The organism is Streptomyces kunmingensis (assembly GCF_039533535.1).
In the GTDB taxonomy this organism is placed as follows: Bacteria; Actinomycetota; Actinomycetes; order Streptomycetales; family Streptomycetaceae; genus Streptomyces; species Streptomyces kunmingensis.
On record NZ_BAAATS010000005.1, the window covers coordinates 321511 to 379181 of the forward strand.

The 57671-nt window shown below is 71.9% G+C and carries 48 protein-coding genes (2 of these 48 only partly in view); 34 read left to right on the plus strand and 14 right to left on the minus strand.

Going from position 1 to position 57671, the window contains the following annotated elements; genetic code table 11:
• On the plus strand, positions 1-609 hold the 3' end of the coding sequence (locus ABD366_RS06750) for an MFS transporter (RefSeq protein ID WP_324772312.1). The gene continues 903 nt to the left of window position 1, outside the view; only the last 609 of its 1512 coding nucleotides appear in the window; the start codon falls outside the window, past its left edge; it ends in the stop codon at positions 607-609.
• 40 nt (positions 610-649) lie between these two features.
• Here the strand turns inward: ABD366_RS06750 and ABD366_RS06755 are convergent, their stop codons facing one another.
• On the minus strand, positions 650-814 hold the full coding sequence (locus tag ABD366_RS06755) for a hypothetical protein (protein WP_324772311.1): 165 nt from the start codon (positions 812-814) through the stop codon (positions 650-652).
• A gap of 258 nt (positions 815-1072) precedes the next feature.
• Between ABD366_RS06755 and ABD366_RS06760 the strand changes: the two genes are divergently transcribed.
• The 8 genes from ABD366_RS06760 to ABD366_RS06795 all read left to right on the plus strand — a co-directional run bounded on the left by ABD366_RS06760 (position 1073) and on the right by ABD366_RS06795 (position 11533).
• Positions 1073-2620, plus strand: a complete 1548-nt coding sequence (locus ABD366_RS06760) for an ATP-dependent DNA ligase (protein ID WP_324772310.1) — start codon at positions 1073-1075, stop codon at positions 2618-2620.
• Between the two features lie 141 nt (positions 2621-2761).
• Entirely contained in the window at positions 2762-3247 is a 486-nt protein-coding gene (locus tag ABD366_RS06765) for a cation:proton antiporter regulatory subunit (RefSeq protein WP_324772309.1), read from the plus strand.
• Between the two features lie 4 nt (positions 3248-3251).
• The gene (locus ABD366_RS06770) at positions 3252-4538 is read left to right on the plus strand and encodes a cation:proton antiporter (protein ID WP_324772308.1); all 1287 of its coding nucleotides are present in this window, start codon (positions 3252-3254) and stop codon (positions 4536-4538) included.
• Between the two features lie 144 nt (positions 4539-4682).
• Entirely contained in the window at positions 4683-6218 is a 1536-nt protein-coding gene (locus tag ABD366_RS06775) for an MFS transporter (protein ID WP_324772307.1), read from the plus strand.
• Between the two features lie 123 nt (positions 6219-6341).
• Positions 6342-6869, plus strand: a complete 528-nt coding sequence (locus ABD366_RS06780; RefSeq protein WP_324772306.1) for a GAF domain-containing protein — start codon at positions 6342-6344, stop codon at positions 6867-6869.
• A gap of 119 nt (positions 6870-6988) precedes the next feature.
• On the plus strand, positions 6989-7465 hold the full coding sequence (locus tag ABD366_RS06785) for an NUDIX hydrolase (RefSeq protein ID WP_324772305.1): 477 nt from the start codon (positions 6989-6991) through the stop codon (positions 7463-7465).
• 96 nt (positions 7466-7561) lie between these two features.
• Positions 7562-8956: an NADP-dependent succinic semialdehyde dehydrogenase gene (locus ABD366_RS06790; RefSeq protein WP_324772304.1), complete on the plus strand. Its 1395-nt coding sequence runs from the start codon at positions 7562-7564 to the stop codon at positions 8954-8956.
• 126 nt (positions 8957-9082) lie between these two features.
• The gene (locus tag ABD366_RS06795; protein WP_324772303.1) at positions 9083-11533 is read left to right on the plus strand and encodes a polysaccharide lyase 8 family protein; all 2451 of its coding nucleotides are present in this window, start codon (positions 9083-9085) and stop codon (positions 11531-11533) included.
• 39 nt (positions 11534-11572) lie between these two features.
• Here the strand turns inward: ABD366_RS06795 and ABD366_RS06800 are convergent, their stop codons facing one another.
• The 4 genes from ABD366_RS06800 to xylA form a co-directional block, all read right to left on the minus strand.
• Complete coding sequence (locus tag ABD366_RS06800; protein ID WP_324772302.1) at positions 11573-12694, minus strand: substrate-binding domain-containing protein; 1122 nt, start codon at positions 12692-12694, stop codon at positions 11573-11575.
• A gap of 130 nt (positions 12695-12824) precedes the next feature.
• Positions 12825-13313, minus strand: coding sequence for a GNAT family N-acetyltransferase (locus ABD366_RS06805; protein WP_324772301.1), 489 nt, complete (start codon positions 13311-13313; stop codon positions 12825-12827).
• 80 nt (positions 13314-13393) lie between these two features.
• Positions 13394-13663 carry a hypothetical protein gene (locus ABD366_RS06810; RefSeq protein ID WP_344441275.1) on the minus strand — a complete coding sequence of 90 codons (270 nt, stop codon included), beginning with the start codon at positions 13661-13663 and terminating at the stop codon, positions 13394-13396.
• 241 nt (positions 13664-13904) lie between these two features.
• Positions 13905-15071 (minus strand): xylose isomerase, encoded by a 1167-nt coding sequence (gene xylA / locus ABD366_RS06815; RefSeq protein WP_324772299.1) that lies wholly within the window; start codon positions 15069-15071, stop codon positions 13905-13907.
• Between the two features lie 169 nt (positions 15072-15240).
• On the opposite strand from xylA, the gene xylB reads away from it, so the two are divergent.
• The 5 genes from xylB (at position 15241) to exaC (ending at position 22101) form a co-directional block, all read left to right on the plus strand.
• Positions 15241-16677, plus strand: coding sequence for a xylulokinase (xylB, locus tag ABD366_RS06820; protein WP_324772298.1), 1437 nt, complete (start codon positions 15241-15243; stop codon positions 16675-16677).
• A gap of 207 nt (positions 16678-16884) precedes the next feature.
• On the plus strand, positions 16885-18078 hold the full coding sequence (locus tag ABD366_RS06825; protein ID WP_324772297.1) for an ROK family transcriptional regulator: 1194 nt from the start codon (positions 16885-16887) through the stop codon (positions 18076-18078).
• Positions 18079-18475: 397 nt separating this feature from the next.
• On the plus strand, positions 18476-19084 hold the full coding sequence (locus tag ABD366_RS06830; protein ID WP_324772296.1) for an N-acetylmuramoyl-L-alanine amidase: 609 nt from the start codon (positions 18476-18478) through the stop codon (positions 19082-19084).
• A 145-nt stretch (positions 19085-19229) separates the two neighbouring features.
• Entirely contained in the window at positions 19230-20501 is a 1272-nt protein-coding gene (locus ABD366_RS06835) for a GAF domain-containing protein (RefSeq protein ID WP_324772295.1), read from the plus strand.
• Between the two features lie 76 nt (positions 20502-20577).
• Positions 20578-22101, plus strand: coding sequence for an acetaldehyde dehydrogenase ExaC (gene exaC / locus ABD366_RS06840; protein ID WP_324772294.1), 1524 nt, complete (start codon positions 20578-20580; stop codon positions 22099-22101).
• A 659-nt stretch (positions 22102-22760) separates the two neighbouring features.
• On the opposite strand, the gene ABD366_RS06845 is transcribed toward exaC, so the two are convergent.
• Both ABD366_RS06845 and ABD366_RS06850 read right to left on the minus strand, forming a co-directional pair.
• On the minus strand, positions 22761-23891 hold the full coding sequence (locus ABD366_RS06845) for a fatty acid desaturase family protein (RefSeq protein WP_324772293.1): 1131 nt from the start codon (positions 23889-23891) through the stop codon (positions 22761-22763).
• Positions 23892-23898: 7 nt separating this feature from the next.
• Positions 23899-24909 (minus strand): ferredoxin reductase, encoded by a 1011-nt coding sequence (locus ABD366_RS06850; RefSeq protein ID WP_324772329.1) that lies wholly within the window; start codon positions 24907-24909, stop codon positions 23899-23901.
• A gap of 132 nt (positions 24910-25041) precedes the next feature.
• Between ABD366_RS06850 and ABD366_RS06855 the strand changes: the two genes are divergently transcribed.
• The 7 genes from ABD366_RS06855 (at position 25042) to ABD366_RS06885 (ending at position 32198) form a co-directional block, all read left to right on the plus strand.
• Positions 25042-26181: a PucR family transcriptional regulator gene (locus ABD366_RS06855; protein WP_324772292.1), complete on the plus strand. Its 1140-nt coding sequence runs from the start codon at positions 25042-25044 to the stop codon at positions 26179-26181.
• A gap of 144 nt (positions 26182-26325) precedes the next feature.
• A complete protein-coding gene (locus tag ABD366_RS06860; protein WP_324772291.1) occupies positions 26326-26664 on the plus strand; it encodes a thioredoxin family protein in 339 nt (112 codons plus the stop codon).
• Between the two features lie 188 nt (positions 26665-26852).
• Positions 26853-28463 (plus strand): ABC transporter substrate-binding protein, encoded by a 1611-nt coding sequence (locus tag ABD366_RS06865; protein WP_324772290.1) that lies wholly within the window; start codon positions 26853-26855, stop codon positions 28461-28463.
• 83 nt (positions 28464-28546) lie between these two features.
• Positions 28547-29587 (plus strand): ABC transporter permease, encoded by a 1041-nt coding sequence (locus ABD366_RS06870; RefSeq protein ID WP_324772289.1) that lies wholly within the window; start codon positions 28547-28549, stop codon positions 29585-29587.
• 28 nt (positions 29588-29615) lie between these two features.
• Positions 29616-30467: an ABC transporter permease gene (locus tag ABD366_RS06875; RefSeq protein WP_324772288.1), complete on the plus strand. Its 852-nt coding sequence runs from the start codon at positions 29616-29618 to the stop codon at positions 30465-30467.
• A 2-nt stretch (positions 30468-30469) separates the two neighbouring features.
• Complete coding sequence (locus tag ABD366_RS06880) at positions 30470-31447, plus strand: ABC transporter ATP-binding protein (protein ID WP_324772287.1); 978 nt, start codon at positions 30470-30472, stop codon at positions 31445-31447.
• Positions 31437-32198 carry an ABC transporter ATP-binding protein gene (locus tag ABD366_RS06885; RefSeq protein WP_324772286.1) on the plus strand — a complete coding sequence of 254 codons (762 nt, stop codon included), beginning with the start codon at positions 31437-31439 and terminating at the stop codon, positions 32196-32198. The genes ABD366_RS06880 and ABD366_RS06885 overlap by 11 nt, the downstream gene beginning before the upstream one ends.
• Before the next feature lie 120 nt (positions 32199-32318).
• On the opposite strand, the gene ABD366_RS06890 is transcribed toward ABD366_RS06885, so the two are convergent.
• Positions 32319-32852, minus strand: a complete 534-nt coding sequence (locus tag ABD366_RS06890; protein WP_324772285.1) for an EF-hand domain-containing protein — start codon at positions 32850-32852, stop codon at positions 32319-32321.
• Between the two features lie 331 nt (positions 32853-33183).
• Here ABD366_RS06890 and ABD366_RS06895 point away from each other — a divergent pair, with 331 nt between their 5' ends.
• Genes ABD366_RS06895 through ABD366_RS06905 form a run of 3 tightly spaced genes read left to right on the plus strand, consistent with a single transcriptional unit; the run spans position 33184 to position 35977 of the window.
• The gene (locus ABD366_RS06895; protein ID WP_324772284.1) at positions 33184-33939 is read left to right on the plus strand and encodes a (5-formylfuran-3-yl)methyl phosphate synthase; all 756 of its coding nucleotides are present in this window, start codon (positions 33184-33186) and stop codon (positions 33937-33939) included.
• Between the two features lie 14 nt (positions 33940-33953).
• Entirely contained in the window at positions 33954-35057 is a 1104-nt protein-coding gene (locus tag ABD366_RS06900; protein ID WP_324772283.1) for an NAD(P)-dependent alcohol dehydrogenase, read from the plus strand.
• A gap of 26 nt (positions 35058-35083) precedes the next feature.
• Positions 35084-35977 carry a class I SAM-dependent methyltransferase gene (locus tag ABD366_RS06905; protein ID WP_324772282.1) on the plus strand — a complete coding sequence of 298 codons (894 nt, stop codon included), beginning with the start codon at positions 35084-35086 and terminating at the stop codon, positions 35975-35977.
• A gap of 128 nt (positions 35978-36105) precedes the next feature.
• Here ABD366_RS06905 and ABD366_RS06910 read toward each other — a convergent pair whose 3' ends face one another.
• The 3 genes from ABD366_RS06910 to ABD366_RS06920 all read right to left on the minus strand — a co-directional run bounded on the left by ABD366_RS06910 (position 36106) and on the right by ABD366_RS06920 (position 38760).
• Entirely contained in the window at positions 36106-37131 is a 1026-nt protein-coding gene (locus tag ABD366_RS06910; protein ID WP_324772328.1) for a glycoside hydrolase family 19 protein, read from the minus strand.
• A gap of 167 nt (positions 37132-37298) precedes the next feature.
• On the minus strand, positions 37299-38006 hold the full coding sequence (locus tag ABD366_RS06915) for an RES family NAD+ phosphorylase (RefSeq protein ID WP_324772281.1): 708 nt from the start codon (positions 38004-38006) through the stop codon (positions 37299-37301).
• A 4-nt stretch (positions 38007-38010) separates the two neighbouring features.
• A complete protein-coding gene (locus tag ABD366_RS06920) occupies positions 38011-38760 on the minus strand; it encodes a hypothetical protein (RefSeq protein ID WP_324772280.1) in 750 nt (249 codons plus the stop codon).
• Positions 38761-38965: 205 nt separating this feature from the next.
• Here ABD366_RS06920 and ABD366_RS06925 point away from each other — a divergent pair, with 205 nt between their 5' ends.
• The 7 genes from ABD366_RS06925 (at position 38966) to ABD366_RS06955 (ending at position 51811) form a co-directional block, all read left to right on the plus strand.
• The gene (locus ABD366_RS06925) at positions 38966-40297 is read left to right on the plus strand and encodes a hypothetical protein (protein WP_324772279.1); all 1332 of its coding nucleotides are present in this window, start codon (positions 38966-38968) and stop codon (positions 40295-40297) included.
• Positions 40287-42461, plus strand: coding sequence for an AAA family ATPase (locus ABD366_RS06930; RefSeq protein WP_324772278.1), 2175 nt, complete (start codon positions 40287-40289; stop codon positions 42459-42461). Before ABD366_RS06925 ends, ABD366_RS06930 begins: the two co-directional genes overlap by 11 nt.
• Positions 42458-43138, plus strand: a complete 681-nt coding sequence (locus tag ABD366_RS06935; protein ID WP_324772277.1) for a 4Fe-4S single cluster domain-containing protein — start codon at positions 42458-42460, stop codon at positions 43136-43138. Before ABD366_RS06930 ends, ABD366_RS06935 begins: the two co-directional genes overlap by 4 nt.
• A complete protein-coding gene (locus tag ABD366_RS06940; protein ID WP_324772276.1) occupies positions 43126-43899 on the plus strand; it encodes an FHA domain-containing protein in 774 nt (257 codons plus the stop codon). The genes ABD366_RS06935 and ABD366_RS06940 overlap by 13 nt, the downstream gene beginning before the upstream one ends.
• Before the next feature lie 117 nt (positions 43900-44016).
• The gene (locus ABD366_RS06945; protein ID WP_344441283.1) at positions 44017-47178 is read left to right on the plus strand and encodes a protein kinase domain-containing protein; all 3162 of its coding nucleotides are present in this window, start codon (positions 44017-44019) and stop codon (positions 47176-47178) included.
• On the plus strand, positions 47175-51236 hold the full coding sequence (locus ABD366_RS06950) for a CHAT domain-containing protein (RefSeq protein ID WP_324771605.1): 4062 nt from the start codon (positions 47175-47177) through the stop codon (positions 51234-51236). Before ABD366_RS06945 ends, ABD366_RS06950 begins: the two co-directional genes overlap by 4 nt.
• A gap of 14 nt (positions 51237-51250) precedes the next feature.
• On the plus strand, positions 51251-51811 hold the full coding sequence (locus ABD366_RS06955) for a hypothetical protein (protein WP_324771606.1): 561 nt from the start codon (positions 51251-51253) through the stop codon (positions 51809-51811).
• Here ABD366_RS06955 and ABD366_RS06960 read toward each other — a convergent pair.
• Positions 51789-53018: a PP2C family protein-serine/threonine phosphatase gene (locus ABD366_RS06960; RefSeq protein ID WP_324771607.1), complete on the minus strand. Its 1230-nt coding sequence runs from the start codon at positions 53016-53018 to the stop codon at positions 51789-51791. The two genes, ABD366_RS06955 and ABD366_RS06960, sit on opposite strands and share 23 nt — an antisense overlap.
• Positions 53015-54604, minus strand: coding sequence for a sensor histidine kinase (locus tag ABD366_RS06965; protein ID WP_324771608.1), 1590 nt, complete (start codon positions 54602-54604; stop codon positions 53015-53017). The genes ABD366_RS06960 and ABD366_RS06965 overlap by 4 nt, the downstream gene beginning before the upstream one ends.
• Positions 54605-54733: 129 nt before the next feature.
• Between ABD366_RS06965 and ABD366_RS06970 the strand changes: the two genes are divergently transcribed.
• The 3 genes from ABD366_RS06970 to ABD366_RS06980 are packed head-to-tail and all read left to right on the plus strand — an operon-like array spanning position 54734 to position 55978.
• On the plus strand, positions 54734-55099 hold the full coding sequence (locus ABD366_RS06970; RefSeq protein WP_324771609.1) for a hypothetical protein: 366 nt from the start codon (positions 54734-54736) through the stop codon (positions 55097-55099).
• A gap of 1 nt (position 55100) precedes the next feature.
• Positions 55101-55529 carry a response regulator gene (locus ABD366_RS06975; protein ID WP_324771610.1) on the plus strand — a complete coding sequence of 143 codons (429 nt, stop codon included), beginning with the start codon at positions 55101-55103 and terminating at the stop codon, positions 55527-55529.
• Between the two features lie 50 nt (positions 55530-55579).
• Positions 55580-55978, plus strand: coding sequence for an ATP-binding protein (locus ABD366_RS06980; RefSeq protein ID WP_324771611.1), 399 nt, complete (start codon positions 55580-55582; stop codon positions 55976-55978).
• 20 nt (positions 55979-55998) lie between these two features.
• Here ABD366_RS06980 and ABD366_RS06985 read toward each other — a convergent pair whose 3' ends face one another.
• On the minus strand, positions 55999-57671 hold the 3' portion of the coding sequence (locus ABD366_RS06985) for a glycoside hydrolase family 99 protein (protein WP_324771612.1). It continues 4 nt past the right edge of the window; only the last 1673 of its 1677 coding nucleotides appear in the window; its start codon lies off the right edge, out of view — the gene reads right to left on this strand; its stop codon occupies positions 55999-56001.

Below are 57671 nucleotides of genomic sequence, written 5' to 3' on the forward strand. Positions count from 1 at the left end.
GTGCAGTTGCAGATCGCGTTGGGCTACGACGCGTTGCAGGCGGGGACGGCGACGCTGCCGGTGACCGCTCTGATGCTGCTGCTGTCCGCCCGGGCCGCCGATCTGGCCCGCCGGGTCGGGCCGACGCCGCCGCTCGTCGTCGGCCCGGCCGTCGCCGCGGGCGGGGCGCTGCTGATGCTGCGGATCGGCCCGGACTCCTCGTACGTCGCCGATGTGCTGCCCGCGGTCGCCGTGCTGGGTCTGGGGATGAGCATGTTCGTGGCCCCGCTGACGGCGACCGTCCTGGCGTCGGTGGACGCGGAGCACGCCGGGCTCGCGAGCGGGGTGAACAACACGGCGGCACGGGTCGCGCAGCTGCTGGTCGTCGCCGGGCTGCCGCTCGCGGTGGGTCTGTCGGGCGCGGCCTACACCCGGCCCGCGGCCGTGAACGCCTCGTTCCACCGGGCGGCGTACGGGTGCGCCCTGCTGTTCCTGCTGGCGGCCGCGGCGGCGGCGCTGTTCGTGCGGCCACGCCAGGTCCGCCCCCGCCTCGACGAGGCCCCGCGGCCGCAGTGCCGCTCCCATCTCGGGGTCACCGCACCCGCGCTGGAGCCCGGCGACGGCCACTGAGCGGGGCGCGGCGCTCTCTCCCGTAGGACGGCGTCCGGCGTCAGGACCTGCGGCCGACCCGTTGGCGCAGGCGCGAGCCGAACCACGCGAAGTCGACGATGAGGACGACCACGCCGACGATGAACAGCCAGAACAGGCCCTTGGCGACGACCCCGACGATGCCCAGGGCCACCGCGATGAGGAAGAGGAGAACGAAGGGAGCCATGCCGCACCTCCAGGGCCGCGCGCCGATGCGCGAGCGGTGACCTCAGCTTGCGCCCGGCCACTGACCGCCGCCACATATTTCGGGCCACAACCGGCTCACGCTCGCTCCGGGCGGCCGAGCGGCTGTGCACGAGCCGGATCGCGAGCGGGTCGGCGCAGGCGGGCCTGCCACCACTGGCTCGGCCCGCTCTCCACCTGCCACGTCGGCCGGCCCCGGGCACCCCTCGCGCCGCGCGGGCACTCGTTGCACGATGGCTGCATGCTCTTTGCCCGGCTCGCTCAGGTGTCCCAGGAGGTCGCCGCCGCCTCGGCGCGGTCCCGGAAGATCGAACTGCTCGCGGAGCTGTTCCGGGACGCGGAGCCGGACGATGTGCCGCTCGTCATCCCGTATCTGGCGGGACGCCTGCCGCAGGGGCGGCTCGGGATCGGCTGGCGGGTGCTGAGCGAGCGCGTGGAGCCGTCCGCCGAGCCGCGGCTGGGTGTGCGGGACGTGGACGCGGCGCTGACCGCGCTCGGCGATGTGGTCGGCGCCGGTTCGCAGGCCGAACGGCGGCGCCTGGTGGGCGAGTTGATGGCGGCCGCGACGCAGGACGAGCAGCGGTTCCTGATCGGGCTCGTGACCGGCGAGGTACGCCAGGGCGCCCTGGACGCGGTCGCCCTCGAAGGGCTCGCGCGGGCCACCGACGCTCCCCCGGGGGACGTCCGGCGTGCCGTGATGCTGGCGGGCGGGCTGCAACCGGTGGCGCAGGCGCTGCTCGCCGGGGGGCCTGCCGCGCTCGCGGAGTTCCGGCTCACCGTGCGCCACCCCGTACAGCCGATGCTGGCGCACTCGGCGGGGTCGGTCGGCGAGGGCCTCGACAAGCTGGGTGCGTGCGCCGTGGAGGAGAAGCTCGACGGCATTCGCGTCCAGGTGCACCGGGACGGGGACGAGGTCCGCGTCTTCACCCGCACGCTCGACGACATCACCGACCGGCTGCCGGAGGTGACGGCGGCGGCGCGGGAGCTGACGAGCGAGCGGTTCATCCTGGACGGCGAGGTCGTCTCGCTGGACGACACGGGACGGCCGCGCGCGTTCCAGGAGGTGGCGGGGCGCGTCGGGTCTCGGGTGGACGTGGCGCGGGCCGCCGAGGCGGTGCCCGTCTCCGCGGTCTTCTTCGACGTGCTGTACGTCGACGGGGTCGATCTGCTGGATCTGCCGTTCGCCCGGCGGCACGAGCGGCTGGCGCTGCTCGTGCCGGAGCCGATGCGGGTGCGGCGGATCGTCGTGGAGGACGCCGCGGAGCCGGAGCAGCGGGCCGCGGCGCAGGAATTCTTCGACGCGACGGTGGGGCGCGGGCACGAGGGCGTCGTCCTCAAGGGCCTCGAAGCCCCGTACAGCGCGGGGCGCCGTGGCGCGTCCTGGCTGAAGGTGAAGCCGGTGCACACGCTCGACCTGGTGGTGCTCGGTGCCGAATGGGGGCATGGGCGGCGGACCGGGAAGCTGTCGAACCTGCACCTGGGGGCGCGGCGCGGCGACGGGTCGTTCGCGATGCTCGGCAAGACGTTCAAGGGGCTCACCGACGCACTGCTCGTGTGGCAGACGGAGCGGCTGCGGGAGCTGGCCCTCGGCGACGACGGCCACGTCGTCACGGTGCGGCCGGAGCTGGTCGTGGAGATCGCGTACGACGGTCTGCAGAGGTCGACGCGGTATCCGGCGGGCGTCACGCTGCGCTTCGCGCGGGTCATCCGTTACCGGGAGGACAAGACGCCCGAGCAGGCGGACACGGTGGAGACGGTGCTGGCGGCGCACCCTGCCCTCGACGGCTGACCCGCCCCTGGGCTCCGCGACGGCCGACTTTTTCTTTGCCAAAACATGAACCGTATAAGGTGACAGGTGCACTGAAAGATGCATGAGCCACCTAATCGCGCCGGGACCGTTGCCCGGACATGCACGGACAAGGGGAGAGACGTGCCCGCTTCACGCCTGAGCAGGACACCATTGCCGGGGATCGGATTCCGCTACGACCTCACCACACGAGAACAACGCCAGCTGTCGGTCGTCGCCCACCGGGACGGGGGCCGCACGCTCAGCGCGTACCAGGCCGACGACCCGGACGCCTGCGCCCTGTCGCTGAAGCTGTCCTCGGGCGAGGCGGCGTACCTCATCGACGCGTTGATGCCCTCGCACCACAGCCCGAACCTGCTGCACACCACCGATCTGGGTCTGGTCGCCGAGCGCATCGAGATCCCCGGGGTGTCGCACTGGAACGGCCGGCTGCTCGGGGAGACGCACATGCGGACCGAGACCGGTGCGTCGATCGTCGCCGTGCTGCGCCGCGCGGAGGCGATCCCCTCGCCGACGCCGGACTTCCGCCTCGCCGGCGGGGACACGGTCATCGTGATCGGCACCCGCGAGGGCGTCGAGGCGGCGGCCACGATCCTGGGGCGGGAGTGATCGGATGCATTCCGCTGTTTTTCTCATCGAATTCGGGGCGATCATCCTGGCGCTCGGCCTGCTGGGCCGGCTCGCCGGGCGGCTGAGCTTCTCACCGATCCCGCTCTATCTCCTCGCGGGCCTCGCGTTCGGCGAGGGCGGCCTGCTCCCCCTCGGCGCGAGCGAGGAGTTCGTCGCCATCGGCGCCGAGATAGGCGTGATCCTGCTGCTGCTGATGCTCGGCCTGGAGTACACGGCGAGCGACCTCGTCAGCAATCTCAAGACGCAGTACCCGGCGGGGCTCGTCGACATGACGTTCAACGCGCTGCCGGGCGCGGCCGCCGCGCTGCTGATGGGCTGGGGCCCGGTGGCCGCCGTCGTGCTCGCCGGTGTCACCTGGATCTCGTCGTCGGGCGTGATCGCCAAGGTGCTCGGGGACCTCGGACGGCTCGGCAACCGCGAGACACCGGTCATCCTGAGCATCCTGGTCCTGGAGGACCTGGCGATGGCGGTGTACCTGCCCATCATCACGGCGCTCCTCGCCGGCGTCGGCTGGGCCGCGGGCGGTCTCACGCTGGCGATCGCGCTGGGCGCCGCGGGGCTGGTCCTGTTCGTGGCGGTGCGCTACGGCCGGCACATCTCCCGGTTCGTGTCGAGCGACGACCCGGAGAAGCTGCTCCTGGTCGTCCTCGGTCTGACGATCCTCGTCGCGGGGCTCGCGCAGCAGCTCCAGGTGTCCGCCGCCGTCGGCGCGTTCCTCGTCGGCATCGCGCTGTCGGGCGAGGTCGCCGAGGGCACGCACACGCTGCTGTCGCCGCTGCGGGACCTGTTCGCCGCGGTGTTCTTCGTCTTCTTCGGGCTGCACACCGACCCGGCGAGCATTCCGCCGGTGCTGCTGCCCGCGCTGCTGCTCGCCGTGGTCACGGCCTGCACGAAGATCTTCACCGGCTACTGGGCGGCGCGCCGGGCCGGGGTGTCGCTGAAGGGCCGCTGGCGGGCCGGCGGCGCCCTGGTCGCGCGCGGCGAGTTCTCCATCGTGATCGCGGGGCTCGCGGTGACGTCCGGTATCGAGCCGCGGCTCGGCCCGCTGGCCACCGCGTACGTGCTGATCCTGGTGATCGTGGGTCCGCTCACCGCCCGTTACACCCAGCCGCTGGCCCAGCGGCTGCTCGCCCTGCGCACGCCCGACGCCGCTCCGGCCAGGGCCACGGTGCCGGGGCCGCGTACGGCGAAGGAGCCTACGGCGAAGGACTCCGTGGCGGAGAGCTCCGCGTCCGGGAACTCCGCTCCGGTGGACGAGCAGATCGGCTGAGCTCGGGCGACCGGGCACGCGGGACCACGGCGGCCGGGCAGGGGAACGGTGACGTTCCCTCCCCGGTCGCCGTCCGTGTGCCGGGCGCTTAGCGTGGTGGAGGAGCTTGATCAGGGGGGTGTACCTGGGCGTCTGGAGGCCACCATGGATCGCTCGTCCGACTCCGCCGCGGCACCGTCCGGACCCGGCATGCGGGCCACACCACCCGAGGCCGGCGGTTCGGCGGCCCACACGGGCGGCGGGAAGCACGAGCACCGATGGCTGATCCTCGCCGTCATCGGCATCGCTCAGCTGATGGTCGTGCTCGACGCGACGATCGTGAACATCGCGCTGCCGTCCGCGCAGCAGGACCTCGGCTTCGACGACGGCAACCGGCAGTGGATCGTGACCGCGTACGCGCTCGCCTTCGGCAGCCTGCTGCTGCTCGGCGGGCGCATCGCCGACCTGGTGGGCCGCAAGGCCGTGTTCATCGCCGGTCTGATCGGCTTCGCCGCGGCCTCGGCCCTCGGCGGCGCGGCGACGAGCTTCGGGATGCTGGTCTTCGCGCGGGCGCTGCAAGGCGTGTTCGGCGCGCTGCTCGCGCCGGCCGCGCTGTCGCTGCTGACGACGACGTTCACGGACCCGCGCGAGCGCGCGAAGGCGTTCGGAATCTACGGCGCCATCGCGGGTGCGGGCGGCGCGGTCGGCCTGCTGCTCGGCGGTGTGCTGACCGAGTATCTCGACTGGCGCTGGTGCCTGTACGTGAACCTGCTGTTCGCGGTCGTCGCGATCGTCGGCGGGATGCGGCTGCTGCACGGCGGCAGGCCCACGGACCGGCCGAAGCTGGACGTGCCTGGCACGGTGCTGGTCTCGGTCGGCCTGTTCTGCATCGTCTACGGGTTCTCGAACGCCGAGTCGCACGACTGGGGCTCCTTTTTGACCTGGGGCTTCCTCGTCATCGGCGTCCTGCTGCTCATCGCGTTCGCCTGGTGGGAGATGCGGGCGCCGCATCCGCTGCTGCCGCTGCGCGTGGTCCTGGACCGGGACCGCGGGGCGTCGTACCTCGCGATGTTCCTCTCCGGCGCGGGCATGTTCGGTGTGTTCCTGTTCCTGACGTACTACCTGCAGCAGATCCTCGCGTACTCGCCGGTGATCACCGGCGTGGCGTTCCTGCCGATGGTGGCCTGCATGGTGTTCTCCTCCGTCGTCACGACGAACTACCTGGTGCCCAGGCTGGGGCCGAAACCGATCGTGCCCCTCGGCATGGCGCTCTCGGCCGGTGGCATGGCCTGGCTCACCGCGCTCGATCTGCACAGCAGTTACGCGGCGCACGTGCTGCCGCCGCTGCTCGTCGCCGGTCTCGGACTCGGCCTGATCTTCGCCACCGCGATGAACCTGGCCACGGCGGGTGTCGAGGCGCATGACGCGGGCGTCGCCTCCGCGATGGTCAACACCAGCCAGCAGGTGGGCGGTTCGATCGGCACGGCGCTGCTCAACTCGCTCGCGACAGGCGCCGCGACGAGCTACCTCGCCGGCAAGCAGCCCTCGCCGCTGGTCCAGGCGCAGGCCTCGATGGAGAGCTACTCGACCGCGTTCTGGTGGTCGGCGCTGTTCTTCGCGGTCGGTTTCGTGGTGACGCTGGTGCTGTACCGGCCCGGAGTACCGAAGTCCGCGGCGACCGGGGACGCCGTACACATGTGAGACGGTTCGGGACGCCCATCCATCGGGCATACCCCTTCTGCAAAGTCCGCCCGCCCGGCCGTGTGCCGGGCGGGCGACGGTAGCTGTGCGGGGCGGACAGGTCAGGAGCAAGGGGGATCAGCCATGCGCGGCATGCCGTACGAGGCGTATCAGGTGGACAGCGAGCGGCTCGCGACAGCATTCGTCGAAGTGGCGGACGCCGCCGTACGCGGCTCCGCCCAGGCCCTGGCCGCTCTCGTCGGATGCTGTATCTCGCTGCTCGGGGTGCCCACGGCGTCGGCCGTGCTCAAACCGCCGACGGGACGGGTGGACATGGCCGCGTCCGACAACCGCGGCCTGCGGCTCGAGCAGGCCTCGCTGTCCTGGGGCGAGGGCCCCGGTGCGGACTGCCGGGCCTCGGCGCAGCCCATCCGTGGTGTGCCGCTGGCCCACCCCTACGCGCGGGCCAACTGGCCGTCGTACACGGCGATGGCGCGCTCGCTGGGCTTCGCGTGTGTGGTGGCGGTGCCGTTGCGTACGGCGGACCGTACGGTCGGCTCGCTGAGCCTGCTGTCGGAGCGGGCCGGTCCGCCGGGAGCGCTGCAACTGCGCCTCGGCCAGCATCTGGCGGACGCCACGGCCCTCGGCGTCCTGCCCCGCGACCTCCCCTGACCCCGGGCCCGGGCGCTCCGCGGCCGGGTGGCGGTGGGACTGCCCCTTACTGCCCCCTGCGGAGGACCAGAATCGCCGTGTGCTCGCGGTCATCCGGTATCCGCGCCGAGACTGACTCCATGGCTGACGGGACGAAGCGAACGAAACGCAGCGCGGGTCTGCTCCTCTACCGCCGTACCCCCGGCGGGCCCGAGGTGCTGCTCGGGCACATGGGCGGCCCGTTCTGGGCGCGCAAGGACGCGGGGGCGTGGAGCGTCCCGAAGGGCGAGTACGAACCGGACGAGGCGCCCTGGGACGCGGCGCGGCGCGAGTTCCAGGAGGAGCTGGGGGTGCCCGCGCCGGACGGGACGCCGCTGCCGCTCGGCGAGACGGTGCAGTCGAACGGGAAGCACGTCACCGTGTGGGCGATGGAGGCCGGCTTCGATCCGGCGGACATGGTGCCGGGCACCTTCACGATGGAGTGGCCGCGCGGTTCGGGCCGCATCGCCGAGTTCCCCGAGCTGGACCGGGTGGCGTGGTTCGGCCTGGACGCGGCGCGGGCGGCCGTGGTCAAGGCCCAGACGGTGTTCCTGGACCGGCTCGCCGGGCAGGTCTGACGGCGGCGTGTCCGGGTACGCGGAGGGACCCCCCGCGTTGCGCGGCCCCGCGCCGCGCGGGAAGGTCGAAGGAACCGCGCTCAGGAGGTCGCCCCCATGCCCATCGCGACGGTCAACCCCGCGAACGGCGAGACACTCAAGACGTACGACGCCCTCTCTTCGGAGGACATCGAGCAGAAGCTGGCCCTGGCGGCCCGGACATTCGACTCGTACCGCACGACGTCGTTCTTCGACCGGGCGAGGATGCTCCAGCAGGCTGCCGACCTGCTGGACGCGGACACCCCGGACATCGCGCGCGTCATGACGACGGAGATGGGCAAGCCGCTCGCGGCGGCCCGCGCCGAGGCGGCGAAATGCGCGAAGGCGATGCGCTGGTACGCGCAGAACGCGCAGCATCTGCTGGCCGACGAGCACCCCGCGGAGGCGGACGTGAAGGACTCCGGCGCGGCCCGCGCGCATGTGCGGTACCGGCCGCTGGGCGTGGTGCTCGCGGTGATGCCGTGGAACTTCCCGCTGTGGCAGGTCGTCCGGTTCGCGGCGCCCGCCCTGATGGCCGGGAACGTGGGGCTGCTCAAGCACGCGTCGAACGTCCCGCAGACCGCGCTCTACCTGGAGGACCTGTTCCGCCGGGCCGGATTCCCCGAGGGCTGCTTCCAGACGCTCCTGGTCGGCTCCGGTGAGATCGAGTCCATCCTGCGCGACGAGCGCGTGGCCGCCGCGACCCTCACGGGCAGTGAGCCCGCGGGCCGCTCCGTCGCCTCGATCGCCGGTGACGAGGTGAAGAAGACGGTATTGGAGCTGGGCGGCAGCGACCCGTACGTGGTCATGCCGTCGGCGGACGTCGCCAAGGCCGCGAAGACGGCGGTAACGGCCCGGGTGCAGAACAACGGCCAGTCGTGTATCGCGGCGAAGCGGTTCATCGTGCACGAGGACGTCTTCACCGAGTTCCGGGACGCCTTCGTCGAGGGCATGCGCGCGCTGCGCGTGGGCGATCCGCTCGAGGAGTCGACGGATGTCGGTCCGCTCGCCAGCGAGCAGGGCAGGAAGGATCTGGAGGAGCTGGTCGACGAGGCCGTCGAGTCCGGAGCGACCGTGCTGTGCGGCGGGCAGCGGCCGAAGGACTTCGCGGACCGCGGCTGGTTCTACGAGCCGACGGTGCTGACCGACATCACGCCCGAGATGCGGATCCATCGCGAGGAGACGTTCGGCCCCGTCGCCACGCTGTACCGGGTCGCGGACCTGAACGAGGCGATCGCGGTCGCGAACGACACGCCCTTCGGGCTGAGTTCGAACCTGTGGACCGGCGACGAGGACGAGATCGAGCGGTTCGCCCGCGACAGCGGGGCGGGCGGCGTCTTCGTGAACGGGATGACGGCCTCGCATCCGGCGCTGCCCTTCGGCGGCGCGAAGCGCTCCGGGTACGGGCGCGAGCTGGCGGGCCATGGGATCAAGGAGTTCTGCAACATCACCACGGTGTGGGTCGCCGCCTGAACGGCACAGCACCCTCCCCCCAAAGCGATCGAAACGCTCAACTTGGGCGATCCTCTTGAGCGTTTGAAACTCCGGATGCTAGAAACCGCTTACCCCCAGCGGACACTCCAGCATCCGGAGCTTTTCATGACGTCGCAAGAGCCTTCTTCGTCCTGGTCGCGTCGCGGCTTCCTCGCCTCGACCGCGGCGGCCGGCGCCGCGCTCGCCGTCGGACTTCCCCGGGCGGCCACGGCGACGGAGGCCGACGACGAATTCGCCGCCCTGCGCGCGAAGTGGCGGGCCCTGTACCTCGGTGAGGGATTCAGCCCGACCGCCGAACCGTTCAAGTCGAAGCTCGCCACGCTCGGCACCCAGGCCAAGGCCTGGCGCGACGCGATGGCACCGGCGGACGGCTCGCTCTGGCCGGACGCGGTCTTCGGCGACCCGGACCCCGACACGGACACGGAGTCGTACGGCTACTCGGAGAAGATCCAGACCAGCTACGAGCGGGTGCGCGCGATGGCGGAGGCCTTCTGCCAGCCCGGCACCGGCCTGACGGGCGACGCGGCGCTCAAGACGGCGATCCTCACCGCCGTCGACCATCTGAGCGCTCAGGTCTACAACAAGTCGCGGGCGCAGTACGGGAATTGGTACAACTTCCAGATCGGCGCCCCGCAGCGGCTGCTCGACATCGCGGTCCTCATGTACGAGCACCTGGGCGCCGACCGGCTGACCACGACGGTCGAGGCGATCGACCATTTCGTCCCGGACTCGCTGGTCGCGAAGTACACGGGCACCAGCACCGGCGCCAACCGCATCGACCTGTGCCGTGTCCTCGCGCTGCGCGGCATCCTCGACGGCACGGCGGCCAAGGTCGCGCTGGCCCGGGACGCCGTCTCGCCGGTCTTCCCGTACGTCACCTCGGGCGACGGCCTGTACGCGGACGGCTCGCTGATCCAGCACACGTACGTGCCCTACACGGGTTCCTACGGCGCCGTCCTCATCGACGGCCTCAGCAAGCTGTTCGCCCTGCTCGGCGGCTCCACGTGGGCGATCACCGACAGTAAGCGGCAGATCTTCCTGGACTCGGTGGAGGACGCGTACGCGCCGTTCCTGCACGACGGGCTGATGATCGACAACGTGTCCGGGCGTGCGATCAGCCGTGGTCTGGTCGCCACCGATCCGCTGAAGATCCAGCAGGACGACCACGCGCGCGGGCACGCGATCATCGCGTCGGTCCTGCTGCTCGGGCAGGGCGCGAGCGCCGGGGAGAACGCGCGCTGGCAGGCGCTCGCCAAGGGCTGGTACACCCGCGACCGCTACAGCGACGTGACGGCGGGCCGCACGCTCGGGGTCGCCGCGCTGTCCCGGGTGACGTCCCTGCTCGACGACTCCGGCGTGAAACCGGCCGCCGAACCGACCGGCCACCACGTGTTCCCGGCGATGGCACGGGCCACGCACCGCACCAAGCGGTTCACGGCCTCGGTGTCGATGTCGTCGAAGGCGATCACCTTCTACGAGAACGGCAACGGCGAGAACGTCCGCGGCTGGCACACCGGTTCGGGGATGCTCTCCTGGTGGGCCGAGGGCGACAGCGCCGGCGGCGGCCAGTACAGCGACGGCTACTGGCCGACCGCGGACCCCTACCGGCTGCCCGGCACGACGGTCTCGCGCAAGCCGCTCGCGGACGCCGAGGGCGGCGCGTGGGGTGCGGCGCGGCCCGACACGACATGGGTGGGCGGCGCGACGGACGGCACGTATGCGGCGCTCGCCCAGGACGTGCGGGGCCTGTCGTCGACGCTGCGGGCGAAGAAGTCGTGGTTCTTCCTCGACGACGCGGTGGTGTGCCTCGGCGCGGGCATCACGAGCACCGACGGCGCGGGCGTGGAGAGCGTCTTCGACAGCCGCAATCTCGGCGCCTCGGGCACGGCACGCCTGACGGTCGACGGCCGCCCGCAGCCGACGCGGCACCCCTGGAACGCAGGCTTCCGCACCGCCCGTTGGGCCCACGTGGCAGGACACGGCGGCTATGTCTTCCCCGGCGGTACGTCACTGACGGCGCTGCGCGAGGAGCGTACGGGCACCTGGAAGAGCATCAACGGCGGCGGCTCGGCCGACCCGGTGACGCGCCGCTACGTGACCCTGCTCGCGGACCACGGCACCGACCCCGCGGACGCGTCGTACGCCTGCATCCTGATGCCGGGAGCAAGCGACCTGCGCACGGCAGCGCGGGCGTTGGACCGGAAATGGCTCGACGTCGACGCCAACTCCGGAGCGCAGCAGGGCGTTCGGGTCCCGTCACTCGGCTTCACCGGGGTGACGTTCTGGGAGCCGGGGACGGTCGGCCGGGTGACGGTGGACGCGCCCCTGATCGTGCAGATTCGGGAGAAGCGCGACGGCACGGCGACGGTGTCGGTGAGCGACCCGAACCGTGCGGTGAAGGCGGCCACGCTGACCTGGCGGCGCCCGGTCAGGGCGGTGACATCGAAGCCGGGCCCGGTGACCGGAGCCGAACCGGGCCGGGAGCTGCGGCTCACGTTCGGCGACCTGAGCACGACCGGCGGCGTGACACAGAAGGTGACGGTCCGCCTCGGCTGACGCCTGGGGTGACTGGCCGGCTCGAACCGACGGGCGGCGTCACGCAGAGGGCGACCCTCCGGCCCGGTCGGGCGGCGGTGTGCCGCAGGAGGCTCGGAGGCGCAACTCCGGGAGGATGTCGATGTGTTGTCCCGGCTCGCGGGCGCCCGATGGTTCGGCGAGCCGGGACAGCAGCAGTTCGGCGGCGCGCCGGCCCACGGTCCGCTTGGCCGGGGCGACCGCCGTCAGGGGCAGATCGGCGAGCGCGGCGACCTCGTCGTCGTACGTGATCACGGAGAGGTCCTCCGGTACGCGCACGCCCTGTGCCCGCAGCCGGGGTACCAGGACGATCGCGTCGGCGTCACTGTGCAGGATCGCGGCGCTCACGCCGTGCTCCTCGACCGCTTCCCGCAGGAAGGCGAAGGTCCGCTCGAACCGCTCGGCCTCGGTGGCGGCGGGCTCCCGCGCCGGGGACGGGCCGGGGGCCCGACGCAGTCCGAGCGCCTCCACGGCCGCCTCGAAACCCTGCCGCAACTGGGCGCTGGTGGGCGACTCCTGGGCCGCCAGGGCGAGGGTGCGGTGGCCGAGCGAGGCCAGGTGCCGCACGGCCTCCGCGGCGCCGTGGGCGTGATCGGAGCGGACCCGGTCGAGGGCGGCGGCCGGGTGGCCGTGCGGTGCCGAGCGCTCGACGAGGACCGTCGGCACGGGCCGCTCGATGATCCGCAGCCCCTCCCCCGGCCCCGGCACGCCCCGCTCCCAACTGGGCGTCAGGAGCAGCCCGTCGGCCCCCGCCGCGAGCAGCCGGTCGGCCTGGACGGAGTCCTCGCCCGGCAAATACCGGGACAGCGCGACGACGAGGCGGGCGCCGCGCTCTTCCACGGCCTCCCGGGCGCCGCGCACGACCTCCGCGTAGTAGTACTCGGTGGTCGGCACCACCATGCCGACGACAGCGCCCTCGATCGACTTCCTTGCGGGCTGCGGGAGTTCGGCCGTCTCGCCGGGCCACACCACGGCGCCGTGCAGCCGCTGGAGCCGGCCCTGCGCGGCGAGCGTCTCGACGTCGCGGCGCAGCGTGACCGGGGAGACGTCGAGTTCGCGGGCGAGGTCGGCGACACGCAGCGTGCCGCGTTCCCGCAGCAGTTCCAGGACGCGCGCGTGGCGCCGGTCTACGTGCAGCCGCATGAGTCCGGCCCCTCCCCGTTGTCCCCTGCCCCGGCGCGCCGGCCGTCGCCGGCGGCCGCATCATCGTATCGATCGCATGCGCTCAGAACGATCTGCGGGAGAGGGCGGAACGCGGCTTACGGGACCCGGCTTACGGGACCAGGCTTACGGCCCGGCTTACGGAACCCGGCTTACGGATCATGAACACATCGACCGGGTCCTGCGACTCCAGGACGAAGCCGTGCCGCTCGTAGAGGCGCCGGGCGGGGCTGCCCGTGAGCACGTTGAGGCGGACGGCCCGGGCGTCGGCGTCGGCCCGGTCCAGGAGGGCGGCAAGGACCGCCGATCCGAGGCCGCGGCCTTGCAGCGCGGGCGCGAGATAGAAGTGCTCCAGCAGCAGGCCGTCCCCGTCGGGGCGCAGCGTCACGCAGCCGGCAAGCACTCCGTCGGCCTCGACGACGCGGGTGAACCCCGGGACGAAGGAGTCCCGGAAACGCTGCCGTACGCGCCGCGGGTCGTACCGTCCGAGCCGCTCGAGATCCGGGCGCATCACGACGGCCCGCAGTTCGACGAGGGCCTCGATGTCATCCGGCCCGGCCGGGCGTAGCGACCAAGCAGGATGCTTCGTACTGGTGTTCACCGCCGCAGTATGGCAGCGCGTCCCTCGCCCCGAGAGGTCCGCTCCGAGAGGTCCGCTCCGAGAGGTCCGTTCCAGGCGGTTCAGGGCAGCAGGGATTCCACATCGCTGGGCAGGAGGCCGCTGGGGAGTTCGCTGGGCAGGTCGGTCGGGATCTTCGTCGGGATCTTCGACGGCAGTTCGCTCGGTAGTTCACTGGGCAGCTCGCTCGGCAGCTCGCTGGGGACGCTCAACGACGGTGCGGGCGTGCCCGACCGGGTGCTCTCGCCCGGCGAGGGTTTGTCGTCGCCGTCCGAGGAGCGCGTCGCCACGAGTACGACGGCGCCGACGATCACCACGAGGGCGACCAGCACGGCGAGCAGAAGGTACGGGCGTCGCCGAGGGCCGTGTGGTTCCCCGGGTGGCGGGGCGCCGAACGGCCCGCCGGACGGCGGGCCGAACCCGCCGTCCGAGGGCGGCTGATCACTGGGCGGCGGGGGTGGCTGCTGCGGTGGAGGCGGGGGCACGGACATGCCCCCAGGGTCCCCGCAGGGAGGCCGGCGCGCGACCCCCCTGAGAGCCCGTCTTCGAACCCCCGCCCGCGCCCCGGCGGGATCAGCCGCGTGCGGCCAGCAGGTGGTCCATCGCCAGCTGGTCCAGGCACTCGAAGGCCATGCCGCGCTCGGCGGCGGCGTCCACGTCGAACTCCTCGAACGCGCCCTTGTCCGCGAGGAGCCCGGCGACCCCGTCGGCCGCGGTCGGCTGCGCCAGCTCGTCCAGGCGGGACGCGCGCAGCGCCTCCTGGACCTCGGGGTCGGCGCGGAAGGCGGCCGCGCGGTCCTTCAGGATCAGGTAGTTGCGCATGCAGCCCGCGGCCGACGCCCAGACACCGTCGAAGTCCTCGGTCCGCGGCGGCTTGAAGTCGAAGTGCCGCGGGCCCTCGTACCCGGCGGTCTCCAGCAGGTCGACGAGCCAGAACGCGGAGCGCAGGTCGCCGGCGCCGAAGCGCAGGTCCTGGTCGTACTTGATGCCGGACTGGCCGTTGAGGTCGATGTGGAAGAGCTTGCCCGCCCACAGCGCCTGGGCGATGCCGTGCGGGAAGTTCAGGCCCGCCATCTGCTCGTGGCCGACCTCCGGGTTGACGCCGTACATCTCCGGGCGCTCCAGGCGCTCGATGAACGCGAGGGCGTGGCCGACGGTGGGCAGGAGGATGTCGCCGCGGGGCTCGTTCGGCTTGGGCTCGATGGCGAACTTGAGGTCGTAGCCCTGCTCGATCACGTACTCGCCGAGAAGGTCGAAGGCCTCCTTCATCCGGTCGAGGGCGTGGCGCACGTCCTTGGCGCCACCGGACTCGGCGCCCTCACGGCCACCCCAGGCGACGTACGTCTCGGCGCCCAGCTCGGCGGCGAGGTCCACGTTGCGCATGGTCTTGCGGATCGCGTAGCGGCGCACGTCGCGGTCGTTGGCGGTGAAGCCGCCGTCCTTGAAGACGGGGTGCGTGAACAGGTTGGTCGTGGCCATCGGCACGACCATGCCCGCGGCGTCGAGCGCCTGCCGGAAGCGCTTGATGTGGCCCTCGCGCTCGGAGTCGGAGGAGCCGAAGGGGATCAGGTCGTCGTCGTGGAACGTGACGCCGTGCGCGCCGAGCTCCGACAGCCGCTTGACCGACTCGACCGGGTCGAGCGCGGGCCGGGTGGCGTCGCCGAACGGGTCACGGCCCTGCCAGCCGACGGTCCACAGGCCGAAGGTGAACTTGTCGTCCGGGGTGGGCTGGTACGTCATCTTGCGGCTCCCTCGCCGTACGCGGACATGGCAATGTCGTGCCGCCCGCCTATTTCGTCATGGCACTTTACAAATTAGTATGCGAGCACGCCGCTGGGAAGAGCCGACCCCCATCGGACCCTTCTCGATCACGTCCCGGTCACGGGACCGCCGAAATCAGGAGAGCCGCATGTCAGTCGCCGATGGGCCCTATGTCGTCGGGGTGGACAGTTCCACGCAGTCCACGAAAGCCCTGGTCGTCGATGTCGCCACGGGCGCGGTCGTGGCCAGTGGGCAGGCGCCGCACACGGTGACCTCGGGCGCGGGCCGCGAGAGCGACCCCGAGGAGTGGTACACCGCGCTGCGCTCGGCGCTCGCCCAGTGCGGTGACGCGGCGCGCCGGGCCGCGGCCGTGTCGGTCGGCGGGCAGCAGCACGGGCTCGTCACGCTCGACGCGCAGGGGCGGCCGGTGCGTCCCGCGCTGCTCTGGAACGACGTGCGCTCCGCGCCGCAGGCCCGGCGCCTCATCGACGAGCTGGGCGGGGCGAAGGTGTGGGCGGACCGGTTCGGCAGCGTGCCCGGCGCCTCGTTCACCGTGTCGAAGTGGGCGTGGCTGGCCGAGCACGAGCCGGAGGCCGCCCGTGCGACCGCCGCGGTGCGCCTGCCCCACGACTACCTGACCGGACGGATGACCGGCGCGGGCACCACGGACCGGGGCGACGCGTCCGGCACCGGCTGGTGGGCGTCGGCGACCGAGGCGTACGACGAGGACATCCTCGGCCGGGTCGGGCTCGATCCGGCGCTGCTGCCGCGGGTGGTCGGGCCCGGCGAGGTCGCGGGCACGGTCCAAGACACCGAGGGCGGCCTCCCCTTCTCGCCGGGCACCCTGGTCGCGGCCGGCACCGGGGACAACGCCGCCGCCGCGCTCGGCCTCGGCCTGCTGCCGGGCACGCCCGTGCTGAGCCTGGGCACGTCGGGCACGGTGTACGCGGTGTCGCGGCGCCGGCCCACGGACGCGAGCGGCATCGTCGCCGGGTTCGCCGCCGCCCACGGGGACTGGCTGCCGCTGGCCTGCACCCTGAACTGCACCCTCGCCGTGGACCGGATCGCCACCCTGCTCGGCCTGGACCGCGAGGCCGTCGAGAGCGGTGGTACGGCGACGATCCTGCCCTACCTGGACGGCGAGCGGACACCCGATCTCCCCAACGCATCGGGCCTGTTGTCCGGTCTGCGGCACGACACGACCGGCGGGCAGCTGCTGCAAGCGGCGTACGACGGAGCGGTGCACGCGCTGCTCGGCGCCCTCGACCGCGTCCTGGACGACGAGGCCGACCGGTCCGCCCCCCTGCTGCTGATCGGCGGCGGCGCGCGCGGCACGGCCTGGCAGCAGACGGTACGCCGCCTCTCCGGGCGGGCCGTCCAGGTCCCCGAGGCCCGCGAGCTCGTGGCCCTCGGCGCCGCCGCACAGGCCGCGGGCCTGCTCACCGGTGAGGACCCGGCAGCTGTTGCCCGCCGCTGGAACACGGCGCAGGGCCCCGTCCTCGACCCGGTGGAGCGGGACGAGGCGACGCTGGAACGGATCTCGGGGGTGCTGACGGGGGCGGGGCCGCTGTTGGACGGGGTGTGAGGAGCGTGCCTCGGGGCGGGGCGGGGCGCGACGCGGCCGTCGCCGGAGTCACCCTGACCCCGGCCCGCCCGGTCACCAGGTGCGCGGCCGGGCCGTCCGTCGCCGGAGTCACCCTGACCCCGGACGACCCGGTCACCAGGTGCGCGGCCGGGCCGTCCTCGCCCACCTGCTCGTGTCGTCCCGCCCACGTCCTGGGAGCATGACCGCATGACCGCACCATTGCACCGGCCCCGGCCGGGGACGCCCGACACCCAGCAGGGCATGCGCCGCCGCAACCTGTCCCGCGTGATGCACGCGGTCGCCGCCGAGGGCCCGTTGTCCCGGGCGTCGGTGGCAGGGCACATCGGGCTGACCCGGGCCGCCGTCTCCACGCTGGTCGACGAGCTGATCCGGGCCGGTCTCCTGGAGGAGCTGGGTCCGCAGCGGCCCGGCGGTGTGGGCCGGCCCGGCTCCGCCCTCGGCGTCAGCGGCCGGGGCCCCGCCGGGCTCGGTGCCGAGGTGGGCGTCGACCACCTCGCCGTGTGCGCGGTGGATCTGCGCGGCGAGGTCCGGACCCGCGCCGAGCTGCGGGTCGGCAACCGGGGGCGTGCGCCCGGCCCCGTACTGAGTGATCTCGCGGCGCTGGTGCGGCAGGTGGCCGAGGAGGCCGCGGCCGAGGGGCTGCGGCCGGCGGGGCTCGCCGTCGCGGTGCCGGGTCTGGTGGCGCGCGGCACCCGCACCGTCGTCCGCGCCCCCAACCTGGACTGGCACGACACGGACGTGTCCGCGCTGCTGCCCAGCGAGGTGCCGCTGCGCGTCGACAACGAGGCGAACTTCGGCGCCCTCGCCGAACTGTGGCTCGCCGCCGACTCCCCCGCGGACTTCCTGCACGTGTCGGCGGAGATCGGCATCGGCGCCGCGCTCGTCGTCGACGGTCAACTCCTGCGCGGCACAAGGGGCTTCGCGGGCGAGCTCGGACATGTGCCGGTGCGCCCCGAGGGCCCGGCCTGCCCGTGCGGCGGGCGCGGCTGCCTCGAGCAGTACGCGGGTGAGGAGGCGGTACTGCGCGCTGCGGGCGTCGCGCCGGGCGCGGACCGGGTGACGCTGCTCGCCGAGCGGGCCGCGGCGGGCGACGCGGACACCCGCCGTGCGCTGCGCGGCGCCGGCACGGCGCTGGGGATCGCGCTGACCGGCGCGGTGAATCTGCTCGACCCGCGCGCGGTGGTGCTGGGCGGCGCGCTCTCCCACCTCGCACCGTGGCTGTTGCCGTCCCTGGAAAGGGAGTTGACGCGCCGCACGGCGACTCCGACGGACGGGGTCGCCGTCTCCCGGTTCGGCTCGGACGGCCCGCTGCTCGGTGCGGCGCATTCGGTGGTGCGGGCGGTGCTCGACGATCCGATGGGAGTGGCGCAAGCGGCGTGACGCGCCACCCGACAGCGGCCTGTCAACAGGAGCCGCCGCCCGTGGCCCGGCCCCTCCGACCGCCACTGGCTCGGATCCCACCGTCACTGGCTCGGATCCCACCGACTCCGGCTCGGATCCCACCGACTCCGGCTCGGATCCCACCGACTCGGGCTCGGATCCGTCCATCACTGGTTCGGACCTCTGACGTGCGGTTGTTCACAGTCGTCGGGTTATCCACAGCCGCGTTGCGCCCTCTTCCGCCTCAACCCGCGGGGCCCGTACCGTAATTCGGGCGAGCCGCCGGACGGCCGCACCCCGAGCGCCGAGCCTCCGTCGGCGCTCTCCGGTTCCCCCCACCGTCCGATGCCACGCGTCATGTCATGGGTCATGGCGTACGTTCGAGAGGCAGGATCGTATGGACCGAGCAGGACACCTTCCCGGCCGGCCGAGCCGCCGCCGTCTCCTCCAGGCGGGGGCCATGGCGGCGGTGCCCGGCGCACTGCTGCCCGCAGGCCGGGCGGGCGCCCAGGCACAGGCCGTCGACTATCCCCCGGCCGAGTCCGTCCCCGCGAGCAGCTCCAACTACACGGCGTCCGGCCGCCCTTCGTCGTATGCCGTCGACTACGTGATCATCCACGTCACGCAGGAGACGTACGCGGACGCCGTCAAGATCTTCCAGAACCCGGCCAAGAAGGTCTCCACCCACTACCTCGTGCGCTCGTCCGACGGGCACATCGCGCAGTGCGTGCGCGAGAAGAACGTCGCCTGGCACGCGGGCAACTGGGACTACAACACGCGCAGCATCGGCATCGAGCACGAGGGCTGGGTCGACGAGCCCGAGTACTTCACCGACGCGATGTACGAGAAGTCGGCCGCCCTGACCGCCTCGGTCTGCGCGCGGTACGGCATCCCGATGGACCGCGCGCACATTCTCGGCCACGTCGAGGTACCGGGGACCGACCACAGCGATCCGGGCCCGTACTGGGACTGGTCGCGCTACATCAGGATGGTCAACTTCGCCTGACCTCGGCCCGCTGCCGGCGAAGCCCCGACCGCACCACCTCACCCGAACGGCATGTGCCACCTCGGGTGATCCGTGCCCGGCTCCTTGTCGACCCGCCCCCGCGGGGTGACGATGTTCCCACCGCATCGCCGCCTTGGAGGCCGAGTTGACCGATCCCTGGGTCGCCCTGGAGCCGGGTGCCGATCCCACCGAGCGCGTCCGGGTGCTGCGCCGCGCCCATGACCGGTTCACCGCGGCGGGCACCGTCGCCCTTCCGGTGCGCCCGGTCGTCGCCGACTCCTGGCGCAGATCGGCGGGCGCGCACGTCAGTCCGGAGGCATCGGCGGCGGTGGAGCTGACCGACGGCGACCTCGGGGCGTACCGCGCGGAGCATCCCCTCGCCCGGGTGATGCCGCTGTTCCGCGAGCTGATGGGCACGTTCGCGACGGACGGGGAGCATCTCCTCGCGGTGTGCGACGCGCAGGGCAGACTGCTGTGGGTCGAAGGACATCCGGCCACCCGTAAGCGGGCGGTCGGCATGAACTTCGTGCCGGGCGCCCGCTGGTCGGAGTCGGCGATGGGCACGAACGCGCCGGGCACGGCGGTCGCCGTCGACCGGGCGGTGCAGGTCTTCGCCGCCGAGCACTTCATCCGTCAGGTGCAGCCGTGGACGTGCGCGGCGGCCCCGGTGCACGACCCGCGCTCGGGTCAGCTGCTCGGCGCGGTCGACATCACCGGCGGCGACGGGCTCGCGCATCCGCACAGCCTCGCGTTCGTACAGGCGGTGGCGCGCGCCGCCGAGTCCCAGCTCGCGCTGCTCACGCCCCACCCCGCGACCGGGCCCGGCCTGCGGCTGTGCGCGCTCGGCCGCGACGAGGCGCTGCTGCTCACCGGCGCCGGCCGCAAGATCCGTCTCAGCCGCCGCCACAGCGAACTGCTCGTCCTCCTCTCCCGCCACCCCGAGGGCCTGACCGGCGACGAGCTGCTGTGCTGCCTGTACGAGGACGAGTCGGTCACGCCGGTGACGTTGCGGGCCGAACTGGCGCGCCTGCGCCGCGTACTGGGCCCTGACGTCCTGACCTCGCGCCCCTATCGCCTCGCGGTCCCGGTCGACTCGGACCTGACGACGGTCGAGCGGCGCCTGGCCTCGGGCGCGGTGACGGCGGCGGCGTCCGCGTACACGGGTCCGCTGCTGCCCTCCTCCCAGGCCCCGGCGGTGGCCCGGGTCCGTCGCAGACTCGCCGACGGGCTGCGCGCCGCGCTCATCGCGGGCGGAGATCCGGACCTGCTCGCGGACTGGGCGCACTCCCCTTGGGGCGAGGACGACCTCGACGTGTGGCGGGCGCTGGCGGCGGTGCGGCCGACCCCGCCGGTCCTGGCCCGGCTCGCCGCGCTCGACTTCGAGCAGCGCGCCCCGGCCGACCCGTACGCAACGTAGCTGCAACGTCCTCCTCCCTAGCCTCCGGTGCGACGGCTGCCCAACGGCGGGCGGCCCGCACAGGAGGCCAGCCACGATGACCCGTTACACCGCGCCCGGCACCCAGGGCTCCGTCGTCTCCTACCAGGCCCGCTACGACCACTTCATCGGCGGCGAGTACGTGCCGCCCGCCCGCGGCCAGTACTTCGAGAACCCGAGCCCGGTCAACGGACAGCCGTTCACCGAGATCGCGCGCGGCACCGCCGAGGACGTCGAGCGCGCCCTCGACGCCGCGCACGGCGCCGCGCCCGCCTGGGGCCGCACCTCCGCCGGCGCCCGCGCCGATGTCCTGCTGAAGATCGCCGAGCGGATGGAGCAGAATCTCGAACAGCTCGCCGTCGCCGAGAGCTGGGAGAACGGCAAGCCGGTCCGCGAGACCCTCGCCGCCGACATCCCGCTCGCCATCGACCACTTCCGCTACTTCGCGGGCGCCCTGCGTGCCCAGGAGGGCAGCCTCTCCGAACTCGACGACGACACGGTCGCGTACCACTTCCACGAGCCGCTCGGCGTCGTCGCGCAGATCATTCCGTGGAACTTCCCGATCCTGATGGCCACGTGGAAGCTGGCCCCGGCGCTCGCCGCGGGCAACGCGGTCGTCCTCAAACCGGCCGAGCAGACACCGGCCTCGATCCACTTCTGGCTGAGCCTCGTCGCGGACCTGATTCCGCCGGGCGTCCTCAACATCGTCAACGGCTTCGGCGTAGAGGCGGGCAAGCCGCTGGCCTCCAGCGCGCGCGTCGCAAAGGTCGCCTTCACCGGCGAGACGACCACCGGGCGGCTGATCATGCAGTACGCCTCCGAGAACATCAAGCCGGTCACCCTCGAACTCGGCGGCAAGTCCCCGAACCTCTTCTTCGACGACGTCTGGGCCAAGGACGACGACTTCCGCGACAAGGCCCTCGAGGGATTCACGATGTTCGCCCTCAACCAGGGCGAGGTCTGCACCTGCCCGTCCCGGGCGCTCATCCAGCAGGGCCACTACAGCGAGTTCCTCGAAGCGGCGGTCGCGCGCACCGAGGCCATCACGCCGGGCCACCCGCTCGACACCGACACGATGATCGGCGCCCAGGCCTCCAACGACCAGCTCCAGAAGATCCTCTCCTACCTCGACATCGGCCAGCAGGAGGGCGCGAAGGTCCTCGCGGGCGGCCAACGCATTGAGTACGACGGTGAGTTGGCGGGCGGCTACTACGTCCAGCCCACCATCTTCGAGGGCTCCAATCGCATGCGGATCTTCCAGGAGGAGATCTTCGGCCCGGTCGTCTCGGTCGCCTCGTTCACCGACTTCGACGACGCCATCAAGATCGCCAACGACACCCTGTACGGCCTCGGCGCCGGCGTATGGACCCGCGACATGAACACGGCCTACCGCGCGGGCCGCGCGATCCAGGCGGGCCGCGTCTGGACGAACTGCTACCACGCGTACCCGGCACACGCGGCGTTCGGCGGCTACAAGCAGTCGGGAATCGGCCGGGAGAACCACAAGATGATGCTGGAGCACTACCAGCAGACGAAGAACCTTTTGGTTTCATACAGCCCCAAGAAACTTGGGTTCTTCTAGAGCCTCAAGTCGGTTGCCTGGAGGCTTCGGTGGACTACAGGCAACCGACGCTCCAGGGCCCGTTGGTGTTTCGGAGGGTGCATCGTCCCTCAGCACAGGTACTCATTGATCTGTTCGGAGCCCCACAGCGCCGGTGCTCGGCCGACTGGGCGCCGGCCCACACCGGCGACGGATCGTTGTGGCCCTTGCCGTGGTCGGCAGCCTGCTCACAGTGGTGCCGTCGTCGTTCACCTGGCTGCTGGCCGGACGGGTGGCCCAGGGCACCGGGCTGAGACCGACGGCCCTGATGCTGGGTGTCGCACGCGACCACCTGCCCGCCGAGCGACCGCCGAAGCCGGCCTCGACGAGCACCAGCGCGCGGACAAGCCCGGGGTGCGCGGCGGCGGTGAGCATGGCCGCGTGGCCTCCCGGCGACTACCGGGCCAGATGGGGTGCCCGGCCCGCCCCGGTCGCGGCAGACAAGTCGGACGCCGTCTCGCACCACCACGCGCTCAGTCCATGCCACGTCGCCCCCAGAAGATCGGCTGGCCTTGATCCTGCCGCAGCCGCTCCGGGGCGTTCAACGAGTACTCGCATTCGAGGCGGGCGCCCGCCGCATTGTCCGCTCGATCAGTCCGGCGGTGCCGCTACGGCCGAGAGACCCGAACCAATACCGGGAATCAGACCGCGACGAGCTCCTGCTCGCGATCCGGCGTCTTGACCTCGACCTCGGCCTTGGGCTTCTTGTTCGGCAGCGAGAGCCGGAAGACCTTGTGCCACGCGGAGAACACCTGCTTGGGCAGCGGCCCGGTGACGTACTCCAGCTCGTACTTCTCGAACAGCGCGCGCACCTTCACCGCGACCTCGGCATACCGGTTGCTCGGCAGGTCCGGGAACAGGTGGTGCTCAATCTGGTGCGACAGGTTGCCGGTCATGAAGTGCATGGCCTTGCTGCCGCTGATGTTCGCCGAGCCCATCATCTGGCGCAGGTACCACTGGCCCCGCGTCTCGCCCTTGATCGACCGGCGCTCGAAGACCTGTACGCCCTCCGGGAAGTGCCCGCACATGATCACCGAGTGGGACCAGATGTTGCGGACCAGGTTCGCGGTGAACGTGGCGCCGAGCGTGGGGAGGAACGACGGGCCCGACAGGAGCGGGTGGATCACGTAGTCCTTGAGCACCTGCTTGCGGATCTTGCGGCCCACGGCCTTGGCCCGCGCGCGGAACTCCGGGCTCTTGCGGCGGCTCTTGTGCAGGTTCTTGCCGAGCTCCAGGTCGTACGCCGCGATGCCGTACTCGAAGAAGCAGGCGTTGATGAAGTTCCACAGGGGCTGGCCGAGGTGGAACGGGTACCACTTCTGGTCCTCGTCGACGCGCATGATGCCGTAGCCGAGGTCGTTGTCCTTGCCGATCACGTTGGTGTACGTGTGGTGCAGCTCGTTGTGCGAGTGCTTCCACTGATCGGCCGGCGAAACGTGATCCCACTCCCAGGTGGTGGAGTGGATCTTCGGGTCCCGCATCCAGTCCCACTGGCCGTGCAGGATGTTGTGGCCGATCTCCATGTTGTCCATGATCTTCGCCACGGACAGGCCGGCGGTGCCGAGCAGCCAGGCGGGCGGGAAGATCGAGAACAGCAGCACGCCCCGGCTGACCAGCTCGAGCTTGCGCTGCGCCGAGATGACCTTACGGATGTAGGCGGCGTCCTTCTCGCCGCGGCCGGCGATCACCTCGTCGCGGATCGCGTCCAGCTCGCGGCCGAGCTCCTCGATCTGTTCCGCGGTCAGGTGGGCGGTGGGGTCGATGGCGGTCAAGGTGCTCCTACCGTTCGATGTCGCACGGGCCCGCCGCGGCGGACACGCAGGTCTGGATGAGGACGCCCGGCTCGGCCTCGGTGATCTCGCCGGTGCGCAGGTCACGGACGGCGCCCGCCTTGAGCGGCGTGACGCAGCCGAAGCAGATGCCCATGCGGCACCCGGAGGGCATGAGCACACCGGCCTCCTCGCCGATGTCCAGCAACGGTGTGGCGCCGTCCGCGTCGACGGTCTTGCCGGTGACGCTGAACGTGACCTCGCCGCCGTCGCCGGCCACGACGATGCCGGGGCGGAAGCGTTCGGTGTGCAGGCGCTCTTGTACGCCGTGCTCGCTCCAGTGATCTTCGGCTGCGTCGAGCAGGCCGGCGGGCCCGCAGGCCCAGGTCTCGCGCTCGGCCCAGTCGGGCACGAGTTCGTCGAGACGGGCGATGTCGAGCATGCCGTCCGTGTCGGTGTGCACCTCGGTGAGCCGCAGCTTCTTGTCCGCGACCAGGTCGTGCAGTTCGTTGCGGAAGATCACGTCTTGCGCCCGTGGCGCGCAGTGGATCATGACGGCGTCGTCGAACTCGGTGTCGCGCAGCATGCCCATCACGGGTGTGATGCCGCTGCCGGCCGTCAGGTAGAGCACCTTGGCGGGCTTGGCCTGCGGCAGCACGAAGTCACCGGTCGGCTGGTCGAGCTGGATCAGCGTGCCCGGTTTCGCCCTGCGGACCAGGTGGTTGCTGACCTTGCCGTCCGGGATCGCCTTCACGGTGATCGTGACGCGGCCGTCCTGGCGATGCGTCGGCGAGGTGAGGGAGTAGGCACGCCACAGGCGCACCCCGTCGATGTCGATCCCGATCCGCACGTACTGACCGGCCGTGTGGCCGCGCCAGCCCCGTCCCGGTCTGATCACGATGGTCGCGGCGTCATTCGTCTCGGGGTGTACGGCCTCGATCCGCCCCCGCAGGTCAGCGCCCGCACGCAGCGGGCTGACCAGGTCGAGGTAGTCCGACGGCAACAGCGGCGTCGTGACCATCTCCAGCAGTTTCCACGCCCTGCTGCGGAGGGCTGTACTCGTCATGGCTCCAGCTTGCTGCGCCTCAAGGGGTAAAGTCCTGACCGCAAGACGTAAATCTGGTCGATTGAATTGTTCGCAGGGAACAAAAACGTGAACCATGCAATCTCAAGGGCCAGCGAACTGGCCCTTGACGAGACGACGGTCACCGCGCTTCGGGCCGCAGTGAAGACCACCGCCGACGAGGTCGTCCAGGCGATCATCGACGAGGTCCCTCCCTACGCCAACGCCCTTACGGGCCGCATGGGCGGCACCATCCGCCGGGCCGTCCGCACCGCCCTGGGGCACTACCTGGACCTCGCGAGCGGGAACGCCACGGGCGGTGACGCCGGTGACGCGGCCTACGAGCTGGGCCGCGGCGAGGTGCGCGACGGCCGTTCGATGGACGCCCTGCTCGGCGCCTACCGCGTCGGCGCCCGTGTGGCCTGGCGATGCCTGGCAGCGGGTGCCGTACCCGCAGGTCTGCCCGCCGCCGAGGTCGCCAAGTTCGCCGAGTTGACCTTCGCCTACATTGACGAGCTCTCCGCCGCGAGCGCCGCGGGCCACGCCGACGAACTGGCCGCCCGGGGCAGGGCCCACGAGCGTCACCTGGAACACCTGGCCCGCGACCTCCTCGCCGGCGCGAGCCCGGACATGCTGCTGGCCTCTGTTCAACGGGCCGGGTGGCAGCCCCCGGATTCGCTGACCGCGGTCGTGCTCCCCGCCGCCCAGGCCCGGCCCGCCTACCGCACGCTCGACCCGAGCACCCTCGTCCTCGACGATCTGCCGGACGCCACCGGTGTGCTGCTCGTCCCCGATGCCGACCGATCACGTCTTCTGCGGCAGCTCAGCGACCGCACCGCCGTGGTCGGCCCGGCCCGGCCATGGACTCGTGCTTCCGCCTCGTACGCCCGAGCCGTCCGCGCGCGCTCCCTCTCCTCTGATATTCACGACACCGAGGACCACCTACCCGAGCTGGTGCTGAGCGCCGACGCGGACGCGTTCGCAGACCTGCGTGCCCGAGCCCTCGCCCCGTTGCGGACCTTGCCTCCCGCGACCGCGCGACGCCTTGAGGAGACGTTGCGGGCGTGGCTGCTGCACCAGGGCAGGCGGGACGAGGTGGCGGCGGCGTTGTTCGTCCATCCCCAGACGGTCCGGTACCGGATGTCGCAGCTGCGGGAGCTGTTCCCGGATCTCGCATCGCCGCACCGGGTCCTTGAACTGACGCTGGCGGTCGGTCCTCGGGTCGGCTGACGCGTACTCCGCCCCTCCACGAACGCTCCGGGAATCGTGCCTCCTTCTCGGTGCCGTCAGCCGGCTCGTGCGACCCGGGCCGACCTGGCACACCGCGCGAGGGATGATAGAGAGGAATGACGGAACGTGAGGTCAGGAGCTTCCATGACGCAGCGGGTTCACCGGCCCCGTGAGGACGCGGAGTTCAGTTTCATCCTCGGTATGAGCGGAGTTCCGGTCCTCGCGTACTTCACTGGGACATGGCCCAAGGCGATCGAGCCCTGCCGGGTGATGGACCTCGTCGTGGGTGGCATCGCCGACGACTACACAGGCCGCCTGACGGCCGTCCGCGCGGACATCACGCGTTGTCCGGCCGCGACCGAGCGATACGGGATCACCGGAGCCCCGTCCTACGTCCTGTTGAAGGAGGGAGAGCCGGTGGCGCACGGCACAGGGCCCATGACCATCGCCGAGGCACGGAAGTTCCTGGACGACCACCTCTGAGCGTGCGGGCACCCGAAACTCGACTACCCCTGCCGACCTGGCCTTGCGGTCGGGGCGGGGCCTGACGGCGCAATCGCCCCTGCCCCTCCGAACGGCCGAGTGCCATGCTGGCAACCATCGCGCGGCACACGCGCGGTGGACGGCACGGTTGCCGTTCCAGGATGTCAGGATGTTTCGGGGTTACGCCCATGTCGATGCATCTCCTCCTGGGGTCTCGACCCGCGCACCGCGGGTGGCGGTCCTGCGTCGTCGCAGTGGTCGCCGCGCTGGCGCTGTCGCTTCCGGCGGCCGGCTGTTCCGGTGGGGGCGACAAGGAACACAGCGCCAACGACACCTTCGTGTACCTGTCCAGCAGAGGGCTGGTGACGGAGTGGGACCCGGCGCGCTCCTACTCGGACGAAGTGGTGGTCCTGTCGAACGTGTACGAGACCCTCACCCGGTACAACTACGTGACCGGTAGGACCCAGGGGGTGCTCGCCACCCGGTGGACCGCGTCCAAGGACCGCAGGACCTGGACGTTCACCCTGCGGGACAACGTACGGTTCCACTCCGGGCACCCGCTCACCGCCGAGGCGGTGAAGTCGTCCATCGAGCGCACCATGAGGCTGAAGGCCAGTGCCTCGTACGTGTGGGACCCCGTGGAGAGGATCACCGCGATCGGGAAGCGGCAGGTCCGCTTCGAGCTGTCCCGCCCGGCACCGGTGGACCTCATCGCCTCCGCCACCTACGCGGCCTGGATCTACGAGGTTTCGGACGACGCCGAGGACTACCGGGCCACCGCGCGCGGCACCGGACCGTACACGATCGCCTCGTGGAACCCGGCCGGCGAGAACGAGGTGGAGCTGACGGCCTTCGAGGACTACTGGGGCGGGTGGCGCGGCAACCGCTACAAGAAAGTGGTCTTCCAGGCGGCACCCCAGTCGTCCACGGCGGCGCAGCTCATGGACTCGGGCGACGCAACCTACGCCGGTGGGCTGCCCCCGCAGCTCGTGGACACGCTGCGCGGCCGACCGAACGTCACCGTGTATGAACGGCCCTCCTGGCAGACCCTGATCGGCCTGATGAACACCGAGAAGAAGCCACTGGACGACATCCGGGTACGCCGGGCGGTCGCGGACGCGCTCGACTATCGGGAACTCGTCAAAGCGAGCAGGGGAGCCCTCGTCGCCTCCGACGGAGTCATCCCCGAGGGCATGCTCGGACACACCACCACACTCGACATGCCGGGTGACCAGGACCGCGCCCGGAAACTGCTGAAGGAGGCCGGGTACGGCCCGGGCAGCGGCCGGACCGTCAAACTGGAGATGACCTATCCCGCGGGCGACGACACCGTCCGCACCCTCGGTGACCTGATGAAGGCACAACTGCGCCCGTTCGGCATCGACTTGCAGGTCGCAGGCCTGGCCTGGGCGTCGGCGCAGTGGCCGCGCGCCAAGAAGAAGAACGTGAACGAGCGCCAGGACATCTTCGTCATGTGGTGGTGGCCGGACGACCCCGAACCGCTGTCGTACTTCCGCAACGTGTTCCGCACCGAGAAGGAGATCTCCTACAACCTCGCCTACTACTCCGACCCCGGACTCGACCGGCTCATCGATCAGGTCGGGGCGCTCACGGCGACGAACCCGGACGAAGCAGTCCGGACCTACCGGACGATGCAAGAGATCATCATCAGGGACGCGCCGCAGCTCTTCCTCGGCACCAACACCTATCAGCGGGTGCTGAGCAGCGACGTCAAGGGCTTCGTCGACAACCCGGCGTACGCGAACGTCGTGTTCGTCCACGACCTCACCCACAAGTGAAGCCCTGAGACCGAACACAGGAGGTCGAACTCCGGATACCGAACCTCGGATGCCGAACCCCGGAGGTGGACATGGAGCGTGCCATGAACGACGGCCGCGGTCTGCCTGCGATCCGCTACGCGGCCCGCCGTTCGGTGCTCGCGGTCGTGGTCGCCGTCGGCGTGGTGGTGATGACGTACCTGATCGCGCGGGTGGTGCCCAGTGACCCGGCCGGAGTCTGGGCGGGACCGCGGGCCTCGGCCGCGGAACGAGCCAGGATCCGCGCCGAACTGGGCCTGGACCGTCCGGTCGCCCAGCAGATCGTCTCGTACGTGGCCGGGGTGCTGCGCGGCGACTGGGGCCTCTCGGTGCTCACCCACCGTCCCGTCCTCACCGACCTGCTCGCGCGACTGCCCAACACCCTGCAACTGGTGCTCGCCGGGCTGCTCATCGGGGTCGCGGTGGGCATCCCCGCGGGACTGGCCGCAGTCCGGTGGCACGGAAGGGCCCCTGACCGGCTGGTGCGGTCCGGCGCGCTGCTGAGCGCCTCGATACCGACGTTCTGGCTGGCGCTGCTCCTGCAGATGTTCTTCGCGAGCCGGCTCTCCCTGCTGCCGATCGCGGGCAGTTACGACCGCGCGGTGCGCGCCGCGCATCCCGTGACCACCGTCACCGGCCTGCCCCTGCTCGACGCCGTACTCACCGGGAACGGCGCGGCGGCGGTCGATCTCTTCGACCACCTGCTGCTCCCGGCCCTCGTGGTGGCCTCCTACCCTGCCGCCGTCCTCGCCCGCATGGTGCGCGCGAGCGTCCTGGACGCGGTGGGTGAGCCGCACATCCAGATGGTGCGCGCCCTCGGCTTCCCCGAGCGTACGGTCCTCGGCCGCTTCGCCCTGCGGCTCGCATGGAACCCGGTGCTGCAGACCCTCGCGCTCATCTTCGGGTACTCGCTGGTCAACACCTTCCTCGTGGAGGCGGTGTTCGACTACCCGGGGCTCGGCCGGTACGCGGCCGACGCGGTCCAGTCCCTCGACGTACCGGCCGTCGTCGGGGTCACCCTCCTGGTCGCCTTGCTCTACCTCGCCGCGAACCTGGCCGTCGACCTGGCACAGGCCGCCCTCGACCCGCGCGTCGCACTGCGGTGAAGCGAGGGGGCGAGGTGAGGTGACGGGGATGGCGCGCGGCACCGAAGGCGGCCGCACGGCACTGGTCGTCGCCCTCGGAGGAGTGGCGCTCATCGTGTTCGTGGCCCTGTTCGCACCGGTCCTGGCCCCGTACCCGGCAGACGCGACCGGTGCCGCCGAGACCGCCCAGATCCTGCGCCCGCCCTCCGCCGCACACTGGTTCGGCACCGACGAACTGGGGCGAGACGTCTTCTCCCGCGTGCTGTACGGCGCGCGCATCGGCCCGCTCGTCGCCGTTGCGGTGGTGACGGCCTCACTGCTCGCGGGCACCGCGATCGGCGTGGTGGCCGGCTACTTCGGCGGCTGGTTCGACGAACTCCTCATGCGCCTCACCGATGTCTTCCTGGCCGTGCCCGCCCTGCTCCTTGCACTGGCCCTGGCCACGGTGCTGGCACCCGGTCCGGTGGGACTGACCGTCGCGCTGACCGTGACGTGGTGGCCGTGGTACGCCCGCCTGGTGCGCGGCGAGACCGCGTCGGTCGTCGGCCGCCCGTACATCGAGGCGTGCCGGGCCCTCGGCCTCGGCCACCGCCGCACCCTGATGCGGCACGTCCTGCCCAACGCCTCGACCCCGCTCCTGGTCCAGGCCTCGACCGACGTCGGCGGGGTGCTGCTCGTCGCCTCCGGACTGTCCTTCCTCGGTCTGGGCCCCCAACCGCCGACCCCCGACTGGGGCCTGATGGTGGAGCAGTCGCAGAACTACTTCACCACCCATTGGTGGATCGGCACCTTTCCCGGCCTCGCCATCATGCTGGTCGCGGGCCTGTGCTTCCTCCTCGGCGACGTACTGCGTGACCGTCTCGACCCCCGCCACATCGCGCGACCCACCCAACGGGCCTGACAGTGACCACCGCTCGTGACACCGCATGGCTGCAACTGCGCGACGTACGCGTCCGATTCGGCACCGCCGACGTCGAACCCGTGGTCAGCATCGATGAACTGCGCCTGGAGAAGGGCGAGTTCCTGGGGCTGGCCGGGGAGAGCGGCGCGGGGAAGACCACGATCGGCCTGACGATACTGGGGCTGACCCGATACGCGGGCGCCCAGGTGTCCGGCAGTATCCGTCTGGCCGGGGAGGAGTTGCTGTCGATGCCAAAACGACGGTTGCGGCAGCTGCGCGGCTCCACGATGACACTCGTCCCGCAGAACCCGGCCGCCGCCTTCAACCCGGTCCTGCCGGTGGGCGTGACAGTGCGTCGGGCGCTGCGCCTGCACGGATGCACCCGGGCCGAGGCCCGGCGTCGCGCGGAGGCCGGACTGGAGCGCGTGGGGCTGCCCGCCGCACACCTCGCCCGCCACCCGCACCAGCTCTCCGGCGGACAACTCCAACGCGTCGCGATCGCCCTGGCGTCGGCCCTCGGGACACGACTGCTCATCGCGGACGAACCGACCAGCTCCCTTGATGTGAGGACCCAGGCGCAGATCTGCACCCTGTTGACGGAGCTGCGCGCGGAACACGGCACAGCCGTGCTGTTCATCAGCCACGACCTCGCGCTGCTGGCCAAGCTGTGCGACCGGATCGCCGTGCTGCATCGGGGGCGGGTGATCGAGGACCGGCCCGCCGCCGACCTGGTCACCGCGCCTCGCGCCGAGCGCACCAGGCAGTTGCTTGCGGCGGCACCACGGCTGGGCGGGCTGCCGGTGTCCGGGGCGCGGGACGGACACGGCGAAGGACACGACGGCGAGGACCGCGAGGGAGCCGACAGCGGATGCGACGACGGGTGTGACGGGTGTGACGACGGGTGTGACGACGGGTGTGACGACGGGTGTGACGACGGAAAAAACGGACGAGATGACGAGGAGGCCGCCGATGGTGCTTGAGGCGCGCGAGTTGACCGTCGTGTACGGGAGCACGGTCGTGGTGGACCGGGTGAGCCTGACATTGCCCGAGGGTCCGTTCGGCCTGGGCCTGATCGGCGAGAGCGGTTCGGGCAAGACGACGGTGGCCCGGTGCCTGCTGGGCCTGGTGGCGCCGACGAGCGGCACGGTGCGTTTCCGCGGCGTCGACCTCAGCGGGATGCGGTGGCCGCGCGCGTATCGCCGTGCCGTTCAGATCGTCGTCCAGGACACCGAGGGTGCACTCGATCCACGGATGCGGGTGGGCAGGGCGATCGGCGAAGTGCTCCGGGCGCACCGGATGGTGCCCCGCGGCACCGAGCCGGACCGCGTCACCGAACTGCTCGCCGATGTGGGCCTGACCGCCGAACTCGCCGCCCGCTTCCCGCACCAGCTCTCCGGCGGCCAGCGCCAGCGTGCGGCCATCGCCCGCGCGCTGGCCGTGCGGCCACGCTTCCTGATCCTGGACGAGCCGACCAGCGCGCTGGACACCACCGTCCAGGCCCGCATCCTCGACCTGCTCCGCCGGCTCCGCACCGAACACCAACTCTCCTGCCTGCTGATCTCCCACGACCTCGCGGTGGTGGAGCAGCACTGCCCGCGCGTGCTCGTCCTCCACCACGGCCGGGTGGTCGAGGAAGGTGACCTCACCGACTTGCTCCACCACCCTCGGCACCCCGCCACCGGCACCCTGCGCGACGCCGTCCCGCGCCTCACCTCCGCACCCCCACCGTGACGCGTGTCGTCACTGGTCCCTTCTGCTCAGGACCCCCGCCGCACGGGCCCCCACGTGGCGGTGATGACCACTTGCAGCATTTCGCCCCCGGGCCTACGAGCGGGACCCGGCCGGGGCGCATCAGGCTGACGGGACGGCCGCCAGCAGGTCCGCCGGGACGCCTCCCTTGTCAGGTGCGTAGTAGTTCTTGATCTCGGCCTCCCAGACGTCCACCCGGATCCGGTCGGCGGCATCGGGCCCGAATGCGTTGAACAAGGCCTCGATGTTGGGCAGTTCGAAGCCGACGCCTCTCATCATGCCGATGAAGACGGGGCGGGCGACGGTGCCGCTGCCGTCCACGTCACCGAAGCGTGCGAAGCCGGCCGCGAACGCGTCGACGGCCCCGCTGAAGCGTTCCGGCGACAGGACGCAGGCCTGGAACTCCTCGTACGTGATCCGGCCGTCGCGATCGGCGTCGAGTTCACGGGCGAGCGTCTCCCAGTAGCGCCGGAAACCGGCGCGCATGGCTTGGGTGCGCGCCTCATCGGCGTCGGGCACCGCCGCGGCGACCCGGTCGCTCATGAGCGTGAAGTCGTCGGCTTCCAGGACCCCGTTGCCGTCGGCGTCGAACAGGGTGAAGACCAGTTTCACACGTGTGACTGCTTCGGTGCGCATGTGTGTCTACCTCTCTGAAGGCCGGGAGACGGCCTGTGTACTGACCGAACAGCAACTATGCGGACCTGCGGCGTCGGCGTCCCGGGAAGACCGGCTGCTCAACGGAAAGAGTGAAGATGGCGCCGCGCCGGCATGAAAGGGATGGACAGCCGGTTGAACCGGCGCGCACGGCTCACTCGCCCCGCGGGTAACACCTCCCTCGCTTTTCGCGCGCCCTACCGGTGGTCGCGGGTGGCCGCTGATGATGAACGGACCGCAAGAGGCGTCAGCGCTTTCGCACACCCCTGCCCGCTTGCCGGGCCACGTGGTGTTGTGCGGAAAGGAGCACACGTTGTTACTTCTGATCTCTCCGGACAGCGTCGAGGAAGCCGTCGAGTGTGCGAAGGCGGCGGAGCATCTCGACATCGTGGATGTGAAGAGGCCCGAAGAGGGCTCGCTGGGCGCGAACTTCCCGTGGGTCATCAAGGCGATCCGTGACGCGGTCCCCGCCGTCAAGCCCGTGTCCGCCACCGTGGGAGACGTGCCGTACAAGCCGGGCACGGTGGCCCAGGCGGCACTCGGCGCGGCCGTCTCCGGAGCCACCTACATCAAGGTCGGGCTCTACGGATGCACGACGCCGGAGCAGGCCGTCGAGGTCATGCGAGGTGTCGTGCGGGCGGTGAAGGAGTACAGACCGGACGCCTTTGTCGTCGCATCGGGCTATGCCGACGCCCACCGGATCGGCTGCGTCAACCCGCTCTCTCTGCCCGACATCGCCCTGCGTTCGGGCTCCGACGCGGCCATGCTCGACACCGCGATCAAGGACGGGACGCGTCTCTTCGACCACGTGCCGCCGGAGGTCTGCGCGGAGTTCGTGCGACGGGCCCACGAGGCCGGGCTTCTCGCCGCCCTCGCGGGCAGCGTGAAAGTGGGCGACCTCGGTGCGCTGACCCGTATCGGCACGGACATCGTGGGCGTGCGCGGGGCGGTCTGCGAGGGCGGCGACCGCAACGCCGGCCGGATCGAACCGCAGTTGATCGCCGCCTTCCGCGCGGAGATGGACCGGCATGCTCGGGAGCACGCGGCCGCCACCATCGCCGCGGGCTGACCGCCGACATGCCGATGACGTTCGACGCGGCGGTACTGCGCTCCCCCGAAGGCCGGTTCGCCGTCGAGAAGGTGCTGCTGCACACGGGACCGGCCCATGACGAGATCCTGGTGCGGATCGCAGGCTGCGGAATGTGCCGTACCGATCTCGCGGTCCGTGGCTCGGCAGGCCGCTCACCGCTGCCGGCGGTCCTCGGTCACGAGGGTGCCGGGATCGTGGCGGAGACGGGCGGGCCGCACACCGGCCTCAACAACGGTGACCATGTCGTGCTGAGCTTCGACTCCTGCGGCCACTGCCGCAGCTGTCTGAACGCCGCCCCCGCCTACTGTGACTCCTTCGCCGCGCTCAACCTGTTCGGAGGGCGCAAGGAGAACGCCGCCAGGTTCACCGATGCGGCAGGCAAAGCGCTGGCCCCACGCTGGTTCGGCCAGTCGTCGTTCGCCGAGTACGCGGTGGTCCCGGCACGCAACGCCGTACGGGTCGACCCCGCCCTGCCCGTCGAACTGCTCGGCCCCCTCGGCTGCGGATTCCTCACCGGTGCCGGAGCGGTCCTCAACTCCTTCGGCGCCGGGCCCGGCGAGACCGTGGCCGTCTTCGGGGCGGGAGCGGTGGGCTTGGCGGCGGTCATGGCCGCCACCGCCTCGGGCGCGCTGACCGTGGCCGTCGACCAGTACCCCGACCGGCTCGTCCTCGCAGAACGCTATGGAGCCATACCCCTGCCCGCCGCGACATCCGATCTGTCCACCCGCATCCGACAACTGACCGACGGCGGCGCGCACTTCGCACTGGACACCACGGCCGCCCCCGCGCTGATCAACGACGCGCTCCGGTCCCTGCGCCCGACCGGCCACCTCGGCCTGGTGGCGCGGCTGCGCACCGCCTTGCCGATCGAGCCAGGGGCACTGGACCGCGGCAGAAGAATCTCCCACATCTGCGAAGGGGACGCAGTGCCGGGCCTGCTGATTCCCCGGCTGATCACCATGTGGCAGGCAGGCCGGTTCCCGTTCCACGAGCTGATACGTACGTATCCCCTCGCCGACATCAACGAAGCCGAACGCGACTGCGAAGCGGGCCGCGTCGTCAAACCGGTCGTGGTCCCGCCGGAGCGGAGCCGATGAACGCAGCATCCGTCAACGGAGGACATATGGCCGCAACCGCGCATCACGACACCGGCGTCGAAGAAGGGGTGGGGACGACCGCGCTCCTGGTCGCCGCCGCACGGGCCATCGAGACCCACCGCCCCGACGCCCTCGCCCGGGATGTCTTCGCGGAACACTTCGTGCTCGCCGCCCCGGCGTCCGCCGGGTGGCCGACCCGCTTGCAGCAGGTGCCGGACGGGGACGCGAACCCGCTGTGGGGGCGTTTCGCGCGCTACTTCGGCCTGCGAACGAGAGTCCTCGACGACTTCCTCCTCCAGTCGGTGCACACGGCAGGCATCCGCCAGATCGTCCTGCTCGGCGCGGGACTGGACACGCGCGCCTTCCGGCTCGACTGGCCCTCTCGCAGCATCGTCTTCGAGATCGACAGGACGGAGGTCCTGGCGTTCAAGCACAAGGTGCTCGACGGGATGTCGGCCACCGCGAAGGCGGCGCGCGCACCGGTCCCGGTCGACCTACGCGCCGACTGGGTGGCGGCACTCGCCGACTCCGGCTTCGACAGATCCGCGCCGAGCGTCTGGCTGGCCGAAGGACTGCTGTTCTACCTCCCCGCCGACGCCGAGGCGTCCCTCATCGCCGCGGTGGACCGGCTCAGCACGCGCGGCAGCGCTCTGGCATATGAGGTCAAACTCGAACCGGATCTGATGACCTATCGCGACAGCCCGCTCTACACCTCGACGACCCGGCAGATCGGCATCGACCTGCTCGACCTGTTCGCGAAGGAACCGAGACCCGACTCCGCGGGTGCTCTGACGAGCAAGGGCTGGTCCGCTTCTGTGCATACGCCCTTCGAGTTCACCCACCGGCACGGACGCGGCCCCCTGCCCGAGGAGAACGACGCCCTGGCGGGCAACCGGTGGGTGTTCGCGCACAAGCCGTGAGTACGTCGGCCGCCGGCTGGTACCCGCTCGGACGGAGGGGCGGCCGGTCCGGGCCGGCTTCTTCCAGGGCTTTCCACACCGCGCTGATGTGCCCCGCCCATGACAGGCGGGGCACATCGTGAGCGCGGTCAGCAGCTCAGATTGCCGCCCGTCGGGACGCCGAGGATCGCGGCGAAGTTCTGGTAGGAGTTGATCCGGCTCTGCACCTGGCCGGGGTTGCCGCCGTTGCATTCGATGCTGCCGTTGATGCTGCGGATGGTCTCACCGAATCCGGAGCCGTTGACCATGGCGTTGTGCGGGGTCATGGTGCCGGGGCCCGTCTGGGTGTTCCAGTACCAGAGGCCGGTCTTCCAGGCGATCGCCGAGTCGGTCTGGACGAGGTTCGGGTTGTTCAGCAGGTTGATGCCGAGGGCGTCGCCCGCGGCCTTGTAGTTGTAGTTCCAGCTCAGCTGGATGGGGCCGCGACCGTAGTAGGCGGCCTGGCCCGCCGGGCAGCCGTAGGACTTGCTCGCGTCGCAGTAGTGCGGGTAGTTGGCGGTGTTCTGTTCGACGATGTGGACGAGACCGCCGGTCTCGTGGCCGACGTTGGCGAGGAAGGCCGCGGCCTCCTGCTTCTTCACCGTGTCGCTGCCGGTCTTGGCGAAGCCGGGGTAGGCGCTGAGCGCCGTGGTCAGGCCGCTGTAGGTGTAGAACGAGTTCCGGCCCGGGAACATCCGGTTGAACTGCGCCTCGCTCACGACGAAGGACCCGTTGTTCGGCGGATTGGTACCGCCGCCGCAGGTGTAGGGCTCCCAGTACCAGGTGCTGATCACCGGGTCGTAGCCGGGGTTGTCGTGCTCGGCGACGTAGTACTTGCCGTCCGTGTACTTGACGATGTCGCCGGTCACGTAGTTGCGACCCGCGGCCCACGCCGGGTAGTTGCAGCTGTCGCCGCTGCCACCGTTCGAGCCGCCGCTACACGTGCCCTGGTCGGCCCACACGTCGACGGTGCCCGGGGTCTCCCCCTGGGTCCACCACTTGGCCTGCCAGTTGTGGCCGTTGTACGACGCGGTCATGGAGCCGGTGTAGACGGAGGACGAGTTCCAGGCGGTGGCGCAGGTGGCGGCGGAGGCGGTGGAGGCCAGCGGGACGAGGACGGCGAGCCCTACCGCCATCGCGAGCGCGGCGAGCAGGGCGATGAACCGTTGTCTGGACACGAGACCACTCCTTCGGGGGTGTTGAGTGGGACCGGGACAGACTCAAGCGAAATGGTCTGGACCTGTCAAGGTCCAGACCAGTCAATCTCGCGGTGAGGGGCGAAAGCCTCTGGCGTGCAGGCGTCTCAGGCGCTTTCCGCCCCGACCCGGGAACGTTTGCGTGGGGCCTCGACCCGGATGCGTAGGGGTTTGAGGAGTTCGTTCAGGTAGTCGCGGCCTGCCGGGGAATCGAGCGCTACCGCGGGGTCGGTGGACGGCTTGAGGAGGGGGCGGCCCTGCCGGCGTTCGTACAGGGCGAGGGCCTCGCCGGAGAGCAGTCCCGAGTCCTGGCGTGAGGGCCAGCGCAGGCCTTCGGCCCAGGAGGCCTGGTCCAGGATCCAGGAGCCCCAGCGGCGGGTTCGGGGGTAGTCGGGGGACGCCGCCTGGACGAGCCAGATGTCCTGGTGGACCGCGGCCAGACCGGCGTTGTCCGTCAGGTCGACCAGGGGCAGGTCGACGGCGGTGACCACCTTGGACAGCACCCGGCCCCGCACCCGGGGCTGTGTGATGCGCCGCCGGCCGTCCGGGCGGGGCCGCAGGTCACGGGCGAGCGTTTCGCAGACCGCCGTCAGCGGAGTCAGCCCGGCGTAGAGGAACGGCAGCCTGTCGGGGCTCAGACCGTCGCGGATGTGGCAGAAGCGTCCGCCGCCCCAGTGCAGGTCGGCGGGTACGCCCTTGAACTCGGTGGCCGGGCGGTGCGCCGCGTGGACGCGCCACAGTTCGGTGCCGGCCGGTAGCACGTACCGCTGCGGTTCGGCGCGGACGGCCGGGGCGGGGATCCTCACGTCAGGCACGTACTCACCACTCCGGGATCTCGGCTCGCGCGGCCGACAGCAGTGCATGGTCCACCCCGGTGCCCAGCAGGCTCGCGGGCGCGGCACCCAGCCACACATTGACTCCCAGCCACCAGTCGGCGGCGCCCCAGGGATCCTCGTCGGCCGACAGGATCTTGTTGATCTCGATGACGACCGGGTACGGAGCGCCCGACCCCTCCGGCAACTGGAAGGCGGGGACCCGGTCCACCTCGTTCTCGTCGGTCAGCACGATCAGCTGACCGACCTGGTCCGGGGGAAGCTCCACCGAGGCCGCGGGGAGCGAGGGTGCCGCGAGGATCCAGGCGTCGTCCGCGTCGGGACGGTACGCGGGCTCGGCTGTCGGCTCCCCCGCCCCCGCCTCGTACGCCGCCTCCACCTCGTACGCCGCCCTCGCCTCGTACGGCAGCGCGATGTCGCCGGTCCGCAGGATGCCCGCCGCCGCCATACGCGTCCGCAGCTTGCGGAAGGTTTCCATGAGTTGGGGGTTTTCCCCGGGCGCCTTCGCCACCGGCTGGTAGCGCACGCCCGACGGGGTCAGGGCGTCGCGTACCGGGTGGCCGGGCGCGAGCAGCGGTTTGATGAGGTCGCGCAGTTCGTCGGCGGCGATCTCCGGGTCCGACTCCGCGCCCTCGACGATGTCGAGGAGTTCGGCGCGCCCGGCCGCGTCCAGCAGCCCGGACAGTTCCTCCCAGTTCTCCTCGATCGCCTCGATCGCGTCCGCCAGGAAGGTCACGTGGACATCTCCTCCCCCTTGCGTCGCTCGCACGGTAACAGCCGTGCTCAGTATGGGTGTTGGGAACGTCGAAGCCCGGTCACGGTTGCGTCGTATGAGGCATCATGGGCAGGAGGCAGCGCCCAGGAAAGTTCGGTGCACGCCGTCAGCCGGCAGATGCGCGGACCGAGGGCCCTCCCGCCGCGACCGCGTCATAGGGGGGTCTGTGAGCAATTCCGCGGCCTACGAGTGGACCTACGTCGATCTCGAGGCGGAACGGCGCAGGGAACTGCGTGCGCAACTCGCGCAGGAGACCGCGCGGTCACGGAACCTGCGGGGGCAGGCCAGGTCCCTGCGGCGCGCGTACGGCACGGCCAAGGTGGACGTGCGCATCCTCTCCGTGCCGGGTTCGGCGGACTCCGCGGAGCTGGCCCTCGCCCTGGAGTCGGCCCGCTCCGTCAACGCACGGGCGGAGGCCGAGCTGGCCCGGGCCGCCGCCGACGTCTGGGCCCCGTCGGCCGACAAGTCCGCCCGGCAGGAGGACAAGAGCGGGCGCACCGCACCGTCCCGGCCTGCCACGCGTCCGGCCGCCCCCACGACCGCGGCCCGGGCCGGCGAGGAGCATGCCGCGCGGGCCAGGGACGCCGCCGTGACGCAGGCCGAGGCGCTGTTGAGCCGTGACGGCGCGTCCTGCGAGCCGGAGGACCTGCCCGTCTTCGCCCGGCGTCTGACCGCGCTGCGTCAGGCGCGCACGGCGGACGAGGCCCGGACGCTCTTCCACGATCTCGGTGTGCTCGTGCACAAGTCGACCCAGCGGCAGCGCGACACCGCCCGGCGGACCGCGGTGCGGGCACGGCTGCTCGACCGCCTGGAGGATGCCTCGCCCGAGGACCGGGACCATCTGTCGGCGGCGATCACCGAGGCGCCCGACCCGACCCACCTGGAACGGGAGGTGGACCTGGCCGTGGCCCGGGCCGAGACCGCCCGGCATCGCGCCACGGTCGCCGACACCGTGATGGACGCGCTGCGCGAACGGGGCTATGCCGTCGGCGACGACTTCGCCGACCTGCTGACGGACGAGGGAAGCGTCGTCGTGCCGCTCGGCACGGCCGCCGGCGGAGCGGACACCGAGACCGCCGCCTCCGGCAACTACGGGGTACGCGTGGCCCTGACCCCGGACCGGCCGGGCCTCAACACGGTCCTGGTGGCACGCACCGGGGCCCCGGCGGAGGCGGACCAGCAGGTGCAACGCTGGTTCTGCGAGGACCAGTTGCCCGGCATCGAGGACGCGGTACGCCGGCAGGGCGTCGAGCTGGCGCGCACGGCGACCCTGCCGCCCGGGGTGCGCCCCACTGCCGTACTGCCCGACGGTTCCTGGCCCGACGCGGAGAGCTCCCCCGGTCAGACGGCGCAGGACGCGGACGAGACGGCCACGGCAGACACATCGGGTACGTCGGACACGTCGGGCACCACGACTTCACCGAAGCCGCGTCCCAAGAAGAAGCGGAAGCCTCCGCGGTCCGGCGGATATGGACAGGGGCAGTGGCGTGAGCGCTGAGAACACTGAGGGCGCCGAGGGGACTCAGGGCACTGAGCGCGCCGGGACGTCCGGGACGTCCGGGATGTTCAGCAAGGAGCGTGAAGCCGCCGCACCCGCAGGGCCGACTCCGGCGCCCGCCTGGATCCGCGAGCTGGACATGGCCCTGACCGTCTATCCGCAGATCCTGCTGACCGGCAATGTCCGCGACGTGTTCCTGCTGCCCGAGGAGGGCGAGGGCGGCGTGGTGGCGCCCGCTCCGGACGGGCCGCCCACCCCGTACAGCCTGGAGGAGGTCATCGAGTCGCTGTGCCGCACCCGGGGCTACGGCGCCCTGGCCCGGCAGAGCCTGGTCGACGACCGGGTGCTCGCCTGGCGGCTCACCAACGACCCGTTCGCCTTCCCGCCCGCGCTGCGCCGCATGGCCGAGGAGGACGCCCGCGCCGAGCACGAACGCGGGGAACGGGAGCGGGGCACCGGAGAGGCCGATCCCGACGACGCGGACGACGGAGACGACGTCGAGGCGGGCATCGCCCGCATCCGCGAGATCATGATCGGTACGGTCCGGCACACGGGTCCCGCGATCGGCCTGATCATCCCGTACACGGCACGCCTCGGGTCCCCGCGCGGCCCGGTCGCCGGTGAGGCGGCGCGACTGCTCGCCACGGTCGAGGAGTTGGGTCACACGGCGCGGCCGGTGCGCGGAACCGGGGGCGTGACCCCGTACAACACGCTCTTCTGGGTGGTCGAGAAGCAGGAGGAGCTGCCGCTCGAATTCGCCATCGGCAGCCGGGCGTTGCGCGTGATCAGTGTGCCGGAGCCACCGCACGACCAGCGCCGCGCGGCCGGCCGGTTCGTCGTCGAGCGGCTGTCCGCACGCAGGCCGGCGGCGGACGGCACAGCGGCCGCACCCGTGACGCGTCAGGAGCAGGACCAGGCGACCGAGGCGCTGACCCGGTCCTCGCACGGGATGGGCGTCGGCGAGATCCTGGCCATCGGCCGGATGGCCGCCGACCGGGGGCTGCCGCTCGCCCGGCTCGACGAAGCCGCACGGCTGTACCGGGTCGGGGTGCTCGACAACCCGTGGGCCACGCAGGCGGTGCGCGAGAACATCCTGAACGGTGAGGCGTATCTCAACGCCGAGGTCATCGGCCAGCCGCACGCGGTACGGCGCACCATCGAGATCTTCATGCGCTCGGCGGCGGGGCTCACCGGCGCCCAGTCGTCCAGTTCGCCGAGCCGGCCGCGCGGCACCCTCTTCCTGTCCGGGCCCACCGGTGTCGGCAAGACCGAACTCGCCAAGGGCGTCGCCAAGATGATCCTCGGCGAGGACGCCCGGCCGATCCGCTTCGACATGAGCGAGTTCGCTGAGGAGCACGCCCGGGACCGGTTGATCGGTGCGCCTCCCGGCTTCGTCGGCCACAGCGCGGGCGGCGAGCTGACCAACGCGGTGCGCGCGCATCCCATGAGCGTGCTGCTCTTCGACGAGATCGACAAGGCCCACCCGCGGCTGTTCGACCTGTTCCTGCAGATCCTGGAGGACGGCCGGCTCACCGACGGGCAGGGGGCCACGGTCCACTTCACCGAATGCGTGCTGATCTTCACGTCGAACCTGGGCGTGTCCGCGGAGGTGATCCGGCCGAAGAACCGCCGGGGCGCGAAAGCGGCCGCAGGTGAGGGGGGCGGCGACGGAAGCGGGGACGGTCAGGGCGAGGCCGGGGACGAGAAGGCCAAGCAGGGGCCGCGGCTCAACCGGCACGACAAACCGGAGGACGTCCGCGAGGCGCTGCGCGTCGCCTTCGACACCTTCTTCAACGATCACATCGGCCGGCCGGAGCTGCGCAACCGGTTCGGCGACAGCTTCGTCGCCATGGACTTCATCCAGCCCGAGTCGGTGCCGCCCATCCTCGACAAGGCGCTGGCCTCCGTGACCGCCCGGATCAAGGAGGTGCACGGCGCGGACCTCACGGTCGGCGACGACCCGTGGGAGGTCCTGCGGGTGGAGGCCACGCGCCGGCTCGACCACGGTGGCCGCGGAGTGGTGACGGCCGTGGAGTCGGCCCTGGTCAATCCGCTGTCGCGCGAACTGTTCCACCAGCCGCTGCGGCCCGGCGAGCACATCGAGGTCGAGGCGGTGGACGGCGAGGGCGACGCGTACACGGTGAAGGTACGGCGAGGGACATGAGGGACGCGACGGGGGCCCCGGCGTTGCGGGTGTCGCAGGTACTCGGACCGGTCACCGCGCTGGGCCCGGGGCGGCGCCTGGGCCTGTGGGTGCAGGGCTGTCCGCTCGCCTGCGCGGGATGCATGTCCCGGCACACCTGGGACCCCGCCGGCGGTCACGACGTCAGCGTGGAGCGGCTGGCGCGCGTGTGGCGGCGCGGTCTCGCCGACGGTTACGACGGGCTGACGGTCAGCGGGGGCGAGCCGCTGGAGCAGGCGCAGGCGCTGGCCGCGCTGCTCGACACGGCGGACCAGGTGCGTCGCGACGCCGGCCGGGCCGACGCCGACCTGCTCGTGTACACGGGGTGGGAGGAGCCCGAGATCGCCGCCTCGCCGGCCGCCTCGCTCGCGCTCCGGCACGCGGACGCCGTCATCACCGGGCGCTACCGCGCGGGCGAACCGACCCGTCTGGTCTGGCGCGGCTCGGCCAACCAGCGCCTGACCCCGCGCACCGGCCTCGGCCGGCGCCGCTACGGCCCCCACCTCGATCGCCGCACCGACCATCCCGAGCTGCAGGTACAGGTCACGCAGGACGCCGTGCACATCATCGGCGTACCGAGGCCGGGTGAACTGAGTTCCCTGGCACGCGACTTGACGGCTCGGGGCCTGACCTTCCAGGAGAACACATGGCGACCGTGACCACCCTCTATCGCTGCCCGGTGACGCCCGACGACTGTCCGACGTCTCCGCGCCGCGGCTACTGCCGAATCCACGAATGGGAGCAACTCGTCCCGGAGAGGCAGTATCTGACGGCCAGTGAGGCGAGCGATCAGCAGGACGGCTCCATTGTGCCCGCGCCGGACTCCGGGCACGATGCCCCGGGCCGGGGGGCGGAAGGGTCCGGGGGGCCGTCCGGGTCCGCCCGGCAGGACGCCACCCGGTCCCGACACACCGGACCGGAGTCCACCACCCGGCAGGACGCCACCCAACCCCGACACCCCGGACCGGAGTCCACCACCCGGCCGCCCGGCAGCCGACCCGGCACCCCCGCACCCGCCGCCCCCGCTCCCCCCACCCGCCTTCAGTCACCCGCCGGTCGCGGCGGCAGACCCGCCCCGGCCGCCCCCTGCCTCGCCCTCGTGATGGCCGGAGTCCTCGTCCCGGTCCGCGCCGCGGAGCAGGGGCCCACCCCGCTCGGGCGGGACTCCCCGGACTGTGCCCATGTGCCGGGGCTGGCCGCGCTCGACCAGCTGTCCCGGGCCCACGCCGAGGTGTACTGGGACGCGGGCCTGCTCTACCTCGCCGACAAGGGCTCGTCCAACGGCACGTTCGTCGACGGCGAGCGCCTCACCCGCCCCGTCCAGCTGTGGCCCGGCAACCACCGCGTCCATCTGGCCCAGGCGCCGGAGGCCGTGGACATCAGCCTCGTAGAACTCGACGAATTCGGCGGGCTCCGCTGAGAGCCTGTCCGACCCGCCACGACGCTCCACCGGTCCCCCGGCCGAACCAGCACCTTCGCAAGAAGTCCCGCAACACGCACAGGACTTGGACCCCTTCGAGGACCCTCAGGACCCTTCATGGCCGACGACTTCGACGAGACTCCGGCGAACCCCGCCGACCCGTCCCGCAAGCAGCCCAGCCCACCGACCCGCAGACAGCGCGGCCCGCGGACCCGCAAGCAGCGGCCCTCCGCCGCCGCGCCGAGCCCGCCGACCCGCCGGCAGCAGGACGCCCCGCCCGCCGATGACGGGCAGCCTGAGCAGGCCGGGCGCGACGGCGGCCCGGCGGGGGCCGTCCCGAGCCCCCGCACGCGCCTGCAGAATCCCGACGCACCCACCCGTACCGGCCGGACCGCCACCGATCCGCCGACCCGCCGCGAGGCGGGCCACGCGGCACGGAGCGACTTCCCCCAGGGCCTGCTCGACCGGTACGAGCCCCACAACGTGGCCGGAGTCGGCAGCGAGGGCACCGTCTGGCACGTGCGACGCCTCGCCGACGGCACCGACGCCGCGGTGAAGGTCGCGCACCCGGGCCAGGCCATGGACCTGGACACGCTGGAGCACCTCGCGACCCCCGAATTCCGCCGGCACGTGCCCCGCATCCACGAGTTCGGGGAGGTCGCGGTCGGCGCCGTCGCGTGCGGCTGGGTCGCGATGGAGTATCTGCCGACCACGTTCGAGGACCATCTCACCCGGCGGCTGCGGGACGGCAGACCCCGCGAGGAGCGGGCCCACACGGAGCGGACGGTCCGTGAACTCTCCGATCTGCTCGACTTCTGGCAGACCCGGATCGACCGCAACCCCCTCGACCTGAAGCCGGCCAACATCCTCGTCCGGCAGCGCCGGGGCGGTGGCGGCGACCGGGACCAGTTCGTCGTCGCCGACTTCGGCGGGGTCGCCCGGTTCACCGCCAGCCAGAGCTACCACGACTTCCAGATCACCGCTCTCTACATGGCACCCGAACAGATCGTCAACCAGAACCTCAAGGCGACGCCCTGGTGGACGCTCGGGCTCGTCCTGTACCAGGTGTTCACCGGCCGCCCGCTCTACGTCCTCGGCGACGACGCCCGGATCACCGACGAGGCCTGGACCAGGAAGCTGATCGTCAACCACGAGGTCGATCTGACCGCCGTGACGGACACCCGGCAGAACCTGCTGCTCCAGGGCCTGCTCACCAAGGACCCAGACGACCGCTGGACCGCGGCCGAGGTCGGTCGCTGGCTGCGGGGCGAGAACCCGCCCGTGATCCGGCCCGACGCCCCCGACACCGCCCCGGGCGCCCGCCACGCCAACCGGCCGATCACCTTCCACGGCACCGCGCACCACGAGGCGGAGAGCCTGGCCGCCGCGATGGCCCAGCACTCCACGGAGGCCGCCGACTGGCTCGCGGGCCCGGACGGGCCACGGCTCGCCACCTGGCTGCACGACGAGTTGGAGGACACCTCCTACGACAGCGGTCAGCTGCTCGGTCTCGGCCGCGGTCCGGACAAGGCGACCCGGGCCGCCGTCGCGGCGCTCTCCTTCGTCGCGGTCTTCGCGCCCTCGGCGACCCCGCAGTACCGCGGCCGGCGGGTGGACGCCGAGGGCATCGCCCGCATCGCGCAGGGGCAGGGCGCGGTCGCGTTCCTCGACGAACTGCTCAAGGCGAACGTGCCGATCATCGCGGCCGGTTTCGACTGCGCCCATCCCGACTGCGGTGAGCGCCGCTGCGAGGTGCTGCTCGCCCTCGCCGACGAACTGCCGCGCACCGTCGAGGACATCCGCGGCCGGGCCCGGGCCGTGGGCCGGCGCGGCGGCGGCGACGGCCGTCTCGACCAGCGCGAGACGGACGCCGCGTACGGGCTGGCCGCCGCGCTGCTCGTGGACCCGGGACGGCGCGGCCAGGCGCTCATGCCGCTGACCGGGCTGCCGCGCATCCTCGCCGTGCTGCTCTCGAAGGCGCCGGCGGCCGTGCTCGCCGTCCTGGTCCGGCTGGGCGCGCTGCGCCACCGTGCGAGCGCCGTGCTGCGCCGCGGGTCGCAGGACGCGGGGTTCGAGCGGGGCTGGGCGGATCTGCTGGGGCGGGCGGCGGGCGGTGACCCGCGGACGGTACCGGGGCGGGCCGCTCTCGTCGCCGCGGCCGTGCTGCTGCCGCGTGCGCTGCGCGCCGACGCCATCGGGCAGGACCACGACGTCACGTTCGCCGAGTGGTGGAGCGGCGCCCGGGGGCCGCTGGCCCGGCGGCTGTTCGCCGCCGCCGCGCTGTTCACGATGTTCCTGCTGCTGATCTGGTCGGGCGCGACGCTGCGGTACGTGGCGGACTCCGGGCTCGGCTGGGACGCGATGGACCCCTCCGACCGGCTCACCGCGCCCCTCGCGCGCGCCGCCGACTCCGCGTCCGCTGCGCAGACCGGATTGTGCGCGGTGGCCCTCGTCTTCGCCGTGGCCTACGCGGCGGCCCCGGCCCGCCTGTCGCTGCGACCCCTGCTGGTCGGGGCGGCGTTGAGCCTGTACCTCGGCCATGCGCGGCCGGACCTGCCACCGCTCGACGTGTTGCAGGCCCCGGAGTGGCTGACCGGATTCCTGCGCCCGCTGCTGGGCGGCTGGCGGAGCTGGAACGCCGTCGTGGCACTGGCGGTCGTCCCCCTGGTCTGTGTCGTGCTCCTGCGCCTGGCCCGCGGGCGGCTGGCCGAGGCCCGCACGGCCGAGGAGCAGCAGGCCGAGCTGCGGCGCCGGCGGACCGAGCAGCGGCGCACCCGCGCCGGTCTGACCGCGCGCCCCTACCAGGACCCGAGGCGCTGGCGCACCGGGCAGCTCGGCACCCGTGACCGGGTGCTGTTCGCGCTGGCGGCCCTGCTGACGCTGACCACCCTTCTGTGGGCCGCTGTCGAGGTGCGGGTCTCGTTCACCGGGGAGCACCGCACGCTCGCGTCGTGGGGCACCGGACAGGAAGGTGCCTCCTATCAGTCGCAGTACGTACTGGTCTGCGCGGCGGTCTGTGCGCTGGCCGCCGTGCTGTCCCCGGAGGGAGCGCGGCGTCTGCTCACCGTGTCGGCCGTGGTGGTGATCGCGCTCGGTCTGTGGCCGCCGCCGGTCGAACCCGCGGAGGCGGTCAGCCGGCCGGTCCTGTCCGGCCTGTTCGCGGACTTCGCCGGGACCTGGGGGCACGCGGCGTTCTGGTCGGCCCTGCTGCTGGCCGTGCCCTTGTGCCTGTACACCGGCGCCTTCGCCCTGCGCCGTACCCGGCGCGCCGCGCGATGACCGCCCCGACCGCGGCGACCGGCCCGCCCGGCCTCGCACCCGGGGCGGGCCCCGTCGAACTCATCGACCACGCCGAGCAGTTGCTCGAACTGCACGACGCGCAGGACCGGCCCGAGGAGGCGGGTGTCTCCTGGCGCGGCTCCCGCGACGCGCTGCTGCGCGCCGACGAACTGCTGGTGGGGCAGGGCGGCGCCGTCGACCCCGCCGAGCTGGCCCGGTGCCGGTTCCTGCTGGGTCTCACCCTGTCGGTGGGCTACTGGCAGGCCGTCGGCGGCAACGCGGACGCGTACGAGGTGCATGATCCCCTCGGGACGCGTGAGACGGCGATCCCGCTGCTTGCCGAGGCCCGGGCGACGCTGCACCCGGACGATCCGGAGTACGCCACGGCCTGCGTCCGTGTCGGCCTGCTGCTGCACGCCCGGTACGAGGACGCGCTCGCCGCCGAGGACGAAGACGCGCTCGCTGCTGAGGACGAGGCGGGAGAGGGCGCCTTTGCCACCGAGGACGACCCGGCGCCGGAACCCTCCCCGCCCGCGCCCCACTTCGCGCCCCCCGACCCGTCCGATCTCGCCGACGCCGTCGCCGCCTTCGACGACGGGGTGCCCCGGCTCGACGAGGTGCCGCATCCCGGTCTGATCGTCGCGTACGGCTGTGCGCTGGCCGACCGGCACGACCTCGACGCCGATCCCGAGGACCTGCGGCGGGCGCGGGCCGCGCTGGAGTCGGTCCTCGACGGGCTCCGGCCGGCGGGCTGGGAGCCGGCGCAGGACGGGGCGGGCTCGTGGGCCGACGAGGCGGACGAGCTGGAGACGGAGACCAGGGTCCGGCTGATCCGGCTCCTCGACCCGGCCGCGGACACCGAGGACGGCGCGGCAGCCGTCGAGCACCTGGAACTGCTCGCCGCGACCCTCCCCCACGAGCACCACGCGCGGATCTTCGCCGCCGGGCATCTGGTCGACGTCTACCGTGAGCGGGGCGGCGGACGCGTCGGCCACGCGGACCGTCCGGCGTACCTCGCGGCCCTGCGCGATCTGGTCCGTCTGGTGGCTCCGGAGAGCCCCTACCGGGCCCAGGCGACGGCGCTGCTGGGCGCGGCGCTCGCGGAACGGGAGGAGTCCGCGGGGCCCGGGTCCCGGCCGACACCGGTCAACGAAGAGGCCGTCGGGCTGCTGCGCGAGGCCCTGGACGAGCTGGCCGACGACGACGGGCTGCGCCCGACGAGCCACGCCCTGCTGGGCTGTCTGCTCAACAGTCTGCGCGAGCACCATCCCGCGCGCTACGACAACGACGAGGCCCTGCACCATCTGGAGCGGGCCGTCGAGCTGATCCCCGATGACGATCCGATGCGCAGCGATCTGCTCAATCAGCTCGCGCACGCCAGGATCGTCCGCACCGACCAGGGGCAGGCCGACCTGGAGGGGGTCGACCGCACGATCGCGCTGCTCAACGAGTCGATGCGGGTGCCGTCGCAGTCGCCCGGGTTCGGTTCGCAGACGCACGGGGCGTACGCCGCCGCGCTCAGCCAGCGCCATGCGCTGTCCCATTCGTCCGACGACCTGGACGGTGCGATCCGGCATCTGACAGCGGCGTTCCGGCAGACCGCCGTCGACGACGTGAACCGGGTCGTGTACCTGCAGAACCTTTCCATCAACCTCTACGAGCGGTACCAGGCGGGCGGTGACCTCCAGGACCTGCACACCGCCGCCCGCTACATCCAGGAGGTCAACAGCGTCCTGGCCGGCGCCGCCGGGGCCGGTTTCGCCGATCTGCACCTGGTCGGCCAGGAGCTGCCGTACCTCGAACACGGCCTGGTCCAGATGCAGTTCATGCTGGCCACGACCTCCCGGTCCGGCGCCGGGATGGCAGCCTCGGTCGAGGCCATGCGCCGGCTGCAGGCGGCCATGCCGGAGGACGACCCGGGACGCCTGGAGCTCGACGCGGACCTCGGGCTGATGCTGCTGCTGACCTCCTTCTTCGGCGGCACGCTGCGGGACCGCCTGGACGGGCTCGCGCTCATGTCGGAGAGCGTGGCGGAGATGCCCGAGCGGCATCCGAAGCGGCCGCTGCTGTTGCTGCGTACGGCGACCGCGCTGCTGATGACCTCGTTCACGCCGTACAACAAGCGGGGCGTCGAATCGGCGGAGAAGCTGGTGCGGGACGCCGTCGCGGCCGTGGAGCCGGACAGTCCCGAGGGCCTGCGCGCCACCACCCTGCACGCGGTGCTGTGCCACGCCCGGTTCGCGCACGGGCGCTCACCCGCCGACGCCGACCTGGCAGTCGAACTGGCGCGCGCGGCGCGCGAACGGATCGCGGACCGCCCGCCGTCCCCGCTCGGGACGCTGCTCGCCCAGGTGCTCTCCGATGTCCTGCGGGCCCGTTCGGGCCCGGGCGATCACGAGGCGGCGCGGCGCACGGGAGCCGCGGGGCTGCGCGAGGCGGCCACCGTCGTCCTGCTCCAGGCATCCGCCGAACCGGCGCTGCAGATGGCCCGCACGGCATCCGAACGGGCCCTGACCCTCGCCCGCTGGTGTCTGGCGGACGGCGATCTGCCCGGCGCGGTCGAGGCGTTGGAGCTGGGGCGCGGCCAGGTGCTGCACGCCTCCACGACCACGTCCGACGTGCCCGCTCTGCTGCGGGAGGCGGACCGGGCGGATCTCGCCGAGGAGTGGGAGGGCGGCGCCCTGGCACCCGCGCCGAACGATCTGGGTGCCCTGCTGGCCGGGGCCGGTTCGCTGCTCGGCGCCCTGGACGAGGGGGCCGAACTGCCGCTCCCGGACGATCTGCGGCAACGGGCGCTCGCCGCGCTGGCCAGGTCGCGGGTGAACACCGCGCTGATGTCGCCGCCCACGGCCGAGGAGACCGCCGCCACGCTGCACCGGGCCGGGGCGCACGCCCTGGTGTATCTGCTGCCGCCCGGCGGTGGCAGCGCCGGGCGGGCGGTCGTCGTCACGCACGACGCCCGCGTCGCGACCGTCGACCTCGGTCTGCTGCGGCGCGATTCCCTCGACGTCCTGGCGACGTATCAGGAAGCCCACCGCTACCGGCAGGACACGCTGGACCGGGACGCGTCCCCGGCCGAACGGACGAAGGCGCACGCGCGCTGGCTCGGTGCGCTGGAGGAACTGTGCGACTGGGCGGGCACGGTGGTGATGGCCCCGCTCCTGCGCTCCCCGCTGATCAGGGAGGCGGGCCCGGAACCCCACCTGATCCTGGTCCCGTTCGGCGATCTCGGCGGCGTTCCGTGGCACGCGGCCCTGCTCAGCAGCGGGCTGCGCCACGGCGGCCGGCCGGTCCGCGCCGTCCACCGTCTCGTCCTGTCGTACGCCGCCTCCGCCCGCCAGTTGACGGAGGTGCTCGGCCGTACCCGGCTGCGGCCGGACGCCGCCCCGGTGATCGTCGGCAATCCGGACGGTTCCCTGCCCGGCGCCACCACCGAGGCCCGGCATCTGCATGCCGCGCTCTATCCGTCGGGCCGGCTGCTCGGCAAGGTGCGGCGCGCGGCCGGGCGGGGTGTTCCCGCCGAGGTCCTGGCCGCCCTGCCGAGCCGTGCGGGGGCCGGGGCCTCCGTGCTCCACCTGGCCTGCCACGCGCGGCCGGCGGGCAACTCTCCGCTGGACGCCTGCCTGTTGCTGGCGACCCCCGAGGAAGGCTCCGGTCTGCTGCCCGTCCACGAGATCCTCCGCCAGGCCCGCGGCCGCCCGCTCGGCGCCCCCGGCGGCCTGGTGGTCCTCGACGCCTGTGTCAGCGACCACGCCACCGGGGACTTCGACGAGGCCCTGACCCTGTCCACCGCTTTCCTCTCCGCGGGTGCCACCGGGGTCGTCGGCTCGCGCTGGGAGGTCCTCGACGGTCTCACCGGCCTCATGATGTACGTCTTCCACGACCGTCTGCGCAGAGGATCACCGCCGGTCCACGCTCTGCGCGAGACGCAGCTGTGGTTGCTCGACCCCCACCGCGAGGTCCCCGAGGACATGCCACGCGCGGTGGCCGACATCCTGAACGACGGAGATCCGGCGGCGCTCGAATTGTGGGCCGCGTTCTCCTGCCAGGGACTGTGACGCGGGGAGGCAGGATGGATGCGGCCACGGCAGGTCTGCTGGCGGCGGCGGTGGGTGTGGGCGGCACCCTGGGCTCGGCCTGGCTGGTCCAGCGCCGCGCGGACGCCATCCGCAGGGAGGAGTGGCGCTACCTCGAACGTACGCGGGTCGCCGACCTCTCGGCCCAGCGGCGGTCGGGGGTGGTGGAGGCCCGCAGGGCGGCGTACATCGCGTTCAACGCCGCGGCCCGACACTACCTGGCGAGCCTTAGCGACCACGTCCACGCGCTGCGTCTCGGCACGGAGGCTCCGCAGCCCACGTTCGATGTCATCGACGCGGCGCGGGCGGAGTACCGCCAGTGGTACGCCGAGGCCCAGATGATCGTGCCGGATGAGGTGCTGACGCAGGTACGGGCGGTCAATACGGGCATAGGCAGCGTCTACGGCGTGCTCGTCCGCCTCACGCACGGCACGGCCCGTGAGGGCGAGGACATCACCGCCGCGCAGTCCCGCATCAAGGAGAGCTGGCGGGCGCTGTCCCTGATGCGGGCGGCGATGCGTGCCGACCTGGGGGTCACCGCCCCTTCTCATGGCTGAGCACGTGCCCGGAAGCGGAGATCAGGCCCGTCAGCGCACCGAAGCCGTTCCATTCCAGGCGGAGGATGGCGAGGTCATCGGTGTGCCGGTCGGCGTTGAGCGCCCGGACCTGGGTGATCAGCTCGTCGAGATGCGTGTCGGTGTCGTCCGCCGGGATCCGGTCCATCAGACGGATGAGTCCCTCGACGCCGAGGCGCTGCGGCTCGTCCCCCTCGTGGCCCTCGACCAGGCCGTCCGTGTAGATCATCAGCGCCCCGCGGTCCGGCAGAGTGAGCTCACTGGCATGCCAGTTGGCGTGTCCCGGCGCGATGCCCAGGGCGATGCCGTGGCGTGCCGACACCTGGTGCGTGCGGCCGGCCGTGGTCAGCAGCGGGGGGTGGTGACCTGCGAGATAGAGGGTCGCGCGGCCGTCGGCCGGGTCCAGGCAGGCCAGCGTGACGGTCGCGAACAGGTCGCTCTGCGGGCGTTCGGCGACCAGCATCCGCTCGAGGAGCAGAAGCAGGTCCTGGGCGCGATGGCCGCCCAGGGTGAGGGAGCGCCACGCTATGCGCAGACACACTCCGAGCGCCGCGGCGTCGGGGCCGTGCCCGCTCACGTCGCCGACGATGGCGTGCAGCTGACCGTCGGGCGTCTGGACCACGTCGAGGAAGTCGCCGCCCAGTAAGGCCCGTTCGCGGCCGGGCAGATAGCGGCTCGTGGCCCTGATGCTGGAGGCGGAGATCATCGGCTGTGGCAGCAGTCCGCGTTCGAGGCGGGCGTTCTCCTCGGCGCGCAGCTGCCCGGCCCGGATGTCCGCGCTGGTCCGCTCGGCCTGCTTGCGGTGGACGGCGTAGCGGACGGCACGGTGCAGAAGGTCCGGGGCGACCTGGCCCTTGACGAGGTAGTCCTGGGCGCCGGCGGCCACCGCTTCGGTGCCGGCCTGTGATTCGGCGAGGCCGGTCAGGACGATGATCGCCGCGTCGGGTGCGATCTCCTGGACGGCGGCGACCGCGCCGATCCCGCTGGCGTCGGGCAGGTGCAGATCCAGCAGGATGCAGTCGGCGGCGTGGATCGTCGGTTCGGCGCGGACGGCGGCGAGACTGCTGCACCGGATCACGGCGTGCCGCAGCCCGGTGTCGATCAGCAGCTCCTCCACCAGGAGGGCGTCGCCGTCGTCGTCCTCGACCAGAACGATGCGGACGTTCTGCTCGGGTCCGAGGGTGCTCATCTCGTGGCCGCGCCTTCGACGCTGTCGGTGTGCGGCTCGGGTGCGGTCGCCGCGAGGGTGAAGACGATGCGGGTGCCCGGCCCGTGGTCCGGGTCGATGCCGATGGTTCCGCCATGGAACTCGGTGATCTTCTTGCACATGGCGAGGCCGATTCCGCTTCCTGGATAGGCGTCCTTGGTGTGCAGGCGCTGGAAGATGACGAACACCTTCTCCGCGAACTCCGGGGCGATCCCGATGCCGTTGTCGCTGACCGCGCAGCGCCACAGGTCGCCGTCGCGGGCCGCCTCGATCCGTATCTCGGGCGCCCGGTCGGCGTGCCGGAACTTGACGGCGTTGACTATCAGGTTCTGCCACAGGATGCCGAGCTGCGTGCTGTCCCCCGTCACGGTGGGCAGCGGATCGCGCACGATCCGGGCTCCGGACTCCTCGATGGCGACGCTCAGCGAGTCGAGCGTCTGGTCGACGACCGTGTCGAGATCGACCTCGCGGTGGTCGTTGTGGACGCGGCCCACGCGCGAGAACTCCAGGAGGTCGTTGATGAGCTTCTGCATGCGGTTCGCCCCGTCCACGGCGAACCCGATGTACTGGTCGGCCCGGTCGTCGAGCTGTCCGTCGTAGCGGCGCTGCAGGAGCTGGGTGAAGCTGGACACCTTGCGCAGGGGTTCTTGCAGGTCGTGCGAGGCGACGTAGGCGAACTGCTCCAGCTCGGAGTTGGAGCGGCGCAGTTCCGCCGCCTGTTCGTCGAGCCGGCGGCGGGCCTCTTCGGCGAACGCCAGTTCGTCCAGGAGGCGGCGGCGCATGGCTTCGATGTCCGAGCCGAGCCGGCGCAGGTCCGCGGGTCCGGTGGCGACGACGGGGTGCTCGAAGTTGCCGCGGGACACCGCGCGGGAGTCGGCGCCCAGCTGGGCCAGGGGGTTGGTGACGCCCCGCCGGAGACCTTCGAAGATCAGGGCGGTGAGCAGGAGGATGACCAGGGCGATGCTGATGAAGATGCCGTCGCGCAGCCGCGTCGCGCTGCGCAGGTCGTCGGTGGCGGCCATGCGGGCCGCGCGCAGATGATCCTGCTGGACGACCATCGCCTTGCGCAGCGCGTCGAAGGAGGTCTTGCCCTGGTTGGAGCGTTGCGCGGAGAGTTGCGCCGAGGCCTTGTCGGGGGCTTCGGCGACCGGTTCGGCGAAGGCGCTCTGCCAGCGGCCCGCCTCGGTCACGACCCTGCTGAGGTCGGCCCGCCCTTGGCTGTCGTCCGCGACCAGCCGCCGCAGCTCCCTCACGGCGGTGCGCTGAGCGGCCAGGCCCTCTTTGTAGGGCGCCAGGAAGGTCCGCTCACCGGTGAGGCCGTACCCGCGGACGCCGGTCTCCTGATTGACCAGGGCCGCCTCCAGGCGTACGGCGTTGGACAGCGCGGGGCTGTGCCCGTCGACCAGGTCGTCGGTGAGGACGGAAGCGCGGTTCAGGGCCCAGACTCCGAGCCCCCCGAGGACGGCGAGCACGACGAGTGCCGAGGCGGCGCTCACCCGTAGCCAGCGGTGTGTCGTCCAGCTCGCGCGGGGGGTTGCGGGACGTCGGTTCTTGACGTCGGTCGCCATGCCGGGGCGCTCCTTGCGAATCGGTCAGGGCCGCTCTCCCATGCGCGCGGCGTGCATACTGTAACCGCAATCCGACAAGTCATGTTGTCGAGCAATCGGCGGTTTCCCGAGGACCCTAAGGTGGGCGGCATGCCTGGCAAGCATTTCTCCCTGCGTGTGACCGAGGAGGAGATCGGCGAGCTCACGATCGACGCGCTCGACGACCTTGTCCGTCGGCTCACCCCCCGCACCCTCGATCCCCGCCCCTCCGACGACGGCCACGTCAGTGCCCAGTCGCAGGCGTTGACGCGCTTGTACATGATGTTGCAGCTGAGAAGCGCGCTGGACCGCCTGGAGTACGAAGCAGCCCAGGAAGCCGTCGCGGCGGGGGCCGGTTACCCCCAGCTCGGCCGGGTACTCAACATCACCCGGCAAGGGGCCAGAAATCGCTGGCCCGGCCTGATCACCCACCCCTCCCCCACCTCAGCCGACCCGAACCTGCCCCGGAGCCCATGAGATGACCACGCCGACCCGTCCCTACGACGTCCTCCTCGTCGAGGACGACCTCGCCGACGCCATGCTGGTCCAGGACGCCCTGACCGCGCGCGGCGCCCGCAACCTGACCCAGGTCGAGGACGGTATCGCCGCTCTGGAGTACCTGCGCGCCCCGGACTCCAAGCGCCCCGATCTGATCGTCCTGGACCTCAACATGCCGCGCATGAACGGGCGGGAGCTGCTGGCCGTCCTCAAGGGCGACGACGACCTGCGCACGATTCCGGTCGTGGTCCTCACGACCTCCGCGGCGCCCGACGACGTGACGGGCGCGTACCGGCAGTACGCCAACGCCTATGTCACCAAGCCGGTCAACCTCGACGACTTCGAGCGCGCCGTCCAGAGCATCGACGCGTTCTACCTGGACACGACCACGCAGCCACCCCGTTCCTGACACTATTTCGGACCAGGGGCCCGGCGCCCGGACAGAGCGGAGGAGGTCCTGTGGGTGCTCCGGAGGCATCCGACACGGAGCGCTACACATGCGCACAGGTGCGGACCGACACGAGCGAGGCGCTGGTTCCCCTGTGTGCGGACCTCACCGAGCAGCAGGCACGGCGGCTGCGCGAGGACGCACTCCTGGTCGCCAGCGAGCTGGCCTCGAACGCGCTGCGTCACGGCGGCGGCATCGCCCGTTACAGCGCTCGCGTGCGCGGCGGTGCGCTGGTGGTCGAGGTCAGCGACCACAGCCCCCAGGCACCGCTGCTGAGACCTCACGACCCGGCCGTTCCCGGTGGGTTCGGCTGGATGATGGTCAACAACCTCGCGCGGACCGTCACCGTCGAGGCGCACGAGCGGGGCAAGACCATAAGAGCCGCGCTGGACACCGCTTCCTACCGCTGAGGGCGGGGGCCCGCCCGCACTCAGGCGTCGGAGTGGATCTCGAGGCCGGACAACTGGCCCGCCGGCCAGCCCGTGTTGGCGGTGAACCGCACCCGTACGTAGCGGGCGCTGGAAGCGGGCAGGGTCAGTGTCACGGTGTTGCCCGCGGCCGGGTCGAAGGTGTGCCCGGCGGAGGCGAGCAGCGTGGTGAAGTCGCTGCCGTTCGTGCCGCCGAGCACCGCCAGGGTCTGGGTGCGCCTGGCCCAGGCCGGGTCGGGCGGCAGGGACAGCACGAGGCGGCGGATGGTCGCCGCGGCGCCGAGGTCGACCTGGAACCATTGCGGGAAGGCGTTGTTGGGGCTCTCCCAGTACGTCCGCGGGTCACCGTCCACGGCGTTGCCCGGCGCGTAGGCCTGGGTGTGGCCGGAAGCGGTCGCCGGTCTGCGCAGGGCGAGGTCGCCCGTCGGTGGCGTGGTTCCGCCGGGCATCGGGAGGGTCGGGCGTACGGGGGTGAGCGGCAGCTGTCCCTTCAGCATCCGGCCGCCGTCGCCGGTGAGGCGCAGGTAGTAGTCCGCGGAGCAGGCGGTGCCGTCCTCGTCCAGGCCCAGGAAGCCGGAGTTCGTGGGGACGTGGGCCGTGCTCTCGGCCGTCTTGGCGATCTGGTTGCCCTCGTTGTACTCGTCGAACATGGAGATGTAGATGCCCTGCGCGCCGAGGCGGACCATGTTGTAGAACTGGCGCCACATGAAGTCGCCGTGGGCGCGCTGGCGTGACTGCACGTCACCGGGCAGCACACATGGCTGGTAATCGATGCCGTGGGCGTCACATTCGGCCTGGTCCGGAGTGTTGACGTCGGTGTGGAAGCGATCCGTGTCCGCGACAGTGCCGATCCTGCCCACCATCCAAGGCGAGAGCATGTCGAACGCATGGTAGACGTCGGAAAAGCCGGCCCGTGAGTCCTCCCTGCCGGTGCGCCAGTGCGTGGGGACGCCGCCCATCACGTAACAGCCCTGCGCCTTGAACCAGTTGACGACTTCCAGGCAGTCGGCGGCCGGCCACGCCTTGTTCGGCTCGTTGAAGCCGAATCCCCAGATGCCGACGACGGGTTTGCCGTTCTGGACGGCGTAGGCGGGGGACGCGGTGTGGGTGCGCATCTTGTCCGTCCAGTCGGCCGGCAGTTCGGTGCGCATGTTCGCCCAGCCGGTGGCGTCGTACATGACGTAGAACTTGCGGCCGTGGCTCTCGGCCGCGCTGCGCACCTTGGCGGCCATGGCGTCGCGGGTCGGACCCTCGGAGCCGTTCGGGTTGAAGCGCTGGAGCGCGGCGGTGTCGATGGCGTTGTCCCGCAGCCACCGGAAGTGTGTGTCGACCGTCTGCTGGTCGTACGAGGAGAAGAGGGTCGCGGGCGAGCCGTTGCCCAGATTCGCGTAAGCGGTCCGGTAACCGCTGGTGTAGTCGCGCATATCGGGCCAACTTCGGATGGCGTTGTTGGCCGGGGAGGGCGACTGGCCCCAGTTGCCACTCCAGTGCCACCAGCCGTCGATCGGCGCTCCGTCGCCCTGGCAGGCGAACCATCCCTGGTAGCCGACGGTGACGCGGCCGACGACGTCGCCGGGCGGGGACGCGGCCACCGCGGGGCCCGCCAGGGGGAGACCGGCGGCGGCGACCGCGCCGCCGGCGAGTGCGGACTTGATGACGGAGCGCCTCGACAGGG

Coding starts and splice junctions, on each gene's coding strand:
- ABD366_RS06755 (WP_324772311.1), bottom strand. CDS start 814: ATGGCTCCCTTCGTTCTCCTCTTCCTCATCGCGGTGGCCCTGGGCATC.
- ABD366_RS06760 (WP_324772310.1), top strand. CDS start 1,073: ATGCTCTTTGCCCGGCTCGCTCAGGTGTCCCAGGAGGTCGCCGCCGCC.
- ABD366_RS06770 (WP_324772308.1), top strand. CDS start 3,252: ATGCATTCCGCTGTTTTTCTCATCGAATTCGGGGCGATCATCCTGGCG.
- ABD366_RS06775 (WP_324772307.1), top strand. CDS start 4,683: ATGGATCGCTCGTCCGACTCCGCCGCGGCACCGTCCGGACCCGGCATG.
- ABD366_RS06780 (WP_324772306.1), top strand. CDS start 6,342: ATGCGCGGCATGCCGTACGAGGCGTATCAGGTGGACAGCGAGCGGCTC.
- ABD366_RS06785 (WP_324772305.1), top strand. CDS start 6,989: ATGGCTGACGGGACGAAGCGAACGAAACGCAGCGCGGGTCTGCTCCTC.
- ABD366_RS06790 (WP_324772304.1), top strand. CDS start 7,562: ATGCCCATCGCGACGGTCAACCCCGCGAACGGCGAGACACTCAAGACG.
- ABD366_RS06795 (WP_324772303.1), top strand. CDS start 9,083: ATGACGTCGCAAGAGCCTTCTTCGTCCTGGTCGCGTCGCGGCTTCCTC.
- ABD366_RS06800 (WP_324772302.1), bottom strand. CDS start 12,694: ATGCGGCTGCACGTAGACCGGCGCCACGCGCGCGTCCTGGAACTGCTG.
- xylA (WP_324772299.1), bottom strand. CDS start 15,071: ATGACGTACCAGCCCACCCCGGACGACAAGTTCACCTTCGGCCTGTGG.
- xylB (WP_324772298.1), top strand. CDS start 15,241: ATGTCAGTCGCCGATGGGCCCTATGTCGTCGGGGTGGACAGTTCCACG.
- ABD366_RS06825 (WP_324772297.1), top strand. CDS start 16,885: ATGACCGCACCATTGCACCGGCCCCGGCCGGGGACGCCCGACACCCAG.
- ABD366_RS06830 (WP_324772296.1), top strand. CDS start 18,476: ATGGACCGAGCAGGACACCTTCCCGGCCGGCCGAGCCGCCGCCGTCTC.
- exaC (WP_324772294.1), top strand. CDS start 20,578: ATGACCCGTTACACCGCGCCCGGCACCCAGGGCTCCGTCGTCTCCTAC.
- ABD366_RS06850 (WP_324772329.1), bottom strand. CDS start 24,909: ATGGTCACGACGCCGCTGTTGCCGTCGGACTACCTCGACCTGGTCAGC.
- ABD366_RS06860 (WP_324772291.1), top strand. CDS start 26,326: ATGACGCAGCGGGTTCACCGGCCCCGTGAGGACGCGGAGTTCAGTTTC.
- ABD366_RS06865 (WP_324772290.1), top strand. CDS start 26,853: ATGTCGATGCATCTCCTCCTGGGGTCTCGACCCGCGCACCGCGGGTGG.
- ABD366_RS06870 (WP_324772289.1), top strand. CDS start 28,547: ATGAACGACGGCCGCGGTCTGCCTGCGATCCGCTACGCGGCCCGCCGT.
- ABD366_RS06875 (WP_324772288.1), top strand. CDS start 29,616: ATGGCGCGCGGCACCGAAGGCGGCCGCACGGCACTGGTCGTCGCCCTC.
- ABD366_RS06885 (WP_324772286.1), top strand. CDS start 31,437: ATGGTGCTTGAGGCGCGCGAGTTGACCGTCGTGTACGGGAGCACGGTC.
- ABD366_RS06890 (WP_324772285.1), bottom strand. CDS start 32,852: ATGCGCACCGAAGCAGTCACACGTGTGAAACTGGTCTTCACCCTGTTC.
- ABD366_RS06900 (WP_324772283.1), top strand. CDS start 33,954: ATGACGTTCGACGCGGCGGTACTGCGCTCCCCCGAAGGCCGGTTCGCC.
- ABD366_RS06905 (WP_324772282.1), top strand. CDS start 35,084: ATGGCCGCAACCGCGCATCACGACACCGGCGTCGAAGAAGGGGTGGGG.
- ABD366_RS06910 (WP_324772328.1), bottom strand. CDS start 37,131: ATGGCGGTAGGGCTCGCCGTCCTCGTCCCGCTGGCCTCCACCGCCTCC.
- ABD366_RS06935 (WP_324772277.1), top strand. CDS start 42,458: ATGAGGGACGCGACGGGGGCCCCGGCGTTGCGGGTGTCGCAGGTACTC.
- ABD366_RS06940 (WP_324772276.1), top strand. CDS start 43,126: ATGGCGACCGTGACCACCCTCTATCGCTGCCCGGTGACGCCCGACGAC.
- ABD366_RS06945 (WP_344441283.1), top strand. CDS start 44,017: ATGGCCGACGACTTCGACGAGACTCCGGCGAACCCCGCCGACCCGTCC.
- ABD366_RS06950 (WP_324771605.1), top strand. CDS start 47,175: ATGACCGCCCCGACCGCGGCGACCGGCCCGCCCGGCCTCGCACCCGGG.
- ABD366_RS06955 (WP_324771606.1), top strand. CDS start 51,251: ATGGATGCGGCCACGGCAGGTCTGCTGGCGGCGGCGGTGGGTGTGGGC.
- ABD366_RS06960 (WP_324771607.1), bottom strand. CDS start 53,018: ATGAGCACCCTCGGACCCGAGCAGAACGTCCGCATCGTTCTGGTCGAG.
- ABD366_RS06965 (WP_324771608.1), bottom strand. CDS start 54,604: ATGGCGACCGACGTCAAGAACCGACGTCCCGCAACCCCCCGCGCGAGC.
- ABD366_RS06970 (WP_324771609.1), top strand. CDS start 54,734: ATGCCTGGCAAGCATTTCTCCCTGCGTGTGACCGAGGAGGAGATCGGC.
- ABD366_RS06975 (WP_324771610.1), top strand. CDS start 55,101: ATGACCACGCCGACCCGTCCCTACGACGTCCTCCTCGTCGAGGACGAC.